We start from the raw sequence: 57671 nt of genomic DNA, 5'->3' as shown, positions 1-57671 counted from the left end.
CTTGCGGTGCAATTGCCACGACCGCTGCCGCACCGCAAATTGCTGTTCCACACGCTGTTAAAATTCCGAGTTTCTTTTCTACTTTAAATACTTTCGTTAGTCCATATACAACGAAAATCGTAAATGCAATAACAACCGCAGCGATGACCAATACTTTCGGCCCTGCCTTCGCAATATCAACAAGATTTAATCGCATTCCAAGTAAGATGATCCCAAAGCGAAGTAACTTCTTACTCGCGAAATTCGTTCCAGCTATCGCTTCTTGTGGAACTCCGATAGCTGCTCGCCAAACCATCCCAATTAGAATAGCAATTACTAATTGTCCCATAATATTTAAAAATGGAAGCTCTGCTAAATATTTCGCGGCAATTGCGATTAATAATGTAATCCCAATTCCTTGCGAAAATCCAAAGCCCTTCTTCTTTTGTATAACAAGTGTTTGTTCCACTTTGAACCACTCCAATAATCGTATTGGAACATGCATGTTCTTTCTACTTACATTATAAGAGAGTTTCTATAATAAGTTTAATACCAATACCAAATCTCTATCATCAGAAATACTTATGATAAGATGATAGAAAAAGAAAGGAGCCCATTATATGAACGTAGACATTTTAAAAATTTTTGTTACTGTCGTTGAACAGAAACACTTCTCCCGTGCAGCAGAATTATTAAACCTTTCACAGCCCGGAGTAAGTATGCATATACGCAACTTAGAAAACGAATTTGGCACTACACTTATTCAACGCTCCCCGAAGCACGTCCAAGTTACGGAAGCTGGAAACATATTATATATACATGCAAAGCAAATGCTCTCTCTTTACGAAGATGCTAAGCAAGAGATTAATGAACTACATAACGTTGTAACAGGAACACTTCGCATTGGTGCTAGTTTTACAATCGGCGAATACTTACTTCCAAAAATACTGGCTAACTATGCGAATGAAAATCCACACGTCGAAGTTCATACTTTCATCTCAAATACAGAAGACGTTTTGCAAAGCCTTCGCTCTAATCAAATCGATATCGGCTTAGTGGAAGGGCAAGTCGTATACGCCGACGTTGACGTTGAAACGTTTATGCAAGATGAAATGAAGCTCGTCGTTCCGCCAAATCATCCATTGCTCCGCACAAATGAAATAAATGAAAGCACACTCCAAGACCAAGTATGGGTACTAAGAGAAAGTGGTTCTGGTACACGTGCTTATAGCGATCGATTTATTCATCAACACCATTTAAAAATGAAGCGATTCTTTACATTTAGCAGTATTCAAAGTGTGAAGGAAGCCGTCGCCGCCGGTCTTGGCATCGCTATACTTTCTGATTGGACTGTACGGAAAGAGCTACTAGCAAAAGAACTATTCCACGTCGAGGTTCCAAATGAACAACTAATCCGTCCGTTCTCCATCGTGCGCGGCAAATATTTCATTCCCTCTAAAGCCATTCAAGTGTTCTTAAATCATGTAAATTCTTTTGCGAAAAAACAGCATTGACCTTCACATTAGTGTGAAGGTTTACAATACATGTAAAAGGAGTGAAACACATTGCGAATTGGAGAATTATCAAAAAAAACTGGTGTTAGTGAAAGATCACTAAGACATTACGAAGAAAAGGGACTACTCCCTTCTAAGCGCCTCGCAAATGGCTACCGTGATTTTGATGAAAGTGCCGTCGAAAAAGTGGAGCTTATTCAAATGTACTTACAAATTGGCTTAAATTTAGAAGAGACAGCAAGGATGCTGCGTTGCCTTGCAATTGAACCGCACCTGTACGACAATCCGTGCAGCAGCATTCTTACGCTTTATGAAGATAAACTCAATGAAGTAACAAAGCAAATCTCATTGCTTTCCAACATTCAAACAAATTTGCAAAAACACGTTTCACTCCTAAAACAAGCAAAAGAAAAGAGATGATTACATGTTTGTTATACATGGCAGTTCAAGACAAAACGGAAATACGGAAGCTTTAACACATATGATGATTGATGGAATTGAAACAGAACAAATTTATTTACGTGATCACACAGTCTATCCTATTACAGATAAGCGTCATGATGCAGAAGGATTCCAACCTGTAAACGATGACTACGAGCAGTTAACGAAACGCATGTTAGAGCACGACACGGTTATCTTTGCTACACCGCTATACTGGTACGGAATGAGCGGACATATGAAAAACTTTGTTGATCGCTGGTCACAAAGCTTGCGTGATACATCTCTTCATTTCAAAGAAAAAATGCAAGGCAAAAAAATGTATGTTGTCATCGTTGGCGGGGACAACCCCAAGCTAAAAGCATTACCGCTTATTGCTCAATTCCAATATATCTTTGATTTTGTTGGTTCTTCATTTGAAGGTTATGTTATTGGGGATGCGAATGGACTGGATGAAATTAAAAACGATGCTGAGGCGCTGGCAAAAGCACAATTGTATAATAATGAATTCAAAAATAGCAAATAGAAATAAGTTTGACAAAAACGATGACATCACATCTCTCGAACAAGAATACGAAACATTATTAGTTCAAATCCGAAAATGTAAAGAAGCGCTCTAATGTCTTCCCTATATATCGACAAGGCCTTCCGCATTTCCCAAGAAATATTGGAACTTCGACACAGAATAGCATTAATAAAAGTGAAAAAACCGTGCATCAGCACGGCTTTTTCACTTTTATATACGGACAGCAGTCCCGCTCACCGCAACCATTAGCATTCCTTCGCGAACTACTTCGTAATCCACGTCGATACCAACAATTGCATTCGCATTTTTTTGTCTTGCGAAAGTTTTCATTTCTTCCATTGCGATGTCGCGCGCTTCTTTTAATTTACTTTCATAAGCACCCGCGCGACCGCCGACAACGTCACGAACAGAAGCGAAAAGGTCACGAACGATATTCGCGCCCATAATCGCTTCTCCATTGACGATATCGATGTACTCAATAATTTCTTTTCCTTGAATTGTAGACGTTGTTGTTACAATCATGCTTTATAGCCTCCCATATAAGATTTTCACTTACTTATGGTGCACTAATTCAGCAGAAATTATATTTATGAACTGAACTGAGCTTCGTATAATCGGCTGTATCCTCCGCCTTGCTCAATTAGTTCCTCATGCGAACCTTGTTCTGCAATACCATCTTTATTTACAACGACGATACGATCTGCATTTTTAATCGTTGCAAGCCTGTGAGCGATAACTAATGTTGTACGGCCGACAGATAGTTCTGCAAGCGATTTTTGAATCGCTAGTTCCGTCTCTGTATCTAATGCAGAAGTCGCTTCATCTAATATTAAAATTGGTGGGTTTTTCAAGAACATACGAGCAATCGCTAGACGCTGTTTCTGTCCACCAGAAAGTTTCACACCACGCTCACCGATAACGGTATCTAAACCGTCTGGTTGTGAGTAAATTAAGTCTTCTAACTGCGCACGTTTTACCGCCTGCCAAATTTCAGCTTCTGACGCCTTTAAATTTCCGTAAGCAATATTTTCACGAATCGTTCCTGAGAATAAGAACACATCTTGCTGCACAATTCCAATTTGTTTACGAAGTGAAGATAATGTCATATCTTTCGTATCAATACCATCAATTTGGATTGAACCAGACGATTGTTCATAAAAACGTGGGAGTAAACTACATAACGTTGTTTTTCCAGCTCCTGATGGTCCAACGAACGCAACCGTTTCACCTGCATGTATGTTCAAACTAATGTCATTTAAAATCGGTTCTTTATTTTCATATCCGAACGTAATGTTGTTATATTGAATATCACCATGTACATGTTTAACTTCCATCGCACCTTTAGAGTCTACAATATCTGGCTCTGTTTCAAGAAGCTCTACATATCTCTTAAAACCAGCGATCCCTTTCGGATAGCTTTCGATTACCGCATTAATTTTTTCAATGGGGCGGAAGAAAATATTCGTTAATAGAACGAATCCAATAAATCCACCGTACGTTAATTCACCTTGCAGAACAAACCATGTACCGCATATTAAGACGAAGAGTGTTACGAGACGCATGAGCATATAACTAATCGATGAATTTAATGCCATAATTTTATACGCCATTAATTTCGTTGTGCGGAAACGAGCGTTGTTAACAGCAAATTGCTCTTTCTCAAACTTTTCATTTCCGAATGCTTGTACTACGCGAATACCACCAACATTATTCTCAATACATGCATTGAAATCAGCAACGTCTGAGAATAAACGTCTAAATGTACCTGTCATTTTTTTGTTGAAGTAAAGTGCTAACCATAATAAGAATGGAATGACGAAGAACGTTAATAGCGCTAACTTCCAGTTGATCATCATCATAAATGAAAATGCCCCAACTAAAGTCATAATAGCGATAAATAAATCTTCTGGTCCATGGTGAGCAATTTCCCCAATTTCCATTAAGTCGTTTGTAAGACGTGAAATTAAATGACCTGTTTTATTATTGTCAAAAAATCTAAATGATAGCTTTTGAATATGATCAAATAATTTCTGCCTCATATCCGTTTCAATGTTAACACCAAGCATATGTCCCCAATATGTAACAACATATTGTAAGCCTGCATTTAATATATACACTGCAAGTAAACCGAAACAAGCCCATAAAATAAGCGTCCAGTTTTGTCCTGGCAATAACTTATCAATAAATTGATTTACGATAAGCGGGAAGCCAAGTTCTAGTAATCCTGCGACAACCGCACAAGAAAAGTCGAGTATAAATAAACCTTTATACGGTTTATAGTAAGAAAAAAATTTACGCAGCATATCTTACCTCCATTTTCCAAAATTAAAAAGACTCTCTAAATGATAACCATTATCAAATAATTATTCAAGTTATCCGTCTATGAAACTAAAAATAAGATTTTTGGTATTTGTCATTTTTTCCAGAGAGTCGATATATTCAAATAATCGCCGATATAAATTTCATTTACTAACTACCCTCCCCCCAAACAAAAAAAGGTACCACCACAAGGTGATACCATTCCTTCTATTACATCGCTTCCGAATCCCACTCATGCTCCTGCTCAACGAATACAATACCTAATTCGTGATGTCCACCAGCATATAATGCAGTTTGTGCAAGACGAAGCTCACCATTTGTATCTAATACTTCTAATTTACAAAATGCTCCTGTCGTCTTCGTTTGAAGCGCATCATAAAATTCCTCGGCGCTTTTTGGAATGACTCCATTTACTTTCGTAATAATTTCTCCAGGTAGTAATTTTAGCTCTGCTCCAATTGTATTTGGGATTGTATCTAGTACAACGAGCCCATCATTGCGTGCAGCAAAATACGCTGGTCTTGTTTCATCAGTAATTTTCTCTTGCATCGAAATTGTGAAACGCCCAAGCATTGCGACTCCCATCGCGATAATTGCAAGTACATGCCACCAGTAACTTGCGATTCCTAAAACGAGCACAAGTCCTGCTAACCCATAAACACGTCTTCCTGTAAATAATAAAGCTTCCGTCGGCTCATAACTTTTAATCTTTCTCATAAATCCAATTAAAAATGGAACGAGAAATAGAGAATATGTATTTGAACCTATTGAAACGACAGGCCACCATGAAATAAACTGCGTTACCGCATCACCCGGTACAAGAATAAAAATAGGAACGATCCATAAACGCTTTGATTCGTGTAAACCAATCTTTAATCCACGCTTCCCCTTCCTAATCTTCGGTGTAGAATATCCTACTGCGTTTTTAGAAATCAATAAGCCTTCTACAATAAGCATAACGCCTAGCAAAATAGCAAGGGATACAATGGTATTCTCTTCACCTTCTCGAAGCTGTAAGAAGGAAACTGGTAGCTTAGAAGATAATAGAACACATACAATCGCAATGCTAAATGTATAAGCCGCTGATAAATATCGATACATAGCCGTTAATCCAAATAGTAATGTCCAAATTAAAATGGCCCATAAGCTTGCTTTAGAAACAACAAGTCCAAGCCCAATCGTAATAATAGATACTACTAATCCGTATCCAATCCCTGCAAATAGAGAGGTTCGCAGTTCAAACCAAATATCATAAACTTTAAAAGAAAAATCTTTTCGTTCTCTTAACATACGTAAGTATCCAACGAAGATACTACTTATTACAAATATATAGACAGCAGGGTGTAAGAAAAAACGTCCAACTGCCCGCATTATTTCAAAAATCCACGACTCCACGAACTCATTCACCACCATTTATATCATTCTTTCTTTTTATATTATCATAACTAAACAAACGTTTGTTTAACACAAAAAAATACAGGCAGCAAACTGCCTGTATTTCTTCTTATTTTGCCATTAATTTTAATGCTGACTGTAATTGTAGATCATTTTCTCCAGAACGGATTTTTTCGATAATTTTAGTTTGAATCGCTTCAGCTGTCTTTTTATCAAGCTGTCCTGTCGCTTCCATTTCATTCGCATTTTGGAATGCTTTCAGCGCTGATTCTGTCTCTTTACTAAAGTATCCATCTTCACGACCTGGTACATATCCTAAGCTCTTAAGCATTTCTTGAGCATGTTTTACTTGTACATCATTTGAATTGTATGAAAGTGTTTTTTCAATTTGAATTGGTGTCGCATGATAATAATTTGGTTGCTTCACTTCTACTGTTGGCGCGATTCCTTTTTTATGAATCCAGTTCCCATCCGGTGTTAACCATTTAAACATCGTTAATTTAATGTTGCTGCCGTCTTTAAATGGAACAGCTTGCTGGACAGTACCTTTACCAAATGTCTTTTCACCAATTAAATCGTATCCTTCTCCTTCTTTCAGTGCACCAGCTAAAATCTCTGAAGCAGAAGCACTTCCATTATCAATTAATACTGAAATTGGATATGGTTTTCTCTCTTTCAGTTCCGTAGAGAATTTCTTCTTCTCACCATTTCGCTGCTCTACTTGTAGCATCGGCTTTTTATTCGTCATAATTTCTCCCAGTATATCTTCTACACTATTTAAATAGCCACCAGGATTACCACGCACGTCAATAACTAAGCCTTTTATATTTTTCTTCTCTAACTCTTTTAACTGATCCTTAAATTCCTTCGCTGTATTTTCAGCAAAAGAAGTGATTTGCATATAACCGATATCTCTTCCGCTCTCTTGCTTCACAGAACTAAACACTGTAAAGATCGGAATTTTTTCACGCTTAATTTTAAATACAATCGGATCAGTTACTCCCGCACGTTTAATTTCAATTGCGACAGTCGTTCCTTTTTTACCACGGATCTTTAATACTGCTTCTTCACGTGATAAGTCTTTCACACTGTTTCCATCTACAGATAAAATTTGGTCATTCGGTTTAATTCCTATCTTTTCTGCTGGTGAACCTTTAATTGGTGATACGATAATAAGCTTATCGTCCGTTTTGTTCACCTCAGCCCCAATCCCCTCTAATTCAGGATCAAGCGATTCACTAAACTGTTTGGCTGTTTCTTTATCCATATACGTGGAATAAGGGTCCTTCAGCGTAGACAACATGCCTTGTATTGCACCTTCAACTAACTTTTCATCTTTCACGTCTTCCACATAACGTGAATCAATTAGTGCATACGCCTCATTAATTTTTGCCAAATTCCCTTGCGCAGTGCTAGCATTCCCACTCGAAATTGTTTGCGTTACTTCTGCTGGGTTAACCCCAAATACAGACATGCCTGCAAACATTCCGCCAGCACCAATTAAAAATGCAACAACCATTCCAATAATTGCAACTCTACGTTTCAATGCGGAATTCCCCTTTCCAAAACACACAGGTGGTGTAGCAAAAGGCATCACACAGTGTGTGATGCCTTTACCTATTTCTACTATATGATAAGCTTGTACGAATTATGTTTGCAACTTTTTATACTTTTAAGAAACGACGAATTGACATTACACTTCCCCACATACCGATTAACGCACCGATTAACACTAGTAAACCAGCTAATTGGAATACGAAAGGACTGTATGGTAGAAGCTCGAAAATTGTTCCGCCAAGTTTTTCGTTAAACACACCTTGCAACGAATTATACGTAACTAGAATTAGGCCAATTGGAATAATTGATCCTAATACTCCTAAGAATAACCCCTCTAGCAAGAATGGCCAACGAATGAACCAGTTTGTTGCACCAACAAGTTTCATAATTTCAATTTCTGTACTACGAGCATAAATTGTAATTTTAATTGTGTTAGAGATTAAGAACATTGCTGTGAATAAAAGACCAGCAATTAACGCAATCCCAATGTTACGACCAGTTTTTACAGTATCAAATAATCGTTCAACTTGCCCTTTTCCGTACTGAACATTACTGACAAACTGCATTTTTTCAACCTTCTTCGCGATTGTCGCTGTATCTGTTGGTTCTTTTGCTTTTACAACGAATACGTTTTTAAGTGGGTTATCTTGTTCAAATAACTCAAACGTTTTTCCGCTATCACCTAAGCTTTTAATTAAACGTTTTAACTCTTCTTCTTTAGAAGAATATTTAATAGAATCTACTTTTGCAATCTTACTCATATCTTCTTCTAATTTCTTTTGATCAGCTTCTTTCGCAGCTGGATCAATGTGTACACGAATCTCTACATCTTGCTCTACTTTTGTCGCAAAATGGTTCATATTCATAATCGCTGTTAAAAAGACACCTACAAGTAATAATGTAACTGTTACTGCACTAACAGAAGCAAACGTCATCCATCCGTTACGTGATAGATTCTTTACACCTTCTCGCAAATGTCGACTAAGGGTCTTAGCCTTCATATCCGTATCCTCCCTCAATCTCGTCTCGAACAATTTTTCCGCCTTCAATCGCGATTACACGATGACGGATTGTATTTACGATATCTGCATTATGCGTCGCCATAACAATTGTTGTACCACGCTCATTAATGCGAGTAAAAATCTTCATAATATCAAGAGCTGTTTCAATATCTAAGTTACCTGTTGGCTCATCAGCAATTACAACCTTTGGTCGATTTACAATCGCTCTTGCAATCGCAACACGTTGTTGCTCTCCACCTGAAAGTTCACTTGGAATTGCATCTGCACGATCTTCAAGACCTACAAGACCTAAAACCTCTGTTACACGCTCACGAATTGCATCTGGTTCTTCTTCAATTACTTCTAAAGCAAACGAAACATTCTCATATACCGTTAATTTAGGTAGTAATTTAAAATCTTGGAAAATTACGCCTAATTGACGACGAAAATATGGAACATCTCTTTCTGCCAATGTTTCAATAACAAGTCCATTTACATTAATTGATCCTGTAGATGGCTTCTCTTCACGATACATCATTTTAATAAATGTAGATTTTCCGGCTCCACTCGGTCCAACTACGTATACGAACTCACCTTGTTTAATGTTAACTGTAAGACCAGCAATGGCTTTCATACCATTCGGGTACTCCTTATAAACATTCGTCATTTTTATCATTATTTATCACCCAATACTTAATGATTTTTTTCGAAATACTTTTCTGTACATCTGAAAATAAAAGACATCCTTCATTTTCACTTAGTCATCCTTGTTGAAGGTAGTTTACTTATGCTTTCTCATAAGCAATACCACTCTATGTAATATATTTCAGCAAAATTCTACAAACCCCATTGTAACATCAAACGGTTTCCAGTTCGGATACATTTTTGTTACAGTTATGTTACATAAATGAAAAGGAAAACGAGTTGACCTATATTATCAACTCGTCCAGTTCACCTTTTTTATTTATGTTCAGCTAACCATTCAGATACTTTTTTCGCATCTTCACCTTGAATAAGTCCTGGTGACATTGAACCGCGGCCTTTTTTAATAATCTCTTCGATATCTGCAGCGTCGTACTTACCGCCTACTTTTCTTAAATCAGGTCCAGTTGCCCCTGATAAATCTGTCGCGTGACATCCAGCACAACTTCTTTGGAAAATTTGTTCTGCGCTGTCTGTGCTTGCAGACTGTTTCGAAGACTTACTCTCTTCTTTATTTCCGCATGCTCCTAAAGCAAAAACAACCGATGTCCCTAGCGCAATAGCCAACAATTTCTTTTTCACTTCTATCGCTCCCCATTGTTGATATTCTTTTTATTCCTAACACACTCATTTTCATTATAAGCATTATCTTTATATAGAAAAACTAAGGTGTATTTCATATTCCTCAAAAATACAGTGAGAACCTTGATAAAATAAAGCTTTCATAAGTTGTTTCAATTCTGTGAACAGCTTAAAAAACTTCTATAAAGAATCCTTTTTAAAAGGAAAATTAGAAATGTTCTATATAAATCTTTACCCTATTATCGCTCTATTTTACTATTCTCTACTTTTTACAAAACAATATACACCATTGTAATCTACATATAATCCCATCAAAAAGAGAAGTTGTCGTTTCCAACTTCTCTTCCTCTTTACTTCATCTATAAAAATAAAATCAAATTCTTTATATCCTCTATATCCTCAGCGTGGGCCAACAATTTAGTTGGCTTTTTTTCACTTATTAGATGCGAGAACGTAAGTAAGCATCAATAAATGGATCAATCTCTCCATCCATAACTGCTTGTACGTTACCAACCTCCGTATTTGTACGGTGGTCTTTTACAAGAGAATACGGGTGGAATACGTAAGAACGGATTTGGCTACCCCATCCGATTTCTTTTTGTTCCCCGCGGATTTCATCTAATTGTGCTTGTTGCTCTTCTAGTTTCTTTTGATATAATTTCGCTTTTAACATCTTCATCGCATGCTCACGGTTTTTAATTTGTGAACGCTCTGACTGACACGTTACAACTGTATTTGTCGGTGTATGTGTAATACGAACTGCTGAATCTGTCGTATTAACGTGCTGCCCACCCGCTCCACTTGCGCGGTACGTATCAATTTTTAAATCTTCTGTACGTACTTCGATTTCAACTTCATCATTGAACTCTGGTACAACTTCACAAGATACGAACGATGTATGACGACGACCTGAAGAATCAAATGGTGAAATACGTACAAGACGATGTACACCTTTCTCTGCTTTTAAGTAACCGTAAGCGTTATGACCTTTAATTAATAAAGTTACACTCTTAATACCAGCTTCATCACCCGGTAAATAGTCAACCGTTTCTACTTTAAATCCACGTTTTTCAGCCCAACGTGTATACATACGTAATAACATAGAACCCCAGTCTTGTGACTCAGTTCCACCTGCACCTGGATGTAATTCTAAAATTGCATTATTTTTATCATAAGGATCACTTAATAGTAACTGAAGCTCATACTCATTCATTTCTTGAATTAAGCCTTTTACTTCTGACTCTAATTCCTCATGTAAATCTTCATCGTATTCTTCTTTTAAAAGCTCATGCGTTACTTCTAAATTTTCGAATGTTTCATCTAATTGACGGAAACTTCCAACCATATCTTTTAACGCATTCGCTTCATTAATTACAGCTTGCGCGCCTTGTTGGTCATCCCAAAATCCTGCGCTCATCATTTTTTCTTCTAATTCTGCAATTTGTTTCTCCTTAGTAGGAAGGTCAAAGAGACCCCCTAAAAGCCGCTAATCGCTTAGCCATTTTCTCTAATTCCTGTCTAATTTCTACTAATTCCATTTCCTTCACCTCTATGTAATTGCTGTTACTTTCGTATGAAAACAAGGGAAACTCTCTCCACTTATTACGGAGAGAGTTTAACCCTTCTTAATTATACATTTTTGATATAAAAGTTTGCAAAACAGCCAAAGCTACCGCCCTATATTACTGAACAATACCACAGCAGTTTTTATATTTTTTACCGCTACCACATTTACATAAATCGTTGCGGCCCACTTGGTCACCTTTTACAACTGGCTTTTTCTTCGCTTCTTCGCCGTCGCTAGATGGATGAACAGCTTCACCTTGAACAACTTCTTGACGTTCTAAGTTTTGTTCAATTTCAGCTTTCATAATGTAACGAGAAATTTCCTCTTCAATAGAAGCAACCATTGACTCGAACATCGCAAATCCTTCCATTTGGTACTCACGAAGTGGATCAATTTGACCGTAAGCACGTAAATGAATACCTTCACGAAGGTGATCCATCGCATCAATATGCTCCGTCCATTTTGTATCTACAACGCGGAATACAACAACTTTCTCAAACTCACGCATTTGCTCTTCTGGCATAAGCTTTTCTTTGTCATTGTAACGCTCTATTAATTTCGCGATAATCGGTTCGCTCATTTCCTCAGGAGCAAGGCGACGTAATTCTTCTTCTTTTACGTCTCCTTCTTGAAGAAGGTTTGTATTTAAGTAGTCAACAAGACCTTTAATGTTCCAATCTTCTTCAATTTCCTCTTGTGTGTGAAGCGCAACAGCACGTTCTACTGTAGATTTCATCATACCTTCAATAATGCCACGTAAGTTTTCCGATTCCATTACTTCTTGACGCTGCTTATAAATCACTTCACGTTGCTGACGAAGTACATCATCGTATTGTAATAACTGCTTACGTGCATCATAGTTATTTCCTTCAACACGTTTTTGTGCAGACTCTACCGCTCGAGAAACCATTTTACTTTCAATTGGCTGGGAATCATCCATACCAAGACGATCCATCATTGCTTTCATATTATCTGAACCAAATCGGCGCATTAATTCATCTTCCATCGATAAGTAGAACTGCGTCACACCAGGATCCCCTTGACGACCAGCACGACCACGTAACTGATTATCAATACGACGGCTTTCATGACGTTCTGTACCGATAACTGCTAGACCGAAGATTTTCACATCATCTCCAAGCTTAATATCTGTACCACGACCAGCCATATTCGTCGCAATCGTTACAGCACCTTTCATACCAGCTTCCGCAATAATATCTGCTTCACGTGCATGGTTTTTCGCATTTAAAATGTTATGACGTACACCTTTACGCGTTAACATTTTTGAAATAAGCTCTGAAGTTTCAATTGCAACTGTACCTACAAGAACAGGTTGCCCTTGTTTATGACGATTTACAATATCCTCAACAACAGCATTGAACTTACCTTCCATTGATTTAAAGATTAAATCAGCACGATCATCACGAATAATCGGTTTGTTTGTTGGAATTACAATAACGTTCATATTGTAAATGTTACGGAATTCCTCTTCCTCTGTTTTCGCTGTACCAGTCATACCAGATAATTTTTCATACATACGGAAGTAGTTCTGGAATGTAATTGTCGCAAGTGTCATACTTTCATTTTGAATTTCTACACCTTCTTTTGCTTCAATTGCTTGGTGTAATCCTTCGCTATAACGACGACCTTTCATAAGACGACCAGTGAATTGGTCTACAATTACGATTTCGCCTTCTTGTACAACATAATCTGTATCACGGTGCATAACAACGTGTGCACGAAGCCCCTGATTAATATGGTGAAGAAGTGCTACATGTTTTAAATCGAATAAGTTTTCAATATGGAAAGCTTTCTCTGCTTTCGTAATACCATCTTCTGTTAACATTACATTTTTCGTTTTCACATCAAATGAATACTCTTTTTCATTTTCTAACGTACGAACGAATGCATTTGCAAACATGTATAGCTCTGTTGATTTTTGAGCTTGTCCCGAAATAATAAGCGGCGTACGTGCTTCATCGACTAAAATAGAATCGACTTCATCGATAATAGCAAAATGAAGTGGACGTTGAACGCACTGCTCTTTATATAAAACCATGTTGTCACGTAAGTAATCGAATCCAAGCTCATTATTTGTGCTATACGTAATATCAGCAGCATAAGCCTCTTGTTTCTCTTCGCGTGACATACTATTTAAGTTAATTCCTACCGTTAAGCCAAGGAACTCATGAAGTTGTCCCATTTCGTTCGCATCACGTTGTGCTAAGTATTCATTGACTGTAACAACGTGAACACCTTTTCCTGTTAAAGCATTTAAATATACAGGTAATGTAGATGTTAACGTTTTACCTTCACCCGTTTTCATCTCAGAAATATTCCCTTCATGTAAGGCAATACCACCCATTAACTGTACGCCATATGGACGCATTCCAAGAACACGAGTTGCCGCCTCGCGAACAACTGCAAAAGCTTCCGGTAGTAGATCATCTACTGTTTCACCTTTTGTTAGACGTTCTTTAAATTCAAGCGTCTTTCCTTTTAATTGTTCATCAGTTAGTGGCTTAATAGATGACTCTAATGCATCAATTTGCTCAACTGTCTTTTGCATACGTTTAATTTGGCGTTGGTTTACATCAAACACCTTTTTTAAAATACCGATCATAGGAAATACGCTCCTCTTTTATTAAAATAAAACTTCCGATTGTTTTCTTTTTCTCTATTACAATCAGTCGTTGTAAAAATCAAATGTATGTTATGCCAATTTTTCTCCTAATTAAAAAAACTAAAATGTATATACCTAATGATAATTGTAACACTTGTCTTATAACTATGACAACAATCGGCCGAATGTCTCGTTCTAAATTAAGAAAAGTTTTTTAAAAATCTATTTTCAGCAAAAAAAGCGCAGCCATTTCGGCTGCGCTTTCGAATTATTATTTAGTTTCGATTAAACCATATTTCCCATCTTTACGGCCGTATACAACATTAGTTTCATTTGTATCAGCATTTGTGAAGACGAAGAAATTATGTCCTAGCATATCCATTTGTAGAATCGCTTCTTCAACGTCCATCGGTTTTAAATCGAATCGTTTTGTACGTACAAGTTCTAATTCATCCTCTTCTACCTCATCCATAACAGCTACTGCTTCTGGAAGGATAAAGTTTGTTTTCATAGAACCTTTCTCACGTAACTTACGATTTACTTTTGTTTTATGTTTACGAATTTGTCGCTCAATTTTATCAACTACTAAATCGATAGCAGCGTACATATCGCTATTAGTTTCTTCTGCACGAAGTAATAAATCAGTAAATGGTATTGTTACCTCGACACGTTGCTTGTCAGAGTATACTTTTAAATTAACTTTAATCTCTGGGAATGTATCAAAATAACGTTCTAACTTACTTAGTTTTTTCTCTACATATTCCTTTAATGCTGGAGTTACTTCAATATTTTCACCACGAATGTTGAATTTCATAGATGAATTCCTCCTTTCAAGCCTATGTACTATAATTTCGACACTGGCTTAAAAACTCCTTCTAACTTTTTTAAAAAAATTAGTGGAATTGCGATTTTTTTATCGTTTTTTGTTGAAATGAAAAGATGCATCGTTTCTATCTTTATTTTATCCTATTAACATCGTGAATAACGAATATAAGTGTGGCCAATTCGTTACAGAAAAGAAACAACTTTTTGACAACTTACCCTATAATAAAAAACCCCTTGCGCAAAACAAGAGGTTCTACCATATATATAACGTTGCCACAAATGCAGCTTTCTCTTCCCAAAAACAATATTCCTACAGTTTTACAACATTAGCTGCTTGTGGTCCACGTGCTCCATCTACAATGTCAAACTCTACTTGTTGCCCTTCTTCTAATGACTTATACCCATCTTGTTGAATAGCAGAAAAATGGACAAATACATCGTCACCATCTTCGCGCTCAATAAATCCAAATCCCTTTTCTGCATTGAACCATTTCACTCGTCCTTGCATGTTCATTCCATTCCCTTCACTCTAAAAATCAGGGCATTCGCCCCATATTTTGACTATAACGAATGACAACATATGAAGTCAAAGAAGACTTATCGCCTTTTTATTATCCCTTTCGACACTGCCATATTAACTTCTACAAAGTGTCAAACTAGATACTTCCCTTGCCCCTCTTTCATATAACAAACTTCCGATTTGCCTAACTGTAATTCCTGTCGTATACACGTCATCAACGAGTAAAATATGTTGCCCACAAAACATCTCTTCTCCCTGAAAATAAAAAGGATTGCTTCCTGACATCCTTTCTTTACGCGTCTTCTTACTTTGCTTTTCTGTTTCTCGCCGTCTTAAGGAAAAATCAGAAATACGGACAGGCAAACAAGTTGCTAATAACTCTGCTTGATTAAAGCCACGTTCAACTTCCCTTTCCTTACTAAGCGGAACAGCGATAACGGTTGAAACATCAGCAAAATACTTTTGAAATAAACTTCGAAAAGGACGATAAAAAATGCGCACTAACTCTGCATCACCCCGAAACTTAAACTGTGCTACTATTTCTTTCATCTCATTATCGTACATGTATAACGAACGGTTTTTAAAAGGACGATACTTCTCCTCATTCATCCACCTTATACAATCTATGCAAATACCGTCTTCTTGAAATGAGGCAGGAACAAATTCTAAAGGTCGGCCGCACTCCATGCAAATTTCTCCTATAATATAGGAAAGTTTCTGCTTACATCTATCACATATATATTTTCTATGACACTTTACAAAAAAAGTGTACCAACTAACCTTTTCTACAAAACACTCATCACAAAGTAAACAATGCATTAATCGATCAATCCTTGTTCTTTGGCATTTTTATTCATACCTTGAATATGTTTTTTCGCGCGCACCATCGCCTCTGTCTTACCATAGTGAAAATAAATGACCTCTCCATACGGTGCTTCAAAGCTCCGCCCTGCTCGGCCCGCAATTTGTACGAGTGCACTTTCTGAGAATATTTCTTCTTCAGCCCCTAAAACCGCTACTTGCAAATTTTTCACCGTTACGCCTCGCTCTAAAATTGTCGTTGTAACTAATAATGGGATTTCTCCTTTTCTGAAAGCCGCTACTTTTTCTTTTCTCCCCGGATCTTCTGCATGTACACCTTCAATTCGCTTGTTTAATGATTTTAACAACAGGCTTATCTCTTCTATATATCGCACATGGGGGACAAATAAAAAAATAGGATGTTTTTTATTTAAGTATGTTTGTAACCACTGTAGTAAAACTCGAGGAATTCTTTTATGAATGAGGCTTTTTTTCCAATTCCCGCACCAACAAAATAAAGGAACTGGCAAAGGATGACGGTGATATCGTCCAGAAACAATAACACCTTTTTGTTCACCTTTTCTAAATTTTCGCTTCCACGTTTCATCTGGAGTCGCAGTTAAATAAATACGCGCCGCCCTTTCTTTCATCGCTTGTTTTACCGCGTACTGTAACATTTGATCTGCACAATATGGAAAAGCATCTATCTCATCTACAACCATGACATGAAACGCCCTATAATAACGCAATAATTGATGCGTGGTCGCAACGACTAGTACTGCATCTTTTTCTTTATCCACACTCCCTCCATATAAAGCCGCTACCTTTATATATGGAAATACTTCTTGTAATCTCGGTGCTAATTCCAGAACAACATCCGTTCTCGGCGTTGCGATACAAACTCTTTCTCCTTTTTGAAGCGCTTCGTTAATACCGTAAAACAACATCTCTGTTTTCCCAGCCCCGCATACAGCCCAAATAAAAAATGATTCTTTTTGCTTAATAGCCTCTACAACACCTTGTGCCGCCAAATTCTGACCAGTAGACAACTTCCCGTTCCACTGTAACAAGTTTAATTTCTTTTCTCTCTTTCTTTCAGCAATCCCGCGAACAAGTACAGCACATTCACTTACCCTCCCCATCGTTATACACTTCCGGCAATATGTGCACACTTTACTGCACCTTCTACATAAAAACGACGCAAATAGCCGCTGATCTACATTTCCGCAGCGTTGGCACATATATTTAGAATTCTTCTTTTTTACACCTTGTACACATATGACCTCTCCCTTCCTTTTCAAATCATTTAATTCCCTCTGTAAATCTGAAGAAAGTTCGTCTAATAGCAACTGTTTCCCCGCCAGCATCAACAATCACCTCCAGCACTACTATAAACCCTTCTTCAAATCCCGTAAAAACTCAAAAAAGCCGATAACCTACTTATAAAATAGTAAGCTATCGACTTTATACACGTTTTTTATTGAATTATAATTCTATAATCTTCCGTAACCTAAGAAATGTTTTTGGTTGTAAGAGCTATTTACACTACCGTAAGTAACACCTGTTGACTCATCAGCAGCATGAATTATTTGACCGCCACCGATATAAATACCAACGTGAGATACACCTTCTCTATATGTACCTTGTAAGAAGATAAGATCTCCTGGTTTCGCTTCAGATGCGCTAATCTTTTGTACAGAACTCCACAGGCTTCTAGTATCTTGACGACCTAAACCGTAAACATAAGAGATTAAACCACTGCAGTCAAAACCACCGTTTGAAATTGACGCACTACCCCATACGTATTTTAGACCTACTAAACCTTTAGCTTTTTCGACAACATCTTGTCTGCCACCTTTAGTATCAGCTGGTACTTCTGGAGTTGGAGCTGGTTTTTTCGCTTCTTCTTTTTTAGGCTCTTCTTTTTTAGACTCTTCTTTTGGAGCTTGTACAGCATTATTTGCTGGAGCTGCTGGTTGAGCTTGTGTTGGTGCTGGTTGAGCCGCTGCTGGTTGTTGTGCAGCTTGCTCTGCTTGTTTTTGAGCAGCAGCTTCTTGTGCAGCTTTTTCTTGCGCTTCTTTTTCAGCAATTTGTTGTAATTTTAATGCTTGTTGTTCAAGCTCTTTTAATTGGCTTTCCGTACTTGTCATTGTAGTTACAACTGTATCCATTTTACCGCTTAAATCGTTTACCGCTGTTGCTTTTTTCTCTTTTTCAGCGTCAAGTTCTTTCTTAGCAGTTTCAATTTGAGCTTGTGCTTCTTTTAATTCTTTTTGTTTCTCTTTTACCGTTGCAACATCTTTTTTCACACTAGCTTGATCTTCTTGCTGTGTTTTCATGATATCTTCATCAGACTCAAGAATTTTAGAAACAGAAGTTAAACGATCAACTAAATCTGCAACGTTTTTAGAGTTTACAAGAACTTCTGTTACAACGTTCGTATTTGGTTGTTCTTGAAGTGCAACTAAACGCTTTCTTAATAACTCTTCACGTTTTGCAATCTTTGTTTGTAATTCTGCAATATCTTTATTTTTCTTTTCAATTAATTGCTCAGTATCAGAAACTTTTTTCGTTGTTTCATCAAGTTTTGCAGCATTCTCTTGAACAGACTTATCTAAACCTTGAATTGTTTTGTTTAAGTCATTCATTTGTTTTTGTAATTCATCACGTTCTTGTTGTTGTTTATGTAAAGTGTCATTTTGTGTATTAATTTGTGATTTCACGTCAGAAATTTTATCTTCTGCAAATACATTTGGTGTTAGTCCTGAAAACATTAACCCTGCAACTAATGCGCAAGATGCCATTTTTAGCTTTTTCATTTTATTTTTTACACCGCTTTCTTTTTTCTTTTTCCGTATATAACCTATAAAATTTATACCATAATTCGGGATTTTTTTTGCTAATGTTACGTTTTTGTAAAACAAATGTAATATTATTTGTAGCTCTAGCGCAAAATTCGTATATTTTTGTATGTATGTGTAGAAATTTATATACTTTTCTCACTTCTGTGAACAAAGAAAAAACGTAAGGAATCCCTTACGTTTTATTAAATATACGAATACAAATGAAATGCTACTTCATCCATTTCTCAGCCCAATTTTGGACCTCATCCATAACACTTTCTAACGCTTTTCCCTTGTCAGTTAAGCCATACTCGATTCGAACTGGTACTTCTGGATAAACATCACGAACTACAATGCCCTCGCTTTCCAATTCCTTCAAACGCTCTGACAACATACGATCGCTCATATTTGGGATGATATCTGCGATTTCTCTAAAACGTTTCGACTCTTCAAGCAAAGATTTAATAATTAAGCCAGTCCATTTCTTACTAAGCAAAGTAAAAGCTGACTCAAACTTTGGACATAAACAAGAATTATGCTCCATATGTTTCACCTCTCTTCTATTATAATATAGTTTCTTGTAAAAAGTAAGTTATAAAACTTTCCTCATTATTTTATTTTACGTACATTTTACCATTTCCAAATATTAACTTGTCAACTAAACGTAACATACCCGTAAAAAAACCCTCTTAAAAAGAGAGCTTTTTATATCTTTATTACTTCGTATACCATCCAAGACCTAATGCACCTTCACCTAAGTGCGTACCAATTACAGCTCCAAAATAACCTGTACGAATTGTGACGTGAGGATATTTTGCTTCTAATTCTTTCTTCCATTCATTCGCTTCCTCTTCACGTTGCGCATGAATGATAACTGCTTCCATAGGTACACCTTTACTTGCTTGCTCATCAAAAATTTCAATGATACGTTTTAATGCTTTTTTACGTGTACGAATCTTTTCAAACGGAATAATGATTTTATCTCTAAAATATAGAACTGGCTTCACTTGTAACAGACTGCCGATGAAAGCTTGCGCGCTATTTAATCGACCACCACGTTGCAAATGATGTAAATCATCAACTACAAAATAGGCGTCCATCGTTTTCTTCATTTCATCAAAACGAGCGATAATCTCTTTTGGATTCTTTCCTTCACTTGCTAACTTTGCACCTTCACGCACATAAAATCCTTGTACTTCACAACTAATTTCAGAGTCATACGTATATACATCAATACCCTCTACCATCTGTCCAGCTGTTGTTGATGTTTGATATGTACCACTAATTCCACTTGATAGGTGAATACTAATAACTGCATCATAATCTTTAGCTAGTTCTTCATATAGCTCAACAAACTTTCCGATTGCTGGTTGAGAAGTTTTTGGAAGTTCCTCTTGTTCACGTACTTTCACATAAAAATCATCTGCTGAAATTTCAGCTTCTTCTTGATAAGATTCTGTTCCAAACACAACGTTTAATGGAATCATATATATATTGAGTTCATCACGAATTTGCTTCGGTATATATGCTGTACTATCAGTAACAATAGCTATTTTCATTTTCGTACCTGCCTTATAAAAAGTTTTATTTCCTAATTTTACACGAAAACTACAAATGGTGCATCCATACAGGGAAATGCCGGTTGAAATTATACTCACCATCTCGACAAATTACAACAAAAAGATAAAATAATCACCAAAAACTTCAACGTATTTAGAAAAAATGTTTGAATATAAAAAGGCTCGCTTTTAAAATGGAAAGTACTAGTCATTTTGATAGATAGGGGCGTATACAAGTGCTATTACAATATTTAACAATCAAAGACTACGGCGAACACGAAATCGTCATTCAAAAATCAAGATTTATTTGTTATATTAGCCGAGCAACGACTGAGGAAGAGGCTCAAGAATTTATACAAAAAATAAAAAAACAACATTGGAATGCAACACATAATTGTTCCGCTTATTTAATTGGCGAACAAGATCATATTCAAAAAGCAAATGATGACGGCGAGCCTAGCGGTACAGCTGGCGTACCAATGCTAGAAGTACTTAAAAAACGTGGACTAAAAGATACCGTTGTTGTCGTAACACGCTATTTTGGTGGCATTAAACTTGGCGCAGGTGGATTAATTCGTGCATATGGAAAGTGTACAAGCGAAGGCATTAATCATGTCGGTGTTGTCCAGCGAAAACTAATGCGTGTGATGCAAACCGAGATTGATTACACATTACTTGGCAAAGTGGAAAATGAATTACGCAATTCAAAATATGCCATTAAAGATATACATTATCTAGAAAATGTCACATTTGATACGTATGTTGAAGAAGACGGCAAACAAGCCTTTACAGATTGGATGATTGAATTAACAAACGGGAAATGTACAATTACAGAAGGAGATATGTTGTACTTAGAACAAGATGTTATCTAAGCATAACTCTTTTATCACCTTTAAAGATTAATGTAGTGAATTACTTCCCTACAAATGAACTAACGAACTAAGGAGATTATATATGGAAGAACGTTATTATCATCTCCAAAATAGCAGAATAAAAAAGAAACGAAGAAGGAAACTTTTCTTCTTCCTTATTTTCGCATTTTTATTTGGCAGTATAGGAGTTTATGTGTTAAATTCTTACTCTTCTCTTATGGGGATGTATAGTGGTTTTACTCGTGAAAAATCGGATTTAAGAAACAAAGATGTAGAAATTACAAAGGAACCTTTTACAATTCTCATTATGGGTATAGAAGATTATGCGACAGACGGTCAAAATGGTCGTACAGACTCATTAATGTTTGCAACAGTCAACCCGAAAACGCAAAAGATTTCACTTATGAGTATTCCTCGTGATTCTCGAGTTACAATTGTTGGTAAAAATAAAGAAGACAAAATTAACGCTGCCCATGCTTACGGCGGAGAAGAAATGGCAATCAAAACTGTCGAAGGCTTTCTAAAAGTTCCTGTAGACCATTATCTTAAAATTGATTTCCAAGGCTTTAAAGGTATCGTTGATGCTGTTGGCGGTGTTACTGTTGACGTACCCTTCGATTTCTGGGAGCGCTCTGACGTGGATTACTACAAAAAAATTCAATTTAAGCAAGGACAGCAAAACTTAAACGGTGAAGAAGCACTTGCTTACGTCCGTATGCGAAAGCAAGATCCAAATGGCGATTATGGTCGAGCTGCTAGACAAAGACAATTACTGGCCGCTGTTGCTCATAAACTAAACTCCACATCTACTGTATTTAAAATTAAAGATTTAACGGCTGTCGTTGGAAAATATATAAAAACCGACATTCCTATTTCAGACGGACTTGCTCTTTACAATAAAATTTCTGGATTTGATCCTTCTACAATGCAAACGTTAAAGCTTGAAGGCGAAGACAAAAAGATAGGCGGTATTTATTACTTCCTTCCAGATCCAATCAGTGTAGAAACGGTGCGTAACGAAATTGAAAAAGAATTAGGAGAAAAAGCAAAAAATCCAACTACAAAAAACAACTCAAATCCTGATTCAAATTCAAGTTCTAACGAACAAACAAAAAAAGAAACAAACCAAAATAAAACACCAACTGATCCGCCACCTTCTACAAATGCTCATGCAGAGTGGATTATGCGCAATCAGCCATAACAAAAAGGCCCAATCTATCCGATTGGGCCTTTTTTATTTACTTATTAAAGTGTTGTAAAATTGCTTCTACAATACGCTCTGATGCACGACCATCACCGTAAGGATTAGATGCTTTCGCCATCTTATCATGAGCTTCTTTATCTGATAACAACTCATCAGCAAGACCAAAGATTGTCTCTTCGTCTGTTCCTGCTAATTTCAGCGTACCTGCTTCAATACCTTCAGGGCGCTCTGTTGTATCACGAAGAACAAGAACTGGTACCCCAAGTGATGGAGCTTCTTCTTGTACACCACCAGAATCAGTTAACATTAAGTATGAACGAGCTGCAACATTGTGGAAATCAATTACATCTAGCGGCTCAATTAAATGAATACGGTTATGTTCACCTAAAATTTCATTTGCTATTTCACGAACAACAGGGTTCATATGAACAGGGTACACAACTTGTACATCTTCATGCTTATCAACAAGACGCTTAATTGCACGGAACATATTACGCATCGGTTCACCTAAGTTTTCACGACGGTGAGCTGTCATAAGTACAAGACGATCATTTCCAAGTTTCTCTAGTACAGGATGACTATATGTTTCTTTTACAGTCGTTTGTAGCGCGTCAATCGCTGTATTTCCTGTGATGAAAATACGTGACTCATCTTTATTTTCCTTCTGTAAGTTCGTTGCTGATTTTGCTGTTGGTGAGAAATGAAGATCCGCCATTACACCTGTTAATTGACGATTCATCTCTTCTGGGTATGGAGAATACTTATCCCACGTACGAAGGCCCGCCTCAACATGACCTACTGGAATTTGATTATAAAAAGCAGCTAAGCTTGCAATAAATGTTGTTGTTGTATCACCATGTACAAGTACAATATCCGGCTTCGCTTCTTTCATTACTTTATCCAAACCTTCTAAGCCACGCGTTGTAACATCAATTAAAGTTTGGCGGTCTTTCATGATATTTAAATCGAAATCTGGCGTAATTCCAAAGATACTTAATACTTGGTCTAACATTTGGCGATGTTGTGCTGTTACAGTCACAATCGATTCAATTTTTTCTGGGTGTTTTTGCAACTCTAATACAAGAGGTGCCATTTTAATTGCTTCTGGACGTGTCCCGAAAATTGTCATTACTTTTAAACGTTCAGTCATGTGATTGCCTCTTTTCTTTCACTAATTACAGCTTCTATTATGACATATAAAAATATGTATGAGTACATCCCTTTTTAACGCATAACAGAAACTTTTCTATTACAAATACTTTTTCTTCCCACCGAGTAATAATCTATCTTTTGTTTCTTAACATCTTCATCAGTATAACAATTTCTCCCATCAAATAAAATAGGCTCCCTCATAAGTTGTACGTACTTTTCTAACGGATAAGTTTGAATATCTTCCCATTCTGTTACGATAAAAACCGCACTCGCATCTCTAATCGATTCATCTATACATCTACTATATTGTATAGCATCTCCAAATATATTTTTCACATATTGAATTGCTTTTGGGTCGTAAAGAACAATATCTGCACCTATATTAATTAATGCTTCTATTATAATAAGAGATGATGCCTCTCTAATATCATCCGTATTCGGTTTAAAGGATGCGCCAAGAACTGCAATCCGCTTTTTATTCATGTTCATGACTTTTTTCGCTTTTTCAATCAATAGCAGTTGTTGCTTATTATTTACTTCAATAACCGCTTTTAACAAACGAAAATCATGAGCAACATTTCCCGCAATTTGCACCAGCGCTTTCGTATCTTTTGGAAAACATGATCCCCCGTATCCAATACCCGCATTTAAAAAAGATGCACCGATCCTCTTATCCATTCCCATCCCTTTAGCAACATCCAATACATTTGCGCCTACCTTCTCACATATATTTGAAATTTCATTAATGAAACTAATCTTTGTAGCTAAAAAGGCATTCGACGCGTATTTAATCATCTCTGCACTTTTAATATCTGTAACATACGTTTCTAAGCGTAATTTGCTATACAAACTCTCTACTCTTCTTGCTACTTCCTCACTATCTGCTCCAATTACAATACGATCTCCATGAAAGAAATCATAAATACCTGAACCTTCACGCAAAAACTCTGGATTCGATACGATATGTAATGTATATCTCCCCTTTAACTCCTCCTCAATCCATCCTTTCATTACATCATTTGTACCTACTGGAACTGTACTTTTCGTAACAACAATAATATCGTTCGTCGCATATACTCCAATATCATTACAAGCACTCTGAATATACGTTAAATCCGCCGTCCCATCTAATAAAGGTGGTGTTCCAACTGCAATAAATATAAACTCTACATCCTCAAACGCCTCTTCTTTATTTGATGTGAAAGTTAAAGCATTATTCTCATATGCATGATTTATTAATTCATGTAATCTAACCTCATAAATAGGTAAATCCCCTTGTTTTATCCGTTCAATTTTCTCATCATCTATATCAAAACATGTAACTGAATGCCCCAACTTTGCCAATCCTACTCCTGTAATCAACCCAACATATCCAGTACCTACTATCGTAATTTTCATTTCCTTTTCGCACAGGAATATACAATAGAAAAGATATGAAATATAGAATTCTCCCTGTGCTTCCCCCTCTCACATTAAAAATGAGAAAACTCTTTTCCTTTTTCATTATATGAATTACTTCCCTCATTCTTTTTAAAGTTTTTGTAAAATTAAATGCACTATAATATAAAGTGAAACTTAATCATTGGGAATCCAGTTACCAGCTCACTCCAGATAAATTCCCACATTTTAACACGAGACTTACTCATTTCTACGTGTAACACTTATAATACTGAACTAAAAGTATTCACTATCGAAGAAAAAGAGGAAATGTCATATTCCAAAGTCCAGTACGATTAACCTTCTTATATGATTCAATATTCTATATACAATTGTCATATATTCTATCCGCTTCCATTAACCGTAAAAAGAAAAAAAGATTGAATTCTAATCTTTTTGTGATACCATATGTTATGAGCCTGTAAATAAACATCATAATTTTCAGATAAATATATTTTCAAAAAAAAAATTACGTTAGACTATAAAGGGTGGGGTATTAATGGACTCACAAGTGATTTATGCCATTTTGGCATCTTTCATCACTGTACTCGTCGTTACTCCTTTAGTTATTAAATTAGCTTTTAAAATAGGAGCGACAGATAAGCCAAACGCACGTAAAGTGCACCAAAAGATTATGCCACGTCTTGGCGGTTTAGCAATCTTTATCGGTGTAGCTGTAGGATTTGTTGTCGGCGGCTTATATGAGCAAAGAATGTTATCGATAACGCTAGGTGCGATTATCATTGTAATCATCGGAATTTTAGATGATATGTACGAGTTATCTGCGAGAGTAAAATTCGGTGGACAACTGTTAGTTGCCATTATGATTGTAAAAAGTGGATTATTAGTGCAAGTATTATATATCCCATTCCTTGGGGATACTGAACTTGGATGGCTTGCTTATCCAATTACAGTATTTTGGCTTGTAGGTATTACGAATGCAATCAACTTAATTGACGGCTTAGATGGATTATCTGCTGGGATTTCATCTATCGTACTTGCAACGCTAGCATATATGGCCTTCACTAGCCCATGGGGTACTGGAACAGCGATTATCTTGCCACTCGCATTAATTATATTAGCAAGTACAATTGGATTTTTATTCTACAACTTCCATCCAGCAAAAATTTTCATGGGAGATACAGGAGCACTATTTTTAGGATACTGTATTTCTGTTATATCGTTACTTGGATTATACAAAAGTGTAACGTTATTCAGTTTTATTGTTCCAATTATCATTTTAGGTGTACCTATATTTGATACGATATTTGCAATCATCCGTCGTATCGTAAATAAAAAACCTATTTCAGCACCAGATAAATCGCATTTACATCACCGCTTACTTGCAATGGGATTCTCTCATCGCAAAACGGTACTAATCATATACGCATTCGGTATTTTCTTTAGTGTAAATGCCATTATTTTCACTAGTGCAACGTTATGGTTATCCATTATTCTTCTTTTCGCTTTGATTTTCTTCACAGAAATCATTGCTGAAATAATCGGGCTTGTACATGAACGTTACAAACCACTTATTTCCTTTTATAAAAAAGTGAAAAAACGCGAAGACTAATTGTAGTATAGCCTTTACCATTATGAAATATTCAAATAGCACCCTCTTTCTTATAAGAGGATGCTATTTTTTTATTCATTATTTTACATTTCCAAAATATAGATTGTTTGAGAGTTCCTCTATTGGAGAAAGATATACATAATAAGAAACGTATCAAGTTTTCTTTTTACATCTTGATTGTCAAACTGAGGGTGAATGTTATGATCAAGCGAGTATTGCAATGTATTATTTTATTTTTAACCATTACTATGTACGCATCATCTAATACTGAAGCAACAACTGTTATTCCTGCTGAATATCATCCAAATACTGAAACGACCTCTCCTACACAAAAAATTGCGTACTTAACATTTGATGACGGGCCAAACAAATATACTACACAAATTTTAAACATCTTAAAAGAAAAGAACGGAAAAGCAACTTTCTTTGTTATTGGCGGAAAAGTGCCACATTACACAAAAACGATGCAAAGATTAATTAAAGAAGGACATTATATCGGTCTCCACAGCATGTCACATGATGTAAAACGCCTTTACACTGGTGACCCTTCCACTTTAATTGCAGAAATGGAGCAAACACAAAGCATTGTCCAGCAAGTTACGAAATTAAATACACATCTCGTTCGCGTTCCATATGGTAGTATGCCTTACTTAAAAAAGAATTACCGTGACGCACTTGTATCGGCCCAGTATAAAATGTGGGATTGGACAATCGATACATACGACTGGAAAAGCTATGACAATCCTTCTGCCATACTCGAAAGAGTACGTAATCAAAGTGATGAACAAGTAGAAGTCATTTTAATGCATGATTCGAGTGTAACCGTACAAATACTGCCAAAAGTAATTGATTATTTACAGTCACAAGGATACAAACTTCTTCCCTATAATCCTTCTTCTCATCTCAAGGTAAATTTTTGGAAAGACACAAGATTGTAACAGCTTTAGTGCCTATGTGCTAAAGCTGTTTTATTTTTCTCTTCCCACCCTTCCCGTTTTTGTGTAAAATTTTAAATAGTGATGAAGTTTCGAGGTGAATAGAAATGAAACGAATAGATCTCATTTTTAACGCAATACAAGAAGGCAATTATACAGAAGGTGTAACCGCATCAGAACTAGCTACCCTGTTGCAACTAGATCGCGCCAATGTAAGTAGCGACTTAAACAAACTTGTAAAAGATAAACGTTTATTAAAAACAAATACGCGACCTGTTCGTTTTTACATAGAAACGAACACTTCGTTGGAAACGCATTCAAAAGAAGTAACTTCATTAGATACATTTGCAATTGAAAATACGAGCCTTAAAATCGCAATTGAAAAAGCGAAAGCTTCTATGCTCTATCCTCCAAACGGTATGCATACTTTACTACTGGGAGAAACAGGGGTCGGAAAGTCTATGTTTGCTTCTTTAATGCACGAATATGCAATTGAAGTTGAACAGCTTCCTAAAAATGCACCATTTATCGTCTTTAACTGTGCTGATTACGCAAATAATCCACAGCTACTACTCGGGCAATTATTTGGGATTAAAAAAGGAGCTTACACAGGAGCAAGTGATCAAAAAGGATTAATTGAAAAAGCACATGAAGGAATTCTTTTCTTAGATGAAGTACATCGCCTACCTCCAGAGGGACAAGAAATGCTTTTCACCTTTATTGACCGCGGAGTGTACCGCCGCCTTGGAGAAACAGAGAACGAACGTAAAGCACAAGTATTAATCATTACTGCAACAACAGAAGAACCAAATTCATTTTTATTAAAAACATTTACAAGACGTATACCGATGACTGTTACGCTGCCACCACTTCGTGAGCGTACACATAAAGAGCGCTTTGCTTTACTACAGCTATTTTTCACAAATGAAGCAATTCGTCTGCGAAAAGACATTCACGTTAGCCCAAATGCAATGCGTGCTTTCGTCTTTTATAATTGTCCCAATAACATTGGTCAATTAAAAACAGATGTTCAAATTGCCTGTGCGAAAGCCTATTCTGATTTGGTCACAAAGAAACGTGATTCTGTCTATGTTTCAAGTACAGATTTACCTTGGTATATGAAAGAAGGGTTGTTCATTGAAAGGAAGAGCCGTCACTTATACCAAATACCAAATGAAACATTTGTATTTACAGGTGAGGAAGGTTGGAGTAATCATAAAACAGAAGATGAAAAACGCTCTTCTATTTACGATTATATTGACTATAAATACGAAGAACTTCAAGCCCGTGGTATTGAAGAGGAAGAATTAGAATTACTAATAGAAAATGATGTTCAAAGCTTTTTCGTACAATATTTTAACCAAATATCCAAAAAAACAAGCCATGAAAATGTTTTTAAAATTGTGGATCGTAATATCGTTTCCGTATGTGAAAAAATAGCGGAACTTGCTGAAAAGCATTTATCTAAGACGTTTGATGAAAAAGTATTTCTCGCTTTAAGTTTACATGTACAGACAACTCTACAACGTTTACAAAGCGGAAAACAAATACATCACCCACAATTAAATCAAATTCGTACGAAATATAAAGAAGCTTTTTCCGTAGCTATGCAATGCATTCAACTACTGGAAGAAGAATTACAAATAACAATGCCTATTGATGAAGCTGGCTTTTTAACAATGTTCTTCGTTGTTGATCCAATTCCTGCCTCACAAACAGAAGTAAAAGTATTAATATTAGCACACGGTAATGGCATCGCAACTGAAATGGCAAACGTTGCAAACGAACTTCTCGGCATTGAGGAAGTAACCGGTATTGATATGCCGTTACACGAATCACCGAAAGATTTCTTGGAACGTGTGAAAGTGTATATGAAAACACTACAAAATGTAAATGGGCTTCTCTTACTTGTCGATATGGGGTCACTTGCTTATATCGGTGACATATTAGAAACGGAGTTCAAAATCCCTGTACGTGTTCTCTCGATGACGAGCACACCACATGCACTAGAAGCAGCTCGAAAAGCTCAGCTCGGTTATTCATTAGATGCACTGTATGAAACAGTAAAAAATTTAACACCATTTTACTTAAACGTACAAGAAGAAAAGAAAAAACCTCTCTCTCCAATGAAATCTGTTATTTTAACAGCTTGTTTAACTGGTGAAGGAAGTGCTTTAGCTATTCAAAAAATGTTAGAAAACTATTTAAGATTTGATAAAGACTTAATTGAAATTATTCCGATTAGTATCGTCCATGAAAAAGATTTAACGAAAATGATTGAGAACATAAAAAAAGAGCGTAACATCATTTGTATCGTCACGAATTTCGATGTGCAAGTGCCGTGCTTAACATATCATTTCCAAGACATCGTAAACTACACAGCGATTCAGCCCATTCAAGAATTAATTACGTATGAAGAAACATATGCAAAAATGGCGGATATTCTTGAACAACAAATGCAGCGTAACGATGGGGCATTACTTATCAAAACAATTCGTTACGCATTAAATACAATTCAAGAATTAATTTCCTTACAGCTAACTCCTGATAGCTTAATGGGTGTTATTCTGCATATGAGCTGTATGGTTGACCGTCTTCAAAAAGGAGAAAGCCTTCTTCCTCACCCTGATAAAGAGAAAAGAAGACAAGATGAATACTGGATGTATATGAAAGTAAAAAAAGCATTGCAACCAATTGAAAATACATTTGAAATACAAATACCTGATGACGAAGTATTTTACGTTATGGACTTCTTTATTAAAAATCAGCCTGCGAAAAATTAATCGAGGCAGTTTTTAAAAATATCAACCGTAACGCGAGTTATATCAGCGATTTTCAAAATATATCGCTTTACCGACAATAATCACTAAAACTAGCACCTTATATTAAGAAGAAAAGGCTGTTCCAACATATGGACAGCCTTTTCCTCTATTTCTTTACTTTTCTAACTCGCCCTCTTATTTCTCCTCTTTTTTGTGATTTCGTATGAACATTAACATATACATTTGCTTGAATAATTTCTTGAAGTAAATGTACAAATGATTTCCCTTGTAAAGGTCCCTCAAAATCCTCCACATTCACTACACCAGTAATGCTTCCCTCGTTCAAGCTAATCCCTTGCTCTAGTGGACCATACAAATATAAAACAACAGGACCAATTTGAGTAGACTTCCCTAAATGAATTTGACACGATGTAACCTTTTCTATATTTTTTAGTATTACTCTGTAATGCAATTTCGTTAAATCATCACTAAAAATAAACTCTGCTACCCCAAAAGCTTCTGTATTTACAGGAGGCACTTCCCTCTTACCTGTTAACCTGGCAAAGAAATGTGTTGTCATAAGGCATTCTCCTTATATAAATTTCCCAGCACTACTTCTACTACTTTATGGTTTAGACATAATCATTTATGACTTTTTCAATTTTAATTACAAAGAAAAGATTCACAAAATCTTTACATTGTAATTGTTCCTGTAGATTGAAAGTCTCTTGTATAATGCACATAGAAAAATATTATAGGAGGTTCCATTGAAAACTAACAAATACACTTTTCATACATTATTAGAGATTTTTCTCGTCTCATTTAAATTAGGACTTACTTCATTCGGCGGTCCTGTCGCTCATCTCGGCTATTTCCACCACGAATACGTGCAAAAAAGAAAATGGATGGATGAACGAAGCTATGGAGATTTAGTAGCACTATGTCAATTCCTTCCCGGTCCTGCCAGCAGTCAAGTCGGTATGGGGGTTGGATTATTACGGGGCGGGCTATTAGGAGCTATTATTTCATGGATTGGATTCACTTTACCGTCTGTGCTTGTTTTGGTTTTCTTCGCCTCATTCCTTAATCAGTTCGATCTTGGAAGTGCTGGCTGGATTCATGGACTAAAACTTGTAGCAGTCGCTATTGTCGCTCATGCCATATGGGGAATGGCGCGGAAGTTAACTCCAGATCGAAATCGTGCAACGATTGCGATTGTAACTGCCGCAATCGCCTTATTATGGCCAAGTAGTTGGACACAAGTCACCCTCATCATAATATGTGGCTTTATCGGCTGGTTGTTATATCGCAACCAACCAATTAGCCAATCTCAACATATAAAAGTACCTATTTCAAAAAAGATAGCAGTTTCTTGTCTCGTCTTATTCTTTGGACTATTACTACTGCTACCAATATTAAGACCGTTCTCTTATTACATCGCTTTATTTGATAGTTTCTATCGCTCTGGCGCACTTGTATTTGGAGGAGGACATGTCGTGCTGCCTCTTCTTGAAGGTGAGTTCGTACAAAACGGAATGATGACGAAAGAACAGTTCCTAGCTGGATACGGATTAACACAAGCAGTACCAGGACCACTGTTTACATTCGCCTCTTATATAGGAGCAGTGTTAAACGGGACGCTTGGGGCATTACTCGCAACAATTGCAATTTTCTTCCCTGCTTTCTTACTCGTTATTGGTGTTTTACCATTTTGGAACAGCGTGAGAAAAATATCATTCATACAAGGCGCACTACTTGGAGTCAATGCCGCTGTTGTCGGTATTTTACTAGCAGCTTTTTATGATCCTATTTGGACAAGCACAATTATGAACGCTGTAGATTTTGTTTTTGCATCTCTTCTATTTTGCTTGCTCGCTTTTTGGAAAACACCACCTTGGGTTATCGTTATACTCGGGGCATTTGGCGGATATGCTCTATCCATTTTATAAATAAAAAACGACGGCATGATGTAGCCGTCGTTTTTCTATTAAAACTTCACAAGCTCTATTCCTTCTGGTAATTCGCTCTCTGTTAAAATACGCAATTCCTTCACACGATCCATTACGTAAGAAGAACGCTTCACAAGCTCTGGATCAATATAAGCTGGATGAACCATAATTTCTACCGTTTGTTCACCTTGTACTCTTTCTTTTAACTTCACAAAGTAATCTTCCGTCACACCATCCGCATAAAAGTCACTGTAAAACACATCAGAAAATGGGCGCACCGCTCTATCTTCCTCACAACGACGAATCGGAACATTATATGTAGCCGCTAATCTCTCAAGAACATCATGTAAAATCGGTAAACCATGCACATGATGATGACTATCTAAATGAGTTGGTGTTAATCCGTAAGATAGGAATTTCTCAATTTGAGCAGTCCACTCTCTCTCAACTTCTTCTGGATTTATATTTCCTTCCCTTACGACACCTTGTTTATGAAACAATCCATCGCTACTTACAAGTGATGGTACGTCTCCAAGAAGTGGTTCTCCTGCCGTTAATACAAGATGTACTCCTACTCCTAGCGTTTCATACTCTTTGGCTAAGCGTACCGCATGCTCTGTTCCTGGCATATTCATCATCATCGTCGTTGAATTTACAAGTCCGTTTATATGCCCATCAATAATGCCGCAATTTGTACCTTCTGTAAGACCGAAATCATCTGCGTTTACAATTAACTTAATCATCGTAATACCTCCTAATAAAGTGAAACTTTAATCAGTGGGGGGTTTTCTCCCCCCCACTGATTATTAGTTGAACCAATCGGACTTTTATGGGCAGTTGATCCCCCACCTAATTTCTTTGTTTTCGCTGAATTTTGAGGTAGTGGTCTTACTGCCCATTAAAGTGGGATAGAATAAAAAAAGCGGGCTAAATAGCGCCGCTTTTACTTCTCTACCTTTTTGAAGAACTGCGGAAGATATTCTTTATGTGCTTCCAACATTTCATCTAAAATTTGTTTTGCAACTGTATCTGATGGTACAAGTGGGTTAATTGTCATAGCAAGCAGCGCTTTATGATAATCACCTGTAACAGCAGCTTCAATTGTTGTGCGCTCAAATGATTTAATTTGCTGTACTAAACCGCGAACTGGTACTGGAAGATCTCCGACCGCAATTGGTTTTGGACCTTCTTTCGTAATAATACAGTTCACTTCAACAGCAGAATCATCTGGTAAGCTTGCAATTGTTCCGTTGTTTCGTGTATTAACAGGCTGGATATCACCTTTATTGTTGTAAATAGACGTAATTAAGCTACATGCTGCGTCACTATAATAAGCGCCGCCACGTTTTTCTAATTGTGGTGGTTTAATATCTAAATTCGGGTCTTTATATAACTCAAATAAATCATTTTCTAATTGTTTTACTACTTCTGCACGTGTACCTTTTTCAACAGAAGCTTCTTTTTCTTCTTCTAACATTTCACGTGTTTTGTAGTAATAACGATGATATGGACATGGAATTGCACGAAGGCCGCGAATAAAGTCTGGTTCCCAGTTAAGCGCTGCGATATTTTCCATCGTAATTTGCTTTTCCGGATCTGTTACAAGCTCTAACACACGATCCATTACACTTACGCCATCTAAGTATACATCTAGTCCGTATACCATATGATTTAAACCTGCAAAATCAACGTGGACACGACTTGCATCTACTTCAAGTAATCTTGCAAGACCCATGCGGATTCCGATTGGAACGTTACATAGACCAACTACTCTTTGAATATTTGTATAACGAAGGACAGCTTCTGTTACCATACCAGCTGGGTTCGCAAAGTTAATTAGCCATGCATTCGGACAAAGCTCCTCCATATCTTTACAAATATCTAAAATAACAGGAATCGTTCTCAGTGCTTTGAATAAACCACCAGGACCATTCGTTTCCTGACCGATTACATCATATTTTAATGGGATTGCTTCATCTTTTGCACGTGCTTCTAATAAACCAACGCGAAGTTGTGTTGTTACGAAGTCTGCATCTTTTAATGCCTCACGGCGATCAAGTGTTAAATGTACCTCGATTGGTAAACCAGATTTTTTCACCATACGTTTCGCTAAGTTACCAACAATTTCTAACTTTTCTTTTCCTGCCTCAATATCTACTAACCAAATTTCACGAACAGGAAGCTCATCATAACGTTTAATAAATCCTTCAATTAACTCTGGTGTATAACTAGATCCACCGCCGATTGTAGCAATTTTAATTCCAGTCATGCTCTATTCCCCTTTCGCTTCAAGCTTTTTATAAAGATCGATAAACTCTGCTGCTAATTCTTTCACTGTAATCGCATTCATTAAATGATCTTGTGCGTGAATTAAAAGAACACTAACCTCTGTTTTTTCTCCTCTTGCTTCTGATTGTATGAGCTCTGTTTGGAAATGATGCGCTTCATTAATCGCTTCTTTCGCCTTTACCATCGCTTCATCTGCTTCTACCATTTTCCCCTGTTTGGCAAATTGAAGTGCCTCCATCGCAAAGCTTCGTGCGTTACCACTATTTAAAATCAATTGGAATGGAATTTGTTCTGCTGTAGTCATCATAATTACCGCCCTCTCTATAAGGTTCAACCGATTTAAATACCCCTTCAGTTTGAACATGTCTATTAAAGTATGAATTTATTAATGATAGTTTAGTGTTCATATAGATGTTTTTCATCTTTTTGAACATGATATAAAGGTAATTGTTCTCACAGGTATCGTTGTCTATGAGAACAATTACTATGTTACATAGGTAAAGAATTACTATTACCTTGTGCTGCTGCTTTTTCAGTACGAACAACTGAACGGTCACATAACACAACGAATGGATAATAAATTACCATTGCAATTACAAAGTTGAATAACTGTAGAATTGCACCAGAAATATGTCCACCTGTTACAAGATAACCACTAATAATTGGTGGTGTTGCCCATGGAATCATCACAACTGTTTTTGGTACCCATCCAATAGATATAGCTGTATAGGAAGTAATTACTAATACAATTGGTGTTACGATAAACGGTAAGAATAAAATTGGATTTAAAATAATTGGTGTACCAAAGATTACTGGTTCGTTAATGTTAAATGCACCAGGTCCAATTGATAAGCGAGATACACCACGTAATTGTGCACTTTTTGCTACGAGTAATACCACTACTAAGAATGCTAATGTCGCACCAGAACCACCAAGGTATACGAAAGTATCAAAAAATGGTTTTGTAATAATATTTGGAACATCAAATGCAGATGTACCACCTTTGAATAAATTCATATTTTTCTCTAATGCCGGTAAGTATAATGGCTCAATAATACCACCAACAATATTTGGCCCATGTAAACCGAAGAACCAAAGAAGATGAACAAGGATTACAATGATAATTGCACTTGGTAATGTCCCTGCTAAACTTTGCAGTGGTGATTGAATCGTATTAAAAATAAATTCATGAACACTTGTACCAGATAATTTCACTGCTAATTGAATACCTGCAACTACTGTTAAGATAACAAATGCTGGAACTATAGCTGCGAAAGATCTTAAAACTGCTGGTGGTACTCCATCAGGCATTTTAAAAGTAATGTTTCTTTGTACAAAGAAACGGAATACTTCAGTAACAAGGAGTGCCACAATAATTGCTACGAATAACCCTTGTGCACCTGTCCAAGCTAAGTTCAATCCGCCTTCTTTCGGTGTTGTTGGCGTAAGAATAATTAACGCACCAAATGAAATAATACCTGCTGACAAACCATCAACGCCGTAAGATTTTGCTAAGTTATAACTTGTTGTAAATGCTATGATTAGTGCTAGAATCGCGAAAGAACCAGTCCACATTCCACCGCCAACTTGTTTCCACGTTTCACCAAACAAACCTTTCATGAAATCTTGGAAAGCTTCAGACGGAAAACCGTTAATCAGTGATGCCAGTGCACCAACTAAAATAAGTGGCATAACTGCAATAAATCCGTCACGGATCGCAGCTAAGTGACGTTGCGATCCGATTTTACCAGCGACAGGAACAATATATTTCTCCATAAATGCAATAAACTTTTGCATTTCGCTTCCCCCCTAATTATTTTTTAAGTGTTAATGCGTGATCTAAAACTGCTTCTCCATTCATCATGCCGTAGTGCATTGGATTGATAACGTCGATTCCAACGTTTCTCTCATCAGCAAGCGTTTTCATTGAAGAAAGCATGTAACGAACTTGTGGTCCTAGTAATAACACATCTGCTTGATCGATATTCGTTTTTACTGCATCCCCAGATACAGCCCAAATCTTTCCTTCTAGACCGCGAGCTTTTGCAGCCGCTTCCATTTTTGTAACTAGTAAACTTGTAGACATCCCTGCTGAGCAACATAATAAAATATTCATTTGAAAATCCCCCTTGTGTAGTATAAAAAATTTATGTTTTATTTATTTTTCTTTACGCTATTTATTAATGCAATTAGCGTGCCAACTTTTTAAAACCACTAAAATCAGCACTTTTTCGACTGTTTTCTTTGTGTGTTAACGCTTTCAATTAGTGTGTTACTCAAAAAACACACAGTGTGTTATAAAACAACACGCTTTTAACACATAACTGTATGAAAATAGATTAGTGTTTAGTTGTCTAGTTATGCTTAACATAAAAAAACACTAAAAAAATCTTTCATCGTAGAATCTAGTAAAAAAACAACATGCTCTTGAACACACTCTTCTATCTATTGTCCGAGCAAATTCTACTAGATTACATAGAATAGAGTAAAATAACACAATTCGAAAGGAGATTCCTATGCCAAAACATAGAAAACAAAGCAAAATAAAGATTTATAGAATAAAAAGCTATAAAAAAGACAAGCGTTCTGAAGTAGACTCTGACAAATTTGAACTAGAACAGCAGGACAAGCACGATACACAAGACAAACAAGATGAACAGGATAAACAAGTACAATCAGAAAATGTAATTATAGTACCCACAGATTCACACAACTTAGATGTGTGGGATGAAATTTCTCTAAAGGAAATACAAGCTGGTGAACATACAAATTTATTTAAAGAAAAGAGTAATTATCAAAATATTAATTTAGTCCAAGTAAACGATATTCGCTTATACTTGGACAAGCAACTACAATTCAGCTCCGTCGATGAGCAAATTTATCATGAAGCACTTGTACATCCAATTATGTCAAAAGTAATTGATCCAAAACGTGTTCTCATATTAGGCGGTGGCGATGGTCTTGCCCTGCGAGAAGTTTTAAAATATGAAACTGTACTACATGTAGACCTTGTTGACTTAGATGGATTGATGATTGATATGGCTCGTAATGTTCCAGAATTAGTTTCTTTAAACAAAAGTGCATTTTTTGATAATCGTGTAAATACACACGTATGCGATGCAAAAGAGTTTTTAAGCTCTCCTTCCTCTTTATACGATGTAATCATTATTGATTTCCCAGACCCAGCGACAGAGTTGTTAAGTACTTTATATACAAGCGAACTTTTTGCTCGTATAGCTACATTCTTAACAGAAGATGGCGCATTCGTCTGCCAATCTAATTCACCTGCTGATGCACCTCTAGTATACTGGAGCATCGGTAATACAATTGAACATGCTGGACTAACTGTGAAAAGTTATCATACAATCGTTCCTTCTTTTGGAACTGACTGGGGATTTCATATCGCCGCTAATTCTGCCTATGTACTAGATCAAATTGAACAATTATATGTAGTACCAACTCCTCGAACCTTGCCTGCTCTTCTTTTTCCTTTATTTCAATTTAAAGAAGAACATCTAGAACAACGCAACCTCGCTCTTTTAAATTCAGAATCGAACCTTATCCTACATCAATGCTACAAACAGGAAATGAAGTTTTGACGATATTATAGTAAGGAGTGTTGCCTATGGAATATTCTACTTTTGGCAAGCATATAATAGTAGATTTATGGGGAGTAGATTTTTCTCTACTAGATGATACGCACTTTTTAGAATATCATTTAGTTACAGCTGCAGATTGCTCTGGTGCCCATGTTTTAAACGTAAGTAAAAAAGAATTCCAGCCATATGGTGTTACTGTATTAGTGTTATTATCAGAAAGCCATCTTTCCATTCACACTTACCCGGAACAAAATTTTGCAGCTATTGACTGTTATACTTGCGGTACAACCGTTGAACCACAAATTGCGATTGATTATATCGTAAATATATTAAAACCGGAGCGGATGCATATAAAAAGATTAATTCGTGGTATAGGAGAAATTGTTACTGCCGATTAATTATAACTCTTACTCATCCGGAAAAAGGAGGATTGTAAATACCATCAGTGGGATGAACATTCCACTGATGGTACAGGCATATACATAAAGTGAAACTTTAATTAGTGGGGGTTTTGTTCATCCCCCACTAATTATTAGTTGAACCAATCGGGCCTTTACGGACAGTTAAGCTCCCTCCTAACTTCCTTGCTCCAGCCACATTTTGAGGTGGGAGTTTTACTGCCCGTTAATGCGGGATAAAAAAACCTTGCATAAGCAAGGTTCATTCATCCACCGACATCTTCCTATATAACTCTACAAACTCACTTGCTAATTCTTTCACTGTAATTGCATTCATTAAATGATCTTGCGCGTGTACCATTAAAAGAGTAACTTCGGTCTTTTCGCCACCAGCCTCTTTCTGTATAAGCTCCGTTTGTACACGGTGCGCCTCTTTTAATTCCTCTAGCGCTTCTTGTAATTTAGCTTCTGCTTCTGTAAACTCCCCACGCTTCGCACAATCAATTGCTTCCATTGAACAACTTCTCGCGTTTCCTCCATGCAAAATTAAATGAAAAGCTTTCGTCTCTATCGTATCCATTTTACTTCTTCACTCCCCCTTTTCTTCTGCTACTTTTTGTTTATCCCATATTTTTAAGAACGGTAAATAAATGAAGAATGCAAGCGCAAAGTTGACGAGTTGTAAAACAACACCTGAAATTTTCCCACCCGATCCTAAATATCCACTGAAAAGAATAGGTGTCGTCCAAGGTACAGCCGCCCCACTCGGACGTGCGACCCATCCCCATTCCATTGCAAAGTAAGAAACAATTGTTAACACAACTGGAACCAATATAAATGGAATTAATAAAATTGGGTTCATTACAATTGGCATACCAAAAGTTACCATCTCATTAATATTAAATATACCAGGCGCGATTGACAATCTCCCTAAACTTTTTAATTGTTGACTTCGTGCAAATAGTAACATTCCGACAACTAGAGCCAGCGTTGCACCAGAACCGCCCATATAAATCCATAAGTCAAAAAACTGTGCCGTAATGGTATTTGGTACATCTTGCCCAGCTTGAAAAGCAACTCGATTTTGATCCATTAACGACAACCAAACAGGGCTCATTACACCACCAACAATAGTAGCACCATGAATTCCACACGACCAAAGAACATGAACGAGAATAACTGCTATTATTGCGCCCCAAAGACTAGCACCAAGTACACTAAGTGGTTCCTGTAAAATTTGTCCTACAATATTATGGATACTGCCAAAAGAAGTATTTTCTATAATTAAGCGTAAAATCCAAATAACTGTTACAACAATAAAACCTGGAACAAGTGCCGCAAATGAACGCGTGACAGCTGGTGGAACTGTCTCTGGCATCTTTATAATTATCTTTTTTTGTACAATAAACCGATAAAGTTCAGTAGATATAAGTGCAATAATCATTGCTACAAATAACCCTTGGCTTCCCATTAATGCAGCTGGGATTGCGCCTTCTACAAGTACGCTTTCTTTTGTACTTGGTATAATATATGCAACTTGAAATGGAGTCGCAAGTAAAAACGTCACAAGCGACAATGCCCCGGATGCTAAAGCATCCACTTTATAATACTCGCCAAGCCTGTAAGCGATTCCAAAAACAGCTATTAAAGCCATTATATTAAAAGTTGCACTAACTGGATACCCTAAAGCTCTCTGCCAATTCTCACCAAACAAACCTGCCATAAACTCGTTATATCCCGGTATCGGCAGTGCACTAATAATGAGGAAAAACGATCCAATAATTAAGAAAGGCATCGTTAAAATAATTCCATCTCGAATTGCTTGTAAATGCCTCTGCTCTGCAACCTTCCCTGCCACCGGCATCACATACTTCTCTAAAAACCGTATCATCTATCCCACTCTCCTCATGGTTTCATTGACAAAGCTGCTTGCAAGATAGCTTCTCCATTACAAAGTCCGTAATGGACGGATTGAATAACATCAACAGGTACCCCTTTCTCCTTACATAATTCTTTCATTTTCGGTAATAAATAACGTACTTGCGGTCCAAGTAAAAGGACATCAGCTTTATCAATATGACTATTCACTTCAGAACCTGATACTGCCCAGATTTTCACTTCTATCCCTCTTGCCTCTGCTGCTTTCTCCATCTTTGTAACAATTAAACTGGAAGACATTCCCGCTGCACAGCAAAGCAAAATATTCATTCCGCTTCCCTCCCCCTTTTTCTAAACCTAAGTTATGGTGCATCCCTTGCCACCACTAGGTTACAAATATATATGTCTAGATTTCCTGCTGTATGCCGAGCTTAAAAACAAAAATTTCTTGGTTTTCACGCTATTCCATTTATCCGTATTCTCCTAGTAAAGAGGACTCTAACTCGCTATAATGATTCAGTATGATTTTTTAATTGATAGGAGGATATATTTATGAAGGCATATCGCTTTCCACTTATTTTATTATCTTCTATCCTAATTGGTGGTTTCATTGGTTATTTCATGGGTGCCGATGCAGTTGCTTTAAAGCCGCTTGGTGATATTTTCTTAAACTTAATGTTTACGATTGTTGTACCTCTAGTGTTCTTTAGCATCGCATCGTCTATTGCTAATATGGATGGATTAAAACGTTTCGGTAAAATTATGTCTAGTATGGCTGGGACTTTCTTATTTACAAGTATTTTAGCTGCTATTTTTATGATTATTGTCGTGAAAGTATTCCCGCCAGCACAAGGTGTTGTACTAGAACTAACACAACCTGACAAAGCCGGCAAAGCTGTTAGTGTTGCAGATCAAATCGTCGGTATTTTAACAGTATCTGACTTCTCGAAGTTACTATCTCGTGAAAATATGTTAGCTCTTATTTTCTTCTCTATCTTAATGGGGATTGCAACTTCAGCAGTTGGCGAAAAAGGAAAGCCATTCGCTACATTCCTACAAGCTGGTGCAGAAATTTCAATGAAAGTTGTATCTTTCATTATGTACTACGCTCCAATCGGACTTGCTGCTTACTTCGCAGCATTAGTTGGTGAATTCGGACCACAACTTCTTGGAACTTACTTCCGAGCAGCAATGGTATACTATCCAGCTTCTCTTATCTACTTCTTTGTATTCTTCACGTTCTATGCATACCTTGCAGGTCGCAAACAAGGTGTACAAGTATTTTGGAAGAACATGGTCTCTCCTACAGTTACATCACTTGCAACTTGTAGTAGTGCCGCAAGTATTCCAGCGAACTTAGAAGCAACGAAGAAAATGGGTATTTCTTCAGACGTTCGTGAAACAGTTGTCCTTCTTGGATCTACACTTCATAAAGATGGATCTGTTTTAGGCGGCGTATTAAAAATTGCTTTCTTATTCGGTATTTTCAACATGGAATTCGAAGGACCGAAAACATTAGCAATCGCACTTGTTGTTTCTTTATTAGTAGGAACAGTAATGGGTGCTATTCCAGGCGGTGGTATGATTGGTGAAATGTTAATCGTATCTCTATACGGTTTCCCGCCAGAAGCATTGCCAATTATTGCAGCAATTAGTACAATCATTGATCCACCTGCAACGATGTTAAACGTAACAGCAGATAACGCTTGTGCGGTAATGACAGCTCGCCTTGTAGAAGGTAAGAATTGGATCAAAAACAAATTTGCTTAATAGATAGAAAGAGGATGCTCGTTTAGAGCATCCTCTTTTTGTCGTTATTTGTTAATAAGTTGATATCTCCTCTCGCCACAAATTTGTTACAATCTTCACAAATATTCCACATCCATTATCCATTCTCCGTACTATAATCATGTATGGAAAAGGAGATGGAAATAATGACTCAAAGCGCACCAGAATTTAAAGTTTTGCAAAGCATTGCATTTCTCGCTGTTGTTTTGCAAAGTTCCTTATTATATACAATGAATCAAGGAAATGTCTTACTTGAGCAATCTCTCATTATAGGCATGCTATTCAACCTTGCAAAATTCTCAGCACCAGCATTCATATTTATCGTTGGATTTCACTTAATTCGGCACTATACGAAGCAATTAGTATATAAAGAATATATTTCTGAAAAAGCGACACACTTACTCATTCCTTATTTCTTTTGGTCTATTCTTTACCTATTAACAACAAACGATCTTATTACGTTACAAAGTGGAATAAAAAGTTTATTACTCGGAACAGCCGCGCCCCATCTTTGGTACGTTATTATGATGTTCCAAATTCACCTATTGTTCCCTTTACTATGCACACTTTTTTATTGGTTTCAAAAACGAACAGAAAATAAAAAAGACATATATAAATATATGACCTTTTTCGCGTGCCTATATTTTCTATTAATGTGGTTCTCTTCTCACTATATTTTTAATGGAGAAAAATTAACAAGTTCAACAATTTTACATTATACAGATCGATCATTTCTATTCTACTCATTCTATTTCGTTATGGGTGGCATTGCCGCTGTAGCACTAAAAACTTGGCGTCTATTCGTCATGAAACATATCCCGCTTATAACAATATTATTTTTCATCTTATTTTTATTCATCAATTATGAGTTGTTTAGTTTTCACGGAGCAAACTCTATTCATTTAACTGTTTCTACCTATTTAAAACCATCTATGTTTTTATATATCGTATGCGAAATTATCATACTGTATATGTTATCTATTATGATAGTACAGCGTCGTGGTTTCTTATATAAAACGTTACGTTTCATTGGAAATTACACGTATGGTGCTTATTTAGCTCACTTATTCTTCTTGCAACTATGCACAAAGTTTCTTTCTTTATTCACACTGCAAGAAAATACTATATTATATAGCCTATTACTATTTGTGTTAACGGCTATTATCTCTATTTCAACAATGGTCATTTGTAGCACAATACCATTTCATACTTGGATTACAGGGCCTTCTCCTACAACAAAGATGAAATGGACGAAGGTTGTATTCCGAAAAAATCATAAAAAACTATTCAAGCCATATATTTGATATAATGATACGCATATAAAAAGAAAGCGAGAGACACCTATGATTAATCAAGTTGGACAAATTATGCTATATGTAAATAACCAAGACGAAACAGTACAATTTTGGACAGAAAAAGTAGGGTTCCAAATCATTGCGGAAGAAAATAACGGAAACGGATTCCGCTGGATTGAAATTGCACCGGCGAAAGAAACAGGAACAAGCATCGTCCTTCACGATAAAGCGTTAATCGCGAAGATGCAACCTGAATTAAACTTAGGTACTCCTTCACTTATGTTCTTCTCAAATGACTTAGACCGTCTATATAAAGATCTTTCAGAGAAAAATGTCACAGTTGGACAGGTTGTAGATTTACCTACTGGTAGAGCATTCAACTTTGCTGATAATGAAAATAATTACTTTGCAGTAATGGAACGTAAATAAAAAATAAGCTATCCGAAAAAATCGGATAGCTTATTTCATTTTAAGAAACTTGTTCTGCATTCGTTTCTTTATGCTGTATATGGCTCGTGATCCAAGCAATTCCACCGGCAACAACGAGATAACATAACAATATTAAAATTTGCATTTGTAATTGCGACCAATCTCCTAAAGAGATAACATCTTGTAATCCTCTAAGAGAATGGGACATTGGGAGAAACTGTCCAATTTTGCTAAGCACAGCTATATTTAATTCTCCTGGGAAAGTACCTCCACTCGTCGCTAATTGCAGGACAAGAAGCGTTACCGCTAAGAACTTTCCAACAAGACCAAATACTGTTACTAACATAAGAATAAATGTCATGAACGTAAAGGAAATAACAATACTTGATAAAACAAAAAGTGGCACACTGGCAACTTCTAGTTTCATAACACCTAGCACAACTACATCTACGAGTAGCGCTTGAATAAGTCCAATTAAATATACCAATCCTAATTTATTAATAAAATGTACCGTTCCGCTTACCTTCATATTTTGTCTGCGGCCAAGAGGTAAAATATTCGATGCCATAATTCCGCCAACATAAAATGCAAGTGATAAGAAATATGGTGCAATGCCTGAACCGTAGTTAGGAACGTCAGAAACTGTTGACTTCACTAACTGAACTGGCTCTGAGAACATCGTATTGCGTGCATCATCATTACGGACATCCGCTATCTTCTCTGCGCCCTCTCCCAATTTCGTAGAAAGTTCTTTCGCACCATCATCAAGTTTAACAAGTCCATTTGTTAATTTACTAGCACCGTTATTCAGCTCCGTTCCACCACTCGCAAGCTGATTTACACCTTCTTGTACTGTTGTAAATCCATTTCCCCACTTCGTAAATCCATCAGCTAAATTCGATGCACCATCTGCTACCTTTTTCGTTCCAGCAGTAGCTTCATTTAACTTAACTCCGAATGTATTCATGCCTTCTTCAATCTTATGTTGACCCTCAGTAAGCTTCTTCGCTCCTTGTGTCAATTGTTGTTGGCTATTATTTAAAGTACTTGTTGCTTTAGCTAGTCCATTAGACGTAGCAACAATTTTTTGAAAAGCGGGATCTTGCTGCACTTCTGGATGATTTTTCACGTACTCTTCTAATTGTTGTTTTACACTATTAGCTGCACCATCCGCTTTTACTTGGCCTTCAGCAAGCTTCTCACTTCCACTCACCCATTCATTTGTACCAGCACTTAATTCACTAACTCCTGATTGTAACGTTTTTTCACCTTGTGCTAATAACTCCATACCACTATGAAGTGATGTCACTCCTTGACTCAGCTCATTTGCCCCCCCGGTTAAAGCAGATTGACTGGATGCAAGCTTTTCACTTCCCTCTTTCAATTTCGATGTCCCATCACTTAAACGATCAATACCATCCGCAAGCTGATTCGCTCCATTTTTTGCATCGGTCGTTCCTTCATGTAACTTCTCAGCCCCATTACTTGCATCACTCAATCCTTGTGCCAAATCTTGAAACTTTGAAAAGACACCCTCTGTATAAGATTTCGTAATACTATTTGAGATTTTTGTTTTCATATTTTCAACAGCTGTCGTTCCAATTTGAGCTGCTACAAAGTTTTTACCTGGATTTACTTTGTACTGTAACTTTGCTGGCTCTGGTTTCTCATCCATAAGTGTACTTACCTTTTTAGAGAAATTCTCTGGAATCGTAACAACCATATAATATTTATCTTCTTTTAACCCTTCATCAGCATTTTTTTCTGATACGAAATGAAAAGCCAGTTCCTTATTCTCTTTTAAATTTTTAACAAAATCGTCTCCTGCATGAATTGTTTTTTCATCCATCACAGCACCCTTATCTAAATTCACAACTGCAACAGGTAATTTATCTAATTTTCCGTACGGATCCCAATATCCAGCCAAGAAGAATCCTGAATAAATTAACGGAACGATTAATAAAAAAATTAAAGCGATACGTCCATGTTTATGGTGCCACATCGCTTTCCAATCTTTAAATATAAGTTGAATTCCTTTCATGAAACATACTCCTTCTCCTAATTTCACACCATTACAATGGTTTAACAGATTTACTATACACGTCACTTTCCATACTGTATAATACATCTTTAATTATCAATTCATTCCTTTTGGTCTATAGAAAGGAGATTCGAAATGGAACTGCTCCAGTTAAAATACTTTCAGACAGTTGCACGACTAGAACATATGACAAAGGCAGCTGAAGAATTGCATATCGCGCAACCTTCACTCAGCAAAACAATCGCTAGACTCGAAAAGGATTTAGGCGTCCCTTTATTTGATCGCCAAGGCCGACAGATTACTTTAAATTCTTTCGGAAAAGTATTTTTAAAACGGGTAGAATGTATTTTTCATGAATTAAGTGAAGGGGAACGAGAAATTAAAGATTTAGCCGAATTACAACAAGGCTCTATTACAATGGCCGTTTCTATTCCAAGAATATTACCAGAACTACTAGGTTCTTTTTTACGAGAACATCCTAATGTTCGATTCCAGCAATTTCTTGCGTCTACTCCTTCTATGAAACGACAACTGGAAAATATGGAAATTGACTTTTGTCTTTCCTCTGTACCAGTTGAAGGAGAAGAAATTGTTTGGGAACCACTTATTACAGAAGAAATTTTCTTAGTCGTTCCTTCAGGCCATCGGTTATCAAACCGCGAAAGTATCCACCTGCATGAAGTAAAAGACGAACCGTTTATTAGTATGAATACTGGCTATGGATTTCGGCACTTAACGGATGAATTTTGTAAAGAAGCTGGTTTCACTCCGCATATTGCTTTTGAAGTAGATGAACCGACAGTGATTAGCGACCTCATTAAGCAAGGTCTCGGCATCGCTTTTGTTCCAAATTTAACTTTATTAAAAAACTCTACTTTAGCAGCAAACAAGTTGCGTATTATTGAACCCGCTTGTAAGCGAACCATCGGATTAAGTTGGTCAAAAAAGCGATACTTATCAAAAACAGCTCAGCAATTCCGTGAATTCGTGATTGACTACTTCTCTAATATTAGGACGCAAAATTATATCAACCAATAAAAGGTGCCACCCTCATATGGTGGCACCTTTTATTGGTCACTCTTTTTTAATTCCATTTCAGCTAAAAGTGGTAGTACATTATCAAAAATATGCGTATTATTATTTTCACCTGTTACATATCCACCATAATATCTACTAAATACGTTGTCATTTCGGAATGTGGACATATGATCATACAATTCCTTCGCAAACTTTGTATCACCTGTTTGTAGTACGTACAAAATCGTTAGTCCATACGCGGCTGGCGATTCATAATTCACAGTTTGTTTTCCCGTTTCTAAATTGTAACGACCGTATAGCTTTCCATCCTCCTGGAATCTCTTCTTTATAAATTCCAAATAAGCAGCTGATGAAAGACCACCTAAACTTCGATGATATGCAACGTATGATTGGTCAATAAGATTCACTTCTTTATCGTACTTAAATGTACCATCTTCTTTATATTCTTTTGGGAATGCCCAGCCATGCCTTGGATAATCCGCTAAAAATTGAACAATTTCCTGATATTGCTGAGCAGAAACTTTACCGTACTTCTTCATATAAGAGAATGCACGCGGATTTATGTATGATGTTGTTACAAAATTATTTTGTTTCCCTGCATCTGCATCATAATAATCAACATAATAATTATCTTTTTTATTATAACGAAGTACAGCATCACTTAATTGATCGGCAAGGTTTTTATAACGCTCTTCCTTATACATTTCATAAGCACGATATAATTGTTCTATAATACGAAGATCATCTATAAGTGCATTTGTAGCTGACTGCCTCTCTCCCTTTTCAGAGAGTTTCCATAAAACGATATGATTCTTATATACGAAATTATCTTGAATAACCTTTACTTGCTCATCAAATAACGCCTGGTCATCTTTATCAAGTGTATATTGTAACCATAATCCCGCCGATTCTGATAAAGCTTCACGTCCCTTCGCTTCACCCGTACCTGCCTTAGTATCTACTAAACGATACGTGGCAAGCGTTCCATTTTCATTCACCATATGTCTTAAAATAAAATTTTCTGTACGGTTTCCTTGTAAAGCTGACCAAAATACAATTCCACCTAAAGCGATTAAGAAGATAACTCCAATCCCTATATATAAACGTTTCCGCAATCTTTTCACCTCCCTAGTAAGGCTAACCTTAATTTTATCAGAACATACATAAATTTAAAAAAGACAATCTATTAGATTGTCTCCCCCATTTCTATCCCCCACAAACCTCTTTAGAAGGTTTATATAGCGATTGTACAAGTCGATCATATTCACGACGTGTAATTTCTTTATTATATAGCTTCAATAATAAATCTCTATGCTCTTTTGAAAATGCCATCTTTTTAATGACTTCAGGATACATAAAACACCCTCTCCATTTCACATAAACTTCTTTTTCGAAAAACAGAACTTATGTTCGCATAAAAGATTATAAAAGATTCCTGCGCAAAAAACAAACAAAATATAAGCAACTACTTATTTCTTTCTATTCAAAATATTACAACATTATATTATTATATTCACTTTTTAAATACATATATATTTTTGGTAGTTTTTTTGAATAAATCTTCCAATTCAATCAGAAAATAATGGCAAAAAAGAAGAGGAGTTTACATATGGATACGGTAACATTAGCAAGAGCATTTTTTGGTTCTTCATTAGCATTCCACATTATCTTTGCAACACTTGGCGTTGGACTTTCATTGATGATTTTTATAAGCGAAATACTCTATCACTGGAAGAAAGACTCCGACTATGCCATTATGGCGAAAAGATGGACAAAGGCGTTTGCTATTCTTCTCGGTGTAGCAATTCCAACTGGAACAATTGTCGGTGTGCAAATCTCACTTCTTTGGCCTGGTTTTGCCAAAATTGTTGGGCAAGTTATTTCTGTTCCCTTCCAAATTGAGATTTTTGCCTTCTTTTTGGAGGCTTTATTCATGTCGATTTACGTATATGCAGCCGATAAACTTCCTCCATTTATGAGATTAATCTCGCTATTTTTCGTCATGCTTGGTGCCACGGCATCCGCCGTTCTTATTACATCAGCAAATACATGGATGAATACACCAGCAGGATTTTCAATGAATCCAGATGGATCTGTTTTTAACGTTGATCCTTGGAAAGCTTTCTTTAATCCGAGTTTTGGCACAAGTGCATTCCATGTCGTTATTACGGCTTATGCAACTGGTGCGGCTGTCATTGCTTCTATCGCTGGATTTAAATTATTGAAGAAAAATTTAAGTACACGTGAAATTGCTTATCATAAAAAGGGGCTACTATTAGGGCTTGTCGTGACATTTATTACAGGCGCTACGATGTGGCTTTCAGGGCACGAATCGGCAATCGCCCTACATAAACACTCACCTGAAAAACTTGCATCTGCTGAAGCTTTATTTGAAACGACATCACACGCACCGCTATCCATTGGCGGGATTGTGGATCCTAATACGCTTGAACTAAACTATGCACTTGAAATTCCAAACATGCTTAGCTTATTAGTGGGACTAGACCCTAGCACTGTCGTAAAAGGTCTAAATGAATTCCCACAAGAAACATGGCCACCATTTTATACACATACACTGTTCAACTTAATGGTCGGCACTGCTGCGTTTACCTTTGCAGTTGCAGCAATTGCTCTCTTATATTGGTACTTCGTTTACCGAAAAAAGGGGACAGAACTACCGAAGTGGCTACTTTGGGGGGCTGCTGCATGCGGACCAATTATGATGCTCGGTATTGAATTCGGCTGGATTTTCAGTTGTAGCGGTCGTCAACCATGGACAATTTATGGTATGCAACGTACCGTCGATGCATCTACTCGCGCTGATTTCGTCGGTCCTTTATTTGTTTTGTTCATCATTTTATATATTGGACTCGCTATTTTAACAGTCTTTGTTCTACGGACATTCTTTAGAAGACATCCATTAAAGAATGATTTACAACACCAAGGAGGCGATTCTCGTGCATGAGGAAAGCATTGCAATCATCATCTTATGGGCCCTTATTTTCGTATACAGTATATTAGGGTCCATCGATTTTGGAGCTGGTTTTTGGGGCATGGTATACGCAAAACATCCAACGCTCGCTGCCAAACTTGCCAATCGGTACTTATCACCAACTTGGGAAGTAACAAATACGTTTCTCGTTTTCGTCGTTGTCGCATTTCTCGGCTTCTTTCCGAAAGCGGCCTTTACTCTTGCAACCGTTATGTTCGTACCAGTTATGTTAATTTTAGTACTCGTTGCAGTACGTAGTACATTTATGGTATTTGCTTACTCCTTGCCAAAATATCAGTACCTTCTTCGGGTTATTTCAGGTATTACTGGTCTCTTAATTCCAGCACTATTAATTACCGTTTTACCCGTTACAGAGGGAGCGTATATTACAATGTCTGAAGGAAGAGAAGTACTCCTGTATGGAAAACTTCTTTCTAGCCCGGTTATCTATTGTTATATGCTCTTCGGACTAACGTCTGAACTATTTCTCTCCTCTCTCTTTCTTGCTGATTTTGCGAGAGAGCAAGGTTCAGAAGATGCATACAAACTTTATAGAAGGAATGCCATCATACTTGGCCCTGCAACACTTGTTACGGCGATTATCGCTCTCGTTGTAATGGATCCAGAAACACATTGGCTTATGCAAGGATTAATAAAGCAATTCCCATGGTTTACAGTTTCTATTGTTCTATTCGTTATCGGATACTCGTCCCTTTGGTGGACAAACAAGAAGTATAACACACTAGGATTCCCTCGCATTGCTGTTTTAGCTGTCGTCGCTCAATATGCATTTGCAAGCTATGCTTACGGGGTCGCGCATTTACCGTATATTATTTATCCTGACGTAACTGTATTTACAAGCTTTACAACGAAAGAAACGTTCTATGCACTGCTCATTCTATACGCAATTGGGATTGCAATTTTATTACCAGGATTTATTTTCTTCTGGAATTTATTCTTGAAGGATCGTACTTTTTTGAAGGAAAAATAATATAGCCTTGGAGTCTGTTCCAAAAGGTATTTTGGGATAGACTCCTCTTGTTATATTTTGTCGTTAAGTCGATATATTTTAAAAATTTCCGATATAAATCTCATTTCCTACCTTACTGCCCAATCGATTTATAGACTCCTATCACAATAGTTATTTCACTACTAGTGACACTTGTCCTTTAGCATGAAAAACACATATTCGCTTCATCTCGTTATACGTCTAGTTCTTCTTATTTTTTGCTGAATATACTACCAATATAAACTTGAGACAAGCTACATCTGTTTAAGGGAAAATAGAAAGGTAGGCAAAATATGAGCATTGAAATATGGATTACTATTATTGTATTCTTCTTAACAATGATTGTTATCTTTTGGCGGCCTCGAGGTTTAAATGAGGCGTGGCCAGCAGCAATCGGTGCTGGCATTATCCTAATTACTGGACTTGTGTCAAAACCAGACGTCATAGATATTGTTAGTAAAATAGGAGGAGCCTCCATAACAATATTAGCGACTATTGTTATGGCAGTTATATTAGAAAGCTTCGGTTTCTTCCATTGGTCCGCAGCGAAACTAGCAAATTTAGCAAAAGGGTCCGGTCACCGTTTATACTGGTATATTCAATTACTATGTTTTCTTATGACTCTTTTATTTAATAACGACGGCAGTATTTTAATTACAACTCCAATTTTAATTCTTCTTCTAAAAAACCTTCAATTAAAACCACATCAACAAATTCCTTATTTATTAAGTGGCGCTTTAATCGCTACTGCGTCTAGTGCACCAATTGGTGTAAGTAATATCGTAAACTTAATTGCATTAAATATCGTTAATATGACTCTTTATATGCATACTGCTATGATGTTTGTACCTGCAACATTAGGCTTATTATTTATGTCATGGCTCATGTATACAGTTTTGAAGAAAAAACTTCCGAAAAAATTACCTGTTTCTTCATATGATATTGAAGAAATTTTTTTCACGAAAAACTTCCATCCACTAAAAGGAAATAATTCTGTTGATACGAAACAAAAACGGACAAGATTCATGTTAAAAGTATTAGGTTTTGTCTTCCTTATGCGCTGTCTTCTATTCGTTGCATCCTTCTTATCCATACCAATTGAAATCGTTGCGGTACTCGGTTCACTCGTTCTTCTCATTTGGAGATGGTACTACTTACGAACAAATCCTGTCGACATTTTGAAAAAGACACCGTGGCACATTTTAATTTTCGCCTTCTCTATGTACGTCATTATTTACGGACTCCACAACGCAGGATTAACAGCTGCACTTGTACAATGGCTCGAGCCAGTTGTGAATCAGCATCTACTCTATGCTAGCTTTGCGATGGGCGGACTTGTATCCATCCTCTCTAACGTCTTCAATAACCATCCTGCCCTTATGATTGGTACGATCACATTAACAGAAATGGGACTAGATCCAGTCACATTAAAAACAATCTATCTCGCAAACATCATTGGTAGTGACATCGGTTCACTATTACTACCAATTGGTACGCTAGCTTCACTCATTTGGATGTATATTCTGAAACAAAACAAAATTAAAGTAAAATGGAAAGACTATTTAAGTGTATCCCTTATCGTTATCCCGCTCACAACAGTCGTCACACTATTCCTCTTATTCTACTGGGTACACCTCTTCTTTGCCTTATAAAGTGAAACTTTAATCAGTGGGGGTTTTGTTCATCCCCCACTGATTATTAGCCCTAACCAATCGGGCTTTTACGGGCAGCCCGACCCCCACCTAACTTCTTTGCTTCCGCTGAATTTTGAGGTGGGGGTCTTACTGCCCACAAATAGCGGGATAAACAACAGAATCCCCATTTGCTACCGTCTTAGCAAATGGGGATTCTTCTATAATAAAGTTAGGTACTACAGTGTGATCAATCAAGTAAAGAGGTGTAACGTGTTATTGATATAAATGACTACCAGCTTCTTTAAATTCTTCTGCTTTCTCTTTCATTCCTTTTTCAATTGCTTCTGTCGTTTCTAAATCATTTTCTTTTGCATATTCACGAATATCATGTGAAATTCTCATACTACAAAACTTCGGTCCACACATTGAACAGAAGTGAGCTGTCTTTGCCCCTTCTGCAGGCAACGTTTCATCGTGATATTCCATCGCACGTTCAGGATCTAAAGATAGATTAAATTGATCGCGCCAACGGAATTCGAAGCGTGCTTTTGAAAGTGCATCATCACGCTGATGAGCCGTTTTATGTCCTTTCGCAAGATCAGCCGCATGCGCTGCAATTTTGTACGTAATAACACCCGTGCGTACATCATCTTTATTCGGTAAACCTAAATGTTCTTTCGGCGTTACATAACAAAGCATCGCCGTTCCAAACCAACCGATCATCGCAGCTCCAATCGCCGATGTAATATGGTCATAACCTGGTGCAATATCTGTCGTTAGTGGCCCAAGTGTGTAAAACGGCGCGCCCTGACAAATATCAAGCTCTTTCTCCATATTCTCTTTAATTAAGTGCATCGGTACGTGTCCAGGTCCTTCGATCATAACTTGCACATCATGTTTCCAAGCAATTTTGGTTAATTCACCAAGTGTTTCAAGCTCAGAAAACTGTGCTTCATCATTTGCATCTGCAATAGACCCTGGACGTAATCCATCTCCAAGAGAGAACGAAACATCGTACTGTTTCATAATTTCACAAATCTCTTCAAAATGAGTATATAGGAAGTTTTCTTTATGATGGAATAAACACCACTGCGCCATAATCGAACCACCGCGTGAAACGATACCTGTCGTACGCTTTGCCGTGATTGGAATGTAACGAAGCAATACACCAGCGTGAATCGTAAAGTAATCAACGCCTTGCTCCGCCTGCTCAATTAACGTATCACGATATACTTCCCACGTTAAATCTTCTGCAATTCCGTTTACTTTTTCCAGCGCTTGATAGATTGGTACAGTTCCAACTGGTACAGGCGCGTTACGAATAATCCACTCACGCGTCGTATGAATATTTTTACCTGTAGATAAATCCATAATCGTATCTGCACCCCAGCGAGTAGCCCACGTCATCTTCTCTACTTCTTCTGCAATAGAAGAAGATACAGCAGAGTTTCCGATATTTGCATTGACCTTCACATGGAAGTTACGCCCGATAATCATCGGTTCAGCTTCTGGATGATTAATATTCGCTGGTAAAATAGCACGGCCTTCTGCGATTTCCTTACGAACAAACTCCGGCTCTACCCCTTCACGAATCGCAACGTATTCCATCTCAGACGTAATAATGCCATTACGCGCATAGTGCATTTGCGTAACATTTGCACCTTGCTTTGCTCTAAGCGGCTTACGATCCATTTGCGGGAAAACAGGTGTATGTTTCGAAGCCACTTTCACACCGTCATCCTCTGGTTTTACTTCACGCCCTTCGTATGCTTCTACATCACCACGCCCCATAATCCAGGAGTGGCGCGGCGTTGGAATGCCTTTTTCCAGCTCGACCTTATACGCAGGATCTGTATAAGGACCGCTCGTATCATACACACGGATTGGTGGATTTGGGACGCCATTCGTTTCGCTTTGTTCAATCTCACGCATCGGCACTTTCATACCTTCTCGTGGTCCATCCACATATACTTTCTTACTCCCTGGTAAACTCGATTTCAATTCAATTTGCTCAGCTGAAACAGATTGTTTCATAAATTTTGTTGCCTCCCTGTTCGTGACAAGGACAAGATATGGCCAGCGCATGCCAAAATAAAAAGAGCCAGGTCCATAAAAAAATAAGGACCTGGCTCATAAAGACATCATTATGTAAAGCCGTTAACTTCCCTACGCTGGTACGAGCCAGATCAGGTCCAAAGGGTTAAGAAGTTCACGCGCTTCTCTCTCAGCCTACGCATACGTTAGGCACCCCTAGTTTATCACTGATTTAATTTTCAATACTTTCCCATCATACACTATAATCTGAAAAATTCAAAGTTTATTTCTTTTGTTTTTTATGGAATCATCCACGTTAAATAATATGCCTGTACATACGTCATAATACCAACAATAATTACGAAGAATAAACTATGCTTCACTGTAAAACGGAACAAATCCGATTCTTTTCCAGCAAGACCAACTGCTGCACAAGCGATGGCAATCGACTGCGGGGAAATCATTTTACCTGTTACACCGCCTGTTGTATTTGCTGCAACGAGAAGCACTTCAGATACGCCGACTTGCTGCGCTGTAATGGCTTGTAAATTTGAGAACAGTGCATTCGCAGACGTATCAGACCCTGTTAGGAATACGCCAATCCAGCCTAAGAATGGTGAGAAGAACGGGAATAGTCCGCCTGTTCCAGCTAATGCTAACGCTAACGTAGAAGATAGGCCAGAATAGTTTGCGATAAATGCAAACCCTAGTACAAATCCGATAGATAGAATTGGCATTTTTAATTCGTTTAACGTTTCTTTAAATGTCACTACTGCATCTTTTACATTCATTTTCAAAATAAACATGGAAATGATACAAGCAATTAAAATCGCTGTTCCAGTTGCCGATAATACATCAAACTTTAGAATTGCCTCGTAAGGCGTTGGTTTATTTACAATTGGCTCTGCTTTCATTACTAGATTATGCAGACCTGGAATTTCAAACTTAAATACAAGACTTTCTAAAGCCCCTCCTGGAGCAAATAATGCCTTAAAGAAATTTTGGCTCCAAATGACTACCATAACCGTTAATACGATAAATGGGGACCATGCCTTCACTACTTTTCCAAACGTTAATTTCGGCATCGATGCTGCTGTCGTTGTTGCTGCTACCTCATTATTTGCTTGCCCGGATTGATAAATTTCTTTCGGCTGCCAAACTTTTAAGAACAGTGCTAAACTCACTAAACTTACAAGTGCTGACGTAATATCCGGAAGTTCCGGTCCTAAGAACGTCGCTGTAATGAACTGCGTAATCGCAAATGAACTACCTGCTACAAGTAACGCAGGCCACGTTTGTCTTACCCCTTTAAATCCATCCATTAAAAATACGATAAAGAATGGAACAAATAATGATAGGAACGGTAATTGATGCCCAGCCATTTGTCCAATTTTATGTGGATCAATACCTGTTACTTGTCCAGCAACTGTAATCGGAATTCCCATCGCTCCGAACGCCACTGGTGCAGTATTTGCAATTAAACAAAGACCTGCTGCGTATAAAGGATTTAACCCAAGACCAGCAAGAAGCGCTGCTGTAATCGCTACTGGCGCTCCAAACCCTGCCGCTCCTTCTAAAAATGCTCCGAATGAAAATCCAATTAAAATAACGAGTAAACGATGATCGTTCGTAATCGATAATACCGATGCACGAATCACATCGAATTGACCTGTTTTTACAGAAATTTTATATAAAAATACCGACATAATGATAATCCAAGCAATTGGCCATAACCCGTACAAAAAACCGTACCCGGTTGCTGCCATTGCCATCGTGAACGGCATTTTATAAGCGAATAATGCTACTAAAACTGTAAGTACAACTGTAATAAATCCTGCCACATACCCCTTCATGCGAAAAACCGCTAAAGCTAAGAAAAAAAAGATAATCGGAATAAGTGCTACTGCTGCTGAAATCCAAATATTACCGAACGGATCATAAACTTGTGTCCATGTGTTCATTGTCCTCTCCCCCTAAAGAATCCCCTTTTAAATAAATACAATCTTATCAATAGACTATCAGGTCATCATACCTTTAAGCCTAAAAATAAAAAACGTTTAAGAAAACGTTTTCAACAACTTCCATTTATACTGTACCATAACAATTTCCATTAAAAAAGATTTTTTTGAAAATTTTATCATTTAACAAAAAAATCTTACAAAATCGTCATGTTCTTGTAATGTTCATCGATAGAAAGTTTAACTAAATTATTGCATAATAATAGTATAACAACAGACATTATTCATGAGGTGATATATATGAACGGAAATAAAATATTAGCTGCGTTATCATACTTTAGTGTACTATTTGCCCCTATCTTATTCCCTATTATCGTTTGGATTGTAGGAGACGCTGAAACAAAGCCACACGCAAAACGTGCTCTATGGACACACATCATTCCAAGTATCGCTACATTTATCGGCTTAACCATTTTAGGAATTATGGGCATAGGATCTGACCAACCAGATGTAACACTTGGAATTGGAGCAATGATTGTCTTAGCTATTTGCGGAATCATCAGCTTATACTACTTCATCTGGAACATTGTAAAAGGAATTAAAGTACTGAAAGCTTAATTTTAAACAAACGTTTGTTTAAAAAAGGACCCTTGC

52 protein-coding genes, 1 pseudogene and 1 riboswitch (1 of these 54 running past the window's edge) are annotated in these 57671 nt (G+C 37.0%); of the genes and pseudogenes, 20 read left to right on the top strand and 33 right to left on the bottom strand.

Translation table 11 applies throughout. The features are described from left to right. Window positions 1–448 carry the 5' portion of a YeiH family protein gene (locus tag CN409_RS04485; RefSeq protein WP_141527683.1) on the bottom strand. It extends 575 nt beyond the left edge of the window, so the window shows 448 of its 1023 coding nt (coding positions 1–448); the start codon lies at window positions 446–448; its stop codon lies beyond the left edge, outside the window. A 151-nt stretch (window positions 449–599) separates the two neighbouring features. Here CN409_RS04485 and CN409_RS04480 point away from each other — a divergent pair, with 151 nt between their 5' ends. The 4 genes and pseudogenes from CN409_RS04480 to CN409_RS32240 form a co-directional block, all read left to right on the top strand. Further along, the gene (locus CN409_RS04480; RefSeq protein WP_074790282.1) at window positions 600–1493 is read left to right on the top strand and encodes a LysR family transcriptional regulator; all 894 of its coding nucleotides are present in this window, start codon (window positions 600–602) and stop codon (window positions 1491–1493) included. Between the two features lie 51 nt (window positions 1494–1544). Then, entirely contained in the window at window positions 1545–1913 is a 369-nt protein-coding gene (locus tag CN409_RS04475) for a MerR family transcriptional regulator (RefSeq protein WP_001219228.1), read from the top strand. 4 nt (window positions 1914–1917) lie between these two features. Next, complete coding sequence (locus CN409_RS04470) at window positions 1918–2457, top strand: flavodoxin family protein (protein ID WP_097980968.1); 540 nt, start codon at window positions 1918–1920, stop codon at window positions 2455–2457. Window positions 2458–2473: 16 nt separating this feature from the next. Further along, a pseudogene (locus tag CN409_RS32240) lies at window positions 2474–2551 on the top strand (macrolide transporter); the annotation flags it as partial. 116 nt (window positions 2552–2667) lie between these two features. Here CN409_RS32240 and CN409_RS04460 read toward each other — a convergent pair. From CN409_RS04460 to CN409_RS04375, 16 genes are all read right to left on the bottom strand, one after another. Further along, entirely contained in the window at window positions 2668–2979 is a 312-nt protein-coding gene (locus tag CN409_RS04460; protein ID WP_000637523.1) for a heavy metal-binding domain-containing protein, read from the bottom strand. A gap of 65 nt (window positions 2980–3044) precedes the next feature. Further along, complete coding sequence (locus tag CN409_RS04455) at window positions 3045–4760, bottom strand: ABC transporter ATP-binding protein (RefSeq protein WP_000944606.1); 1716 nt, start codon at window positions 4758–4760, stop codon at window positions 3045–3047. A gap of 226 nt (window positions 4761–4986) precedes the next feature. Then, entirely contained in the window at window positions 4987–6189 is a 1203-nt protein-coding gene (locus CN409_RS04450) for a PDZ domain-containing protein (protein ID WP_000261257.1), read from the bottom strand. Between the two features lie 91 nt (window positions 6190–6280). Next, window positions 6281–7717 (bottom strand): S41 family peptidase, encoded by a 1437-nt coding sequence (locus tag CN409_RS04445; protein ID WP_000830306.1) that lies wholly within the window; start codon window positions 7715–7717, stop codon window positions 6281–6283. Between the two features lie 118 nt (window positions 7718–7835). Further along, window positions 7836–8729 (bottom strand): permease-like cell division protein FtsX, encoded by an 894-nt coding sequence (ftsX, locus tag CN409_RS04440; protein ID WP_000645028.1) that lies wholly within the window; start codon window positions 8727–8729, stop codon window positions 7836–7838. Further along, window positions 8719–9405, bottom strand: coding sequence for a cell division ATP-binding protein FtsE (gene ftsE, locus CN409_RS04435; RefSeq protein ID WP_000594331.1), 687 nt, complete (start codon window positions 9403–9405; stop codon window positions 8719–8721). Before ftsE ends, ftsX begins: the two co-directional genes overlap by 11 nt. A 284-nt stretch (window positions 9406–9689) precedes the next feature. Continuing rightward, window positions 9690–10013 (bottom strand): cytochrome c551, encoded by a 324-nt coding sequence (cccB, locus tag CN409_RS04430; protein WP_000727971.1) that lies wholly within the window; start codon window positions 10011–10013, stop codon window positions 9690–9692. A 439-nt stretch (window positions 10014–10452) separates the two neighbouring features. After that, a protein-coding gene (gene prfB / locus CN409_RS04420; RefSeq protein ID WP_097807990.1) for a peptide chain release factor 2 occupies window positions 10453–11551 on the bottom strand; the annotation gives its coding sequence in 2 pieces (ribosomal slippage) (window positions 10453–11478 and window positions 11480–11551; 1098 coding nt in all). A gap of 144 nt (window positions 11552–11695) precedes the next feature. Continuing rightward, a complete protein-coding gene (gene secA, locus CN409_RS04415) occupies window positions 11696–14203 on the bottom strand; it encodes a preprotein translocase subunit SecA (RefSeq protein ID WP_000579374.1) in 2508 nt (835 codons plus the stop codon). 271 nt (window positions 14204–14474) lie between these two features. Further along, window positions 14475–15017 (bottom strand): ribosome hibernation-promoting factor, HPF/YfiA family, encoded by a 543-nt coding sequence (gene hpf, locus CN409_RS04410; protein ID WP_000671187.1) that lies wholly within the window; start codon window positions 15015–15017, stop codon window positions 14475–14477. Window positions 15018–15338: 321 nt separating this feature from the next. Continuing rightward, window positions 15339–15536 (bottom strand): cold shock protein CspC, encoded by a 198-nt coding sequence (gene cspC, locus CN409_RS04405; RefSeq protein WP_001990088.1) that lies wholly within the window; start codon window positions 15534–15536, stop codon window positions 15339–15341. A gap of 126 nt (window positions 15537–15662) precedes the next feature. Beyond that, the gene (locus tag CN409_RS04400) at window positions 15663–16367 is read right to left on the bottom strand and encodes a ComF family protein (RefSeq protein WP_086391190.1); all 705 of its coding nucleotides are present in this window, start codon (window positions 16365–16367) and stop codon (window positions 15663–15665) included. After that, entirely contained in the window at window positions 16367–17716 is a 1350-nt protein-coding gene (comFA, locus tag CN409_RS04395; protein ID WP_002083580.1) for an ATP-dependent helicase ComFA, read from the bottom strand. The genes CN409_RS04400 and comFA overlap by 1 nt, the downstream gene beginning before the upstream one ends. Before the next feature lie 126 nt (window positions 17717–17842). Beyond that, complete coding sequence (locus CN409_RS04390; protein WP_000499489.1) at window positions 17843–19273, bottom strand: C40 family peptidase; 1431 nt, start codon at window positions 19271–19273, stop codon at window positions 17843–17845. Between the two features lie 148 nt (window positions 19274–19421). Continuing rightward, window positions 19422–19736, bottom strand: coding sequence for a winged helix-turn-helix transcriptional regulator (locus tag CN409_RS04385; protein ID WP_000400856.1), 315 nt, complete (start codon window positions 19734–19736; stop codon window positions 19422–19424). Window positions 19737–19908: 172 nt separating this feature from the next. Next, window positions 19909–20751, bottom strand: a complete 843-nt coding sequence (locus CN409_RS04375; protein ID WP_000684725.1) for a DegV family protein — start codon at window positions 20749–20751, stop codon at window positions 19909–19911. Window positions 20752–20987: 236 nt separating this feature from the next. Here CN409_RS04375 and CN409_RS04370 point away from each other — a divergent pair, with 236 nt between their 5' ends. Together CN409_RS04370 and CN409_RS04365 are read left to right on the top strand one after the other, a co-directional pair. Continuing rightward, window positions 20988–21623: a YigZ family protein gene (locus CN409_RS04370; RefSeq protein WP_000926669.1), complete on the top strand. Its 636-nt coding sequence runs from the start codon at window positions 20988–20990 to the stop codon at window positions 21621–21623. Window positions 21624–21705: 82 nt separating this feature from the next. Next, window positions 21706–22824: an LCP family protein gene (locus CN409_RS04365; RefSeq protein WP_000392802.1), complete on the top strand. Its 1119-nt coding sequence runs from the start codon at window positions 21706–21708 to the stop codon at window positions 22822–22824. Window positions 22825–22861: 37 nt separating this feature from the next. Here the strand turns inward: CN409_RS04365 and wecB are convergent, their stop codons facing one another. Continuing rightward, complete coding sequence (wecB, locus tag CN409_RS04360) at window positions 22862–23977, bottom strand: non-hydrolyzing UDP-N-acetylglucosamine 2-epimerase (protein ID WP_000140145.1); 1116 nt, start codon at window positions 23975–23977, stop codon at window positions 22862–22864. A gap of 74 nt (window positions 23978–24051) precedes the next feature. Next, on the bottom strand, window positions 24052–25377 hold the full coding sequence (locus CN409_RS04355; protein ID WP_016078169.1) for a UDP-glucose dehydrogenase family protein: 1326 nt from the start codon (window positions 25375–25377) through the stop codon (window positions 24052–24054). A gap of 538 nt (window positions 25378–25915) precedes the next feature. On the opposite strand from CN409_RS04355, the gene CN409_RS04350 reads away from it, so the two are divergent. The 3 genes from CN409_RS04350 (at window position 25916) to CN409_RS04340 (ending at window position 30707) form a co-directional block, all read left to right on the top strand. Beyond that, window positions 25916–26989 (top strand): glycosyltransferase family 4 protein, encoded by a 1074-nt coding sequence (locus tag CN409_RS04350; protein WP_000378320.1) that lies wholly within the window; start codon window positions 25916–25918, stop codon window positions 26987–26989. Window positions 26990–27189: 200 nt separating this feature from the next. Beyond that, a complete protein-coding gene (locus tag CN409_RS04345; protein ID WP_000597185.1) occupies window positions 27190–27927 on the top strand; it encodes a polysaccharide deacetylase family protein in 738 nt (245 codons plus the stop codon). 104 nt (window positions 27928–28031) lie between these two features. Continuing rightward, window positions 28032–30707, top strand: coding sequence for a sigma-54-dependent transcriptional regulator (locus CN409_RS04340; RefSeq protein WP_000820954.1), 2676 nt, complete (start codon window positions 28032–28034; stop codon window positions 30705–30707). Between the two features lie 145 nt (window positions 30708–30852). Here the strand turns inward: CN409_RS04340 and exsM are convergent, their stop codons facing one another. Further along, window positions 30853–31266, bottom strand: coding sequence for an exosporium regulatory protein ExsM (gene exsM / locus CN409_RS04335; protein ID WP_000207046.1), 414 nt, complete (start codon window positions 31264–31266; stop codon window positions 30853–30855). Between the two features lie 187 nt (window positions 31267–31453). On the opposite strand from exsM, the gene CN409_RS04330 reads away from it, so the two are divergent. After that, window positions 31454–32635 (top strand): chromate transporter, encoded by a 1182-nt coding sequence (locus CN409_RS04330; protein ID WP_000856216.1) that lies wholly within the window; start codon window positions 31454–31456, stop codon window positions 32633–32635. A gap of 38 nt (window positions 32636–32673) precedes the next feature. Here the strand turns inward: CN409_RS04330 and chbG are convergent, their stop codons facing one another. From chbG to CN409_RS04300, 5 genes are all read right to left on the bottom strand, one after another. Then, window positions 32674–33378 (bottom strand): chitin disaccharide deacetylase, encoded by a 705-nt coding sequence (chbG, locus tag CN409_RS04325; protein WP_000593447.1) that lies wholly within the window; start codon window positions 33376–33378, stop codon window positions 32674–32676. A 200-nt stretch (window positions 33379–33578) separates the two neighbouring features. Next, a complete protein-coding gene (gene celF, locus CN409_RS04315) occupies window positions 33579–34904 on the bottom strand; it encodes a 6-phospho-beta-glucosidase (protein WP_000145760.1) in 1326 nt (441 codons plus the stop codon). Between the two features lie 3 nt (window positions 34905–34907). Continuing rightward, window positions 34908–35231, bottom strand: coding sequence for a PTS lactose/cellobiose transporter subunit IIA (locus CN409_RS04310; RefSeq protein WP_000989059.1), 324 nt, complete (start codon window positions 35229–35231; stop codon window positions 34908–34910). 182 nt (window positions 35232–35413) lie between these two features. Further along, window positions 35414–36721 (bottom strand): PTS cellobiose transporter subunit IIC, encoded by a 1308-nt coding sequence (gene celB, locus CN409_RS04305; RefSeq protein ID WP_001168827.1) that lies wholly within the window; start codon window positions 36719–36721, stop codon window positions 35414–35416. A 16-nt stretch (window positions 36722–36737) separates the two neighbouring features. Next, the gene (locus CN409_RS04300) at window positions 36738–37040 is read right to left on the bottom strand and encodes a PTS sugar transporter subunit IIB (protein ID WP_001023569.1); all 303 of its coding nucleotides are present in this window, start codon (window positions 37038–37040) and stop codon (window positions 36738–36740) included. 400 nt (window positions 37041–37440) lie between these two features. On the opposite strand from CN409_RS04300, the gene CN409_RS04295 reads away from it, so the two are divergent. Both CN409_RS04295 and speD read left to right on the top strand, forming a co-directional pair. Next, complete coding sequence (locus CN409_RS04295; RefSeq protein ID WP_086389729.1) at window positions 37441–38523, top strand: polyamine aminopropyltransferase; 1083 nt, start codon at window positions 37441–37443, stop codon at window positions 38521–38523. A gap of 26 nt (window positions 38524–38549) precedes the next feature. Next, entirely contained in the window at window positions 38550–38921 is a 372-nt protein-coding gene (gene speD, locus CN409_RS04290) for an adenosylmethionine decarboxylase (RefSeq protein ID WP_000456838.1), read from the top strand. A gap of 262 nt (window positions 38922–39183) precedes the next feature. On the opposite strand, the gene CN409_RS04285 is transcribed toward speD, so the two are convergent. Genes CN409_RS04285 through CN409_RS04275 form a run of 3 tightly spaced genes read right to left on the bottom strand, consistent with a single transcriptional unit; the run spans window position 39184 to window position 41129 of the window. Continuing rightward, window positions 39184–39501: a PTS sugar transporter subunit IIA gene (locus CN409_RS04285; RefSeq protein WP_000379645.1), complete on the bottom strand. Its 318-nt coding sequence runs from the start codon at window positions 39499–39501 to the stop codon at window positions 39184–39186. A 9-nt stretch (window positions 39502–39510) separates the two neighbouring features. Beyond that, window positions 39511–40812, bottom strand: coding sequence for a PTS cellobiose transporter subunit IIC (gene celB / locus CN409_RS04280; RefSeq protein ID WP_000617788.1), 1302 nt, complete (start codon window positions 40810–40812; stop codon window positions 39511–39513). A 14-nt stretch (window positions 40813–40826) separates the two neighbouring features. After that, on the bottom strand, window positions 40827–41129 hold the full coding sequence (locus CN409_RS04275; protein ID WP_001023546.1) for a PTS sugar transporter subunit IIB: 303 nt from the start codon (window positions 41127–41129) through the stop codon (window positions 40827–40829). A 222-nt stretch (window positions 41130–41351) separates the two neighbouring features. On the opposite strand from CN409_RS04275, the gene CN409_RS04270 reads away from it, so the two are divergent. The 3 genes from CN409_RS04270 to CN409_RS04260 all read left to right on the top strand — a co-directional run bounded on the left by CN409_RS04270 (window position 41352) and on the right by CN409_RS04260 (window position 44311). After that, window positions 41352–42569 carry a dicarboxylate/amino acid:cation symporter gene (locus tag CN409_RS04270; protein ID WP_000649376.1) on the top strand — a complete coding sequence of 406 codons (1218 nt, stop codon included), beginning with the start codon at window positions 41352–41354 and terminating at the stop codon, window positions 42567–42569. Window positions 42570–42733: 164 nt separating this feature from the next. Beyond that, on the top strand, window positions 42734–43891 hold the full coding sequence (locus CN409_RS04265) for an acyltransferase (RefSeq protein WP_097980966.1): 1158 nt from the start codon (window positions 42734–42736) through the stop codon (window positions 43889–43891). Window positions 43892–43930: 39 nt separating this feature from the next. Next, on the top strand, window positions 43931–44311 hold the full coding sequence (locus CN409_RS04260) for a VOC family protein (protein WP_017763762.1): 381 nt from the start codon (window positions 43931–43933) through the stop codon (window positions 44309–44311). Window positions 44312–44351: 40 nt separating this feature from the next. On the opposite strand, the gene CN409_RS04255 is transcribed toward CN409_RS04260, so the two are convergent. Then, window positions 44352–46352, bottom strand: coding sequence for a YhgE/Pip domain-containing protein (locus CN409_RS04255; protein ID WP_000676322.1), 2001 nt, complete (start codon window positions 46350–46352; stop codon window positions 44352–44354). 135 nt (window positions 46353–46487) lie between these two features. On the opposite strand from CN409_RS04255, the gene CN409_RS04250 reads away from it, so the two are divergent. Beyond that, window positions 46488–47390: a LysR family transcriptional regulator gene (locus CN409_RS04250; RefSeq protein WP_097980965.1), complete on the top strand. Its 903-nt coding sequence runs from the start codon at window positions 46488–46490 to the stop codon at window positions 47388–47390. Window positions 47391–47419: 29 nt separating this feature from the next. Here CN409_RS04250 and CN409_RS04245 read toward each other — a convergent pair whose 3' ends face one another. Both CN409_RS04245 and CN409_RS31685 read right to left on the bottom strand, forming a co-directional pair. Beyond that, a complete protein-coding gene (locus CN409_RS04245) occupies window positions 47420–48505 on the bottom strand; it encodes a hypothetical protein (protein ID WP_001231674.1) in 1086 nt (361 codons plus the stop codon). 91 nt (window positions 48506–48596) lie between these two features. After that, complete coding sequence (locus tag CN409_RS31685) at window positions 48597–48746, bottom strand: hypothetical protein (protein WP_000283180.1); 150 nt, start codon at window positions 48744–48746, stop codon at window positions 48597–48599. Window positions 48747–48999: 253 nt separating this feature from the next. Here CN409_RS31685 and cydA point away from each other — a divergent pair, with 253 nt between their 5' ends. The 3 genes from cydA to CN409_RS04225 all read left to right on the top strand — a co-directional run bounded on the left by cydA (window position 49000) and on the right by CN409_RS04225 (window position 53043). Continuing rightward, complete coding sequence (cydA, locus tag CN409_RS04235; protein WP_000381974.1) at window positions 49000–50355, top strand: cytochrome ubiquinol oxidase subunit I; 1356 nt, start codon at window positions 49000–49002, stop codon at window positions 50353–50355. Next, window positions 50348–51373, top strand: a complete 1026-nt coding sequence (locus CN409_RS04230) for a cytochrome d ubiquinol oxidase subunit II (protein WP_000544189.1) — start codon at window positions 50348–50350, stop codon at window positions 51371–51373. The genes cydA and CN409_RS04230 overlap by 8 nt, the downstream gene beginning before the upstream one ends. A 311-nt stretch (window positions 51374–51684) precedes the next feature. Further along, complete coding sequence (locus tag CN409_RS04225) at window positions 51685–53043, top strand: arsenic transporter (RefSeq protein WP_000021125.1); 1359 nt, start codon at window positions 51685–51687, stop codon at window positions 53041–53043. A gap of 255 nt (window positions 53044–53298) precedes the next feature. Here the strand turns inward: CN409_RS04225 and thiC are convergent, their stop codons facing one another. Together thiC and lldP are read right to left on the bottom strand one after the other, a co-directional pair. After that, the gene (thiC, locus tag CN409_RS04220; RefSeq protein ID WP_000814477.1) at window positions 53299–55059 is read right to left on the bottom strand and encodes a phosphomethylpyrimidine synthase ThiC; all 1761 of its coding nucleotides are present in this window, start codon (window positions 55057–55059) and stop codon (window positions 53299–53301) included. A gap of 112 nt (window positions 55060–55171) precedes the next feature. Next, window positions 55172–55287: riboswitch (TPP riboswitch) on the bottom strand. A 71-nt stretch (window positions 55288–55358) separates the two neighbouring features. Next, window positions 55359–57020, bottom strand: coding sequence for an L-lactate permease (gene lldP, locus CN409_RS04215; protein ID WP_001099345.1), 1662 nt, complete (start codon window positions 57018–57020; stop codon window positions 55359–55361). Between the two features lie 297 nt (window positions 57021–57317). Between lldP and CN409_RS04210 the strand changes: the two genes are divergently transcribed. Then, complete coding sequence (locus CN409_RS04210) at window positions 57318–57635, top strand: magnetosome magnetite crystal formation protein family (protein WP_001014091.1); 318 nt, start codon at window positions 57318–57320, stop codon at window positions 57633–57635. Window positions 57636–57671: the final 36 nt, after the last annotated feature.

Origin of the sequence: Bacillus sp. AFS012607, assembly GCF_002558005.1 — a bacterium.
GTDB classification, from domain to species: Bacteria; Bacillota; Bacilli; order Bacillales; family Bacillaceae_G; genus Bacillus_A; species Bacillus_A thuringiensis_S.
Note: the sequence above shows the minus strand (reverse complement) of the source record. Positions and strands in the feature narration are given on the sequence as shown.

What these genes read in the sequence shown, in the direction of transcription:
- CN409_RS04480 (WP_074790282.1), top strand. Translation starts at nt 600, where the DNA reads ATGAACGTAGACATTTTAAAAATTTTTGTTACTGTCGTTGAACAGAAA.
- CN409_RS04470 (WP_097980968.1), top strand. Translation starts at nt 1,918, where the DNA reads ATGTTTGTTATACATGGCAGTTCAAGACAAAACGGAAATACGGAAGCT.
- CN409_RS04460 (WP_000637523.1), bottom strand. Translation starts at nt 2,979, where the DNA reads ATGATTGTAACAACAACGTCTACAATTCAAGGAAAAGAAATTATTGAG.
- CN409_RS04455 (WP_000944606.1), bottom strand. Translation starts at nt 4,760, where the DNA reads ATGCTGCGTAAATTTTTTTCTTACTATAAACCGTATAAAGGTTTATTT.
- CN409_RS04450 (WP_000261257.1), bottom strand. Translation starts at nt 6,189, where the DNA reads ATGGTGGTGAATGAGTTCGTGGAGTCGTGGATTTTTGAAATAATGCGG.
- ftsX (WP_000645028.1), bottom strand. Translation starts at nt 8,729, where the DNA reads ATGAAGGCTAAGACCCTTAGTCGACATTTGCGAGAAGGTGTAAAGAAT.
- ftsE (WP_000594331.1), bottom strand. Translation starts at nt 9,405, where the DNA reads ATGATAAAAATGACGAATGTTTATAAGGAGTACCCGAATGGTATGAAA.
- secA (WP_000579374.1), bottom strand. Translation starts at nt 14,203, where the DNA reads ATGATCGGTATTTTAAAAAAGGTGTTTGATGTAAACCAACGCCAAATT.
- hpf (WP_000671187.1), bottom strand. Translation starts at nt 15,017, where the DNA reads ATGAAATTCAACATTCGTGGTGAAAATATTGAAGTAACTCCAGCATTA.
- cspC (WP_001990088.1), bottom strand. Translation starts at nt 15,536, where the DNA reads ATGCAAGGACGAGTGAAATGGTTCAATGCAGAAAAGGGATTTGGATTT.
- CN409_RS04400 (WP_086391190.1), bottom strand. Translation starts at nt 16,367, where the DNA reads ATGCATTGTTTACTTTGTGATGAGTGTTTTGTAGAAAAGGTTAGTTGG.
- comFA (WP_002083580.1), bottom strand. Translation starts at nt 17,716, where the DNA reads ATGCTGGCGGGGAAACAGTTGCTATTAGACGAACTTTCTTCAGATTTA.
- CN409_RS04385 (WP_000400856.1), bottom strand. Translation starts at nt 19,736, where the DNA reads ATGGAGCATAATTCTTGTTTATGTCCAAAGTTTGAGTCAGCTTTTACT.
- CN409_RS04375 (WP_000684725.1), bottom strand. Translation starts at nt 20,751, where the DNA reads ATGAAAATAGCTATTGTTACTGATAGTACAGCATATATACCGAAGCAA.
- CN409_RS04365 (WP_000392802.1), top strand. Translation starts at nt 21,706, where the DNA reads ATGGAAGAACGTTATTATCATCTCCAAAATAGCAGAATAAAAAAGAAA.
- wecB (WP_000140145.1), bottom strand. Translation starts at nt 23,977, where the DNA reads ATGACTGAACGTTTAAAAGTAATGACAATTTTCGGGACACGTCCAGAA.
- CN409_RS04355 (WP_016078169.1), bottom strand. Translation starts at nt 25,377, where the DNA reads ATGAAAATTACGATAGTAGGTACTGGATATGTTGGGTTGATTACAGGA.
- CN409_RS04350 (WP_000378320.1), top strand. Translation starts at nt 25,916, where the DNA reads ATGGACTCACAAGTGATTTATGCCATTTTGGCATCTTTCATCACTGTA.
- CN409_RS04345 (WP_000597185.1), top strand. Translation starts at nt 27,190, where the DNA reads ATGATCAAGCGAGTATTGCAATGTATTATTTTATTTTTAACCATTACT.
- CN409_RS04340 (WP_000820954.1), top strand. Translation starts at nt 28,032, where the DNA reads ATGAAACGAATAGATCTCATTTTTAACGCAATACAAGAAGGCAATTAT.
- exsM (WP_000207046.1), bottom strand. Translation starts at nt 31,266, where the DNA reads ATGACAACACATTTCTTTGCCAGGTTAACAGGTAAGAGGGAAGTGCCT.
- chbG (WP_000593447.1), bottom strand. Translation starts at nt 33,378, where the DNA reads ATGATTAAGTTAATTGTAAACGCAGATGATTTCGGTCTTACAGAAGGT.
- celF (WP_000145760.1), bottom strand. Translation starts at nt 34,904, where the DNA reads ATGACTGGAATTAAAATTGCTACAATCGGCGGTGGATCTAGTTATACA.
- CN409_RS04310 (WP_000989059.1), bottom strand. Translation starts at nt 35,231, where the DNA reads ATGATGACTACAGCAGAACAAATTCCATTCCAATTGATTTTAAATAGT.
- celB (WP_001168827.1), bottom strand. Translation starts at nt 36,721, where the DNA reads ATGCAAAAGTTTATTGCATTTATGGAGAAATATATTGTTCCTGTCGCT.
- CN409_RS04300 (WP_001023569.1), bottom strand. Translation starts at nt 37,040, where the DNA reads ATGAATATTTTATTATGTTGCTCAGCAGGGATGTCTACAAGTTTACTA.
- CN409_RS04295 (WP_086389729.1), top strand. Translation starts at nt 37,441, where the DNA reads ATGCCAAAACATAGAAAACAAAGCAAAATAAAGATTTATAGAATAAAA.
- speD (WP_000456838.1), top strand. Translation starts at nt 38,550, where the DNA reads ATGGAATATTCTACTTTTGGCAAGCATATAATAGTAGATTTATGGGGA.
- CN409_RS04285 (WP_000379645.1), bottom strand. Translation starts at nt 39,501, where the DNA reads ATGGATACGATAGAGACGAAAGCTTTTCATTTAATTTTGCATGGAGGA.
- celB (WP_000617788.1), bottom strand. Translation starts at nt 40,812, where the DNA reads ATGATACGGTTTTTAGAGAAGTATGTGATGCCGGTGGCAGGGAAGGTT.
- CN409_RS04275 (WP_001023546.1), bottom strand. Translation starts at nt 41,129, where the DNA reads ATGAATATTTTGCTTTGCTGTGCAGCGGGAATGTCTTCCAGTTTAATT.
- CN409_RS04270 (WP_000649376.1), top strand. Translation starts at nt 41,352, where the DNA reads ATGAAGGCATATCGCTTTCCACTTATTTTATTATCTTCTATCCTAATT.
- CN409_RS04265 (WP_097980966.1), top strand. Translation starts at nt 42,734, where the DNA reads ATGACTCAAAGCGCACCAGAATTTAAAGTTTTGCAAAGCATTGCATTT.
- CN409_RS04260 (WP_017763762.1), top strand. Translation starts at nt 43,931, where the DNA reads ATGATTAATCAAGTTGGACAAATTATGCTATATGTAAATAACCAAGAC.
- CN409_RS04255 (WP_000676322.1), bottom strand. Translation starts at nt 46,352, where the DNA reads ATGAAAGGAATTCAACTTATATTTAAAGATTGGAAAGCGATGTGGCAC.
- CN409_RS04250 (WP_097980965.1), top strand. Translation starts at nt 46,488, where the DNA reads ATGGAACTGCTCCAGTTAAAATACTTTCAGACAGTTGCACGACTAGAA.
- CN409_RS31685 (WP_000283180.1), bottom strand. Translation starts at nt 48,746, where the DNA reads ATGTATCCTGAAGTCATTAAAAAGATGGCATTTTCAAAAGAGCATAGA.
- cydA (WP_000381974.1), top strand. Translation starts at nt 49,000, where the DNA reads ATGGATACGGTAACATTAGCAAGAGCATTTTTTGGTTCTTCATTAGCA.
- CN409_RS04225 (WP_000021125.1), top strand. Translation starts at nt 51,685, where the DNA reads ATGAGCATTGAAATATGGATTACTATTATTGTATTCTTCTTAACAATG.
- thiC (WP_000814477.1), bottom strand. Translation starts at nt 55,059, where the DNA reads ATGAAACAATCTGTTTCAGCTGAGCAAATTGAATTGAAATCGAGTTTA.
- lldP (WP_001099345.1), bottom strand. Translation starts at nt 57,020, where the DNA reads ATGAACACATGGACACAAGTTTATGATCCGTTCGGTAATATTTGGATT.
- CN409_RS04210 (WP_001014091.1), top strand. Translation starts at nt 57,318, where the DNA reads ATGAACGGAAATAAAATATTAGCTGCGTTATCATACTTTAGTGTACTA.